Below are 56,397 nucleotides of genomic sequence, written 5' to 3' on the forward strand. Positions count from 1 at the left end.
CGCGCCCGCCACCGACCCGAACAACCGAAACGGCCCGCCGAAGAAACCGACGGACCGTCACGAAAGATCGAGGCTAGGGCGGCATCGCGGGAGGGGAAGGTGATGGTTTGGCCGCGATCAGGATCACGGCCTGCCGGGAACGCCGGCAAGTATGAGGTTAGGAGTCTGTCCGACCAGGCGCTCTGCTAGCTAGAGCGTCAATTCGTCGAACACATCGTCAGGCAGCGTCTTGATGTACACGATGCGCGCACGGATCTCCGCCTCGAGGTTGGCCAATGACAAGCTCACCGACGGCTCGACGAAGTGTTCGCTGTCCGCCTCGGCGGTGAGGAGAGCGACAGCGTCGTAGTTGCCCTCCTTGACCATGCGTTCGAAGAAGATCTTGTACCGGCCTATGTACGAAGCTCCCTCGAAGATCGGGTCCGCCGGGAACGGCATGTTCTTGGGCAGCGCGACCTTGCTCAACGATTTCGGCGCGCGTTCCACGAGCATGATGAAACCAAACCAGGGCTTCAAGCGGCCGAACAGGCCGCGCTCCGCGGCCATCTGGGAGTCGGCCGCGAGCCCCAGGGCTTCCTCCGTCCGGTTGTTGAAATTGTTGCTGAACGAGGGGCCTCGCTGGGACTTGAACTCTATCGCCGCGATCAGGGAGCCGCGGTAGAGCACCAGGAGATCCCAGTTCTTCGCTGGTCGAAAGTACGCCGGGAGATTGTTGTGACCGGTCGTGCGCACCTCAAGGGTGATCTCCGGGTCGGCGCGCCATAGTTTCGCCACGACCTCCTGCATCGCGTCCATCTGCTTGCCACCCGTGACGGCTGTACGGTTGCCGGTGTCCTTGACCCCGGTCGCCTGCCCCTGCCTCGCGGCCTGCAGGTCCAGGCCCTTCCAATAGCCGAGAACAGCGGCGCGCCAGGTCTCGACAGGTGTCAGGTCGCTCATTGATCCTCTTCTTTTATTCGGATATTCAGATGCTGCCGGCAGGTAGCCCGTACGCTTCTTCGGCCGCACGCGTCGCAGCCACCCTGTCACCGGCGCGGAATGCGTCACGGAGCCTGGAGGCGATGTCGTCAGGGATCGTTTCGGGGCGCGGAACCGCGATCTTCCGCAGGTACTGCGCCTGGAATCGCAGCGTGCCGCCACGCATCTTCACGCCATAGGCGCTCACGAAAGCCTCTGCGATCCGAGACAGGAGCAGCCCGCCGAGCACTTCCATGTCCCATGACGACGAGACGATGTAGTACAGGTTGTGGTGCGGGTAGTAGCCGCCAGGCTCCAGTACCGGCGTGATCTGGGCTTTCATGTCCTGAAGAAGCAGCTTCGGCCGTTCGGCGAGGCCCGGGTAGACCTTGTCGATGGTGCGGTGCCAGGTGCTCGGGTTCTTCCTCGCGACGAAGCGCTTCTTGACGTTCGGGTGCGACGCGAGCGCGGCCGCGAACTTCGGGTAGTCCGCGAGATCCACGAGCCTGCCCTCGTCGTCCCACGGGTTCAGCAGCATCTTCGAAGGCGTCGTGAGACGACCTGCGCGGATGTCGTCGGCCATGACGATGGGCGTCAGCCGATCTTGCTCGACGTCGATGCCGGCGTCTGGGCTGATGATGTAGGCCCTGTCGGATCCGGTCGCGACCCCAATGCTGATCTTCGTCGTGCCGTCGGCTTCCAGCGTCGGGAAATTCTCCTGCAGATGCTCCAGCAGCTTGATGGTGTGAGGGGATCCCGCGGGCCAGAAGTCGTCGGTCTCGAACCATTTGGGCAGGCGAGCGCCCTCCCATCCCTGGCCCGAAGCCTCCTCCACCGTGCCCTGCGCGAACGTCAGGGCCTCGCTCGCGGAGGCCGCTCCGAACCCGGCAGCGGTGTCGATGAACGTGGCGCTGCCCTGCTCGGAGTTGGCCAGCACCGTGATCGCCGGATAGGCCGAGACCTCTGCTTCAAACGCGTCCACGTCGTGCATCTGCCACACGGACTCGACCGCGTAGCGTGAGGTCACGAGACCCCGCAGGTGCTTCCCGTAGGCGTTCCGCATCCAACGGTCCGCGCAGATGAACCCGACCTTCCCGCCGCTTGCGAGCATGGACAGCGAACGCTCGTAGAAGCCGACGTAGATGTCCGCCCGTCCACGCATCGTCCGCCATGTCTTGCGGTAGGCAGCCTCGGTCTCATCATCGAGATCCTCGGTGCGGATGTACGGCGGGTTGCCGATGACGAAGTCGACGTCCGCCGGTACCACGTCGAGAAGGAAGTCGCCGTGACGCAGCCAGCCTGCAGACAGTGCTCGGGCCTCTGTGGGACTTGCCCCAGCGGCTTGGAGCATGTCCGCCGACTTCTTCCGGCAGGTCGCGACATGCTCTTGCTGGAGATCGAGGCCGTACAGACAGTCAGCCAGCGCCGACAGCTCCGTGCCGTGGACCTTTGCAGACTCGAGCAGTCGCTCCAGTACGGGGACGAAAAACGCTCCGGACCCGATTGACGGCTCAACGAGCTTCATCTGGGTGAGGTCCTTGTTTGCCGTATAGCCGACCAGGTCAAGAATCGTCTCGACAACCCATCGACGGGTGAAGACCTCGCCGTACTCGACCTCGTCGGGGGCAGCTGCAGCCATGGGTTCCTCTCGTCATGGCTCACTGCACGAGCCCTCACCTCAAGGCTATCGGTGGGCACGACCGCCAGAGGACTTCTCGCAACTACTCGGATTCGTGGCTCCACGGCGGCTCTCGAAGCTCTCCTCCATGATCAGCGGAGTCCAGCCTCCCGTGTGCCTCCGGCAACAGGGCACGTGACGCAGCAGAGCAGCCGCCGGCTGATCACCTCGGCCTCGCCCGCACCACAGGCGCGGTCGCGCAGGTTCATGACCGTCCGGTCGTGCCAACTGAGACCAAAACTGAGACCACGCAACGACGAAGGGTCCGGCCGCTGAGCGGTCGGACCCTTCGTTTGCCCTGGTGGGCGGGTGCGGAGGATACGAGATTCGAACTCGTGAGGGGTTGCCCCCAACACGCTTTCCAACTGTGCGAGTGATCGTCTGGGGGCGTTCACAGCCGTTCGCGTGGCAGGTCAGCGGGGGTGCACGTACGACAGTGGACCATGACGTCCGTCTGCGAACTGGACAACGATCAGGACAACAGCGTCAGCCCTCGGGCGTCTCCGTTGGCTGGTCGAGTTGCTGCTGTCGCTTGCGCTGGTCGTTCTTGAGGGTCTCAACCCGCTCGGTGAACTCCAGAAGGGCGGCTTCGTCGTCTGTGCTGGACTTGTAGCGGCCAACCTTCAGGTTCACGGCGTCGTACTCCTCCTCGATGGTGTCGGCCGTCTGCTGGAGGTAGAAGCTGCGCTCGCGGAACTTGAAGTAGCCGGTGAAGCCTGCTGCAAGACCAACCGAGAAGCTGGTGCCAACGGTGATCCACTTGTAGGGCGGTGGGGTTTCCGCGAGGCTCGCTGCTGTCGACGTTGCCAGGGAACCGATGATGATGACGCTTTGGAAGAGGTTGTGAACCCGCCTGTAGCGAAGTCCGTCGGAGCGGTACTGCTCGATGGCTCCTGGCACGGACTCTCGGTAGATGTGACGGCGGGTCTCTGTTGGCAGTTCGGTAGATGCTGCGGAGAGTCGCCTTCGCTCGATCGCAAGCTCAAGGTCGATTTTCCTCCCCGCCGCGTACCCCGACTCCCATTCATTCAAGAGGACCTTGTTGTAGCCGACAAGCTTAGTGCTTTGGACGCGGACGACCGCGCACAGGATCAAAAGGGCGATGAGGAGTGGGATGCAGGCTAGATTGACTCGGGCCAGGTCGACGCGACCCCATGTAGCTATGTTCCCGACAAATAGGAGCAATAGCAGCGCGGGGGTCGAGGAGTAGGTCGAGACCAGTAGGAGCCGCTTGAGGCGGGCTTCGCGTATCTCTTGCCGAAGGCCGAGGATCTTCCTGTCGTGGCCGAGGAGTTCCTCAATCGCCCTTTCGGCTGCGGCTTCTGGCTGCGTCATGGCCCCCCACTGCGAATGCTTTTGGTCGCGCGCTATCCGATCATAGAGGCGCGTGAATTACCGGCGAGTTCTTTCGAGGCGACTGCCTGAGATGTTTTCTCAGGCAGATTCGAGCAGGTGGCGGCCGTCGTGAGAGCGGACGTGCGGGGCAGCCGAAGCATCCAGAGCGTCGGCAACGCGGACCGCGTACACCTCGCCCATCGACCGCTCGGCTTCCTCGGGGGTCAGCCACTCCACCGCGATCGACTCGCTCGACAGCCGCTCCACACCGGCAACCGGCCGGCAGAAGAAGACGAGAGCCACGATGCCCCGGCTCATGTTCTTGTAGACCCCGGTCAGCCGCTCGACGGAGACCTTGATCCCGGTCTCTTCGAGCACCTCCCGAACGGCCCCGTCCTCGGGGCGCTCATCCAGTTCGAGCACGCCGCCTGGTGGTTCCCACGTGCCGTTGTCCGCGCGACGGATCGCCAGGACGCGGCCGTCCTCGCGCACGACTACGCCCGCGACTGAAACCGAGTGAAGCGACACAGCGCGCCCTCCGGGTAGCGTTGCTTATGTACAGGAGCCTAGGAGGCACAGTAGGACATGCCCACGTCTTCCAGAGACTCGGGAAAGCCGAAGTACCTGCTGATCGCAGACGACCTGATCAAGCAGATCAAGGAACAGATCCTCCCGCCCGGCGCGCAGGTTCCCAGCGAGGCCGACCTTGTGGCGCGGTACAAGACGTCAGGCGGGACGGTCCGCAAGGCGATCGCTGAGGTGCGAACCACCGGGCTCATCGAGACGCGGCACGGCAAGGGCTCGTACGTAAAGCGGCGTCCCGCTGTGCGTCGTAAGTCCTCGGACCGTTTCCGCAGGTCTCACCGCACGGCAGGCAAGGCGGCGTACCTTGCAGAAGCTGAGCAGGCAGGCAGCACGCCAAGCGTCAGCGTGCTGTACGTGGGACCGACCGAGGCGCCGGACGAGATCGCTGAGCGGCTGTCAGTCCCGGCCGGCATGAAGGTTTTGGCGCGCCGCCGTCTCTACTTCAGCGACGGCATCCCCACCGAGGAGGCCACCTCCTACCTGCCTTGGGACGTCGCCAAGGACATCCCGGAGCTGTTCGAGGAGAACCCCGGCGGAGGCGGCATCTATGCCCGGCTTGAGGAGCACGGGCACACCCTGAAAGAGCTGTCGGAGACGGTGCGCGTCCGGCTGGCGACCAAGCAGGAGATCGCCACGCTCAGTCTGAGTCCGGGCTCGCCCATCATCCACCTGACGCGGAACGCGGAATCTGAAGCTGGCCGAATCGTAGAGGTCTGCGACACCTTCATGGCCGCTGACCAGTTCGTTCTGGAGTACCGCATCCCTGCAGGTGACTGAAAACCCCTCTTCCTGAGCCCTCGACCCGCCGTGGAGTCCGCACGGCGGGTTGACTCATGTACAGGAGTTGGGCACTCTCATGCATGTCACTCCTGCACATGAGTGCATGAGTGGCGAGGTGGTCGGGTTCCTGGCCGCTTCAGATCGGTTTGACCTGCATGTATGCGCCGTCGGGTCCTGTTCCCCGAGGAACGGGAGCCCTCTTCGGAGGGTTACCGCGCCCGCCGGGAGCGCTCGCTCCTTGAGAACTCAATAGGTGGGCCCCGTCTCCCCGAGTCGAAAAGGCGGACTGCGCGGCTTGCGGCCGCGCCCAGCCCTTGCGCGGTCTCGATGTCCGCGCCGGTTGCCTCCTCCGCCCGTCCGGCCTGATGCCGTACGGGCGGGGTCGAGGGGAGCCGGGATGGGCCCGAACTCCACTTCAGCCAGGGGGGAACACCATGCAGATCGCCATTGGTGACGTCGTTCGCATCCGCTCCGACAAGGAGCTCGGCACGGTGGCCGGCGTTGCCGCGCACCGCGCCGCCGGGAGCGTCGTCGACGTCCAGATGAACGGCCAGACGCTGCGCACGGTTCGGCCGTCCGAGATTGAGATCGTCGCCCGCACCTTCCGCCCGATGACCGGGGGCCGCTCGCTGCTGACCCTGCTGTTCTTCGCGCTCGGCTTCGGTGCCGCGGTCGTGAATGGCCTCTACGTGCACAACCTCGGGGCCAACGCCTCCGTGACGGTGTTCGTCGCCTTCACCTCGGTGACCACGGTCGCCGGAGGGCTGATCAACCTCTTCAACCGGCCTCGCCGGTTCCGTGTCTGACCCTCTCCTCTCCCGACCACCGGGGCGGTCGCCTCTCGCCAAAAGCCGCGACCGCCCCGGGCCTCTCCGTCCCTTCACGTCAGGAGCAGTCCCATGCATGCATCCATCGGCGGCCATCAGGCCGTGAGCGACACCGATTTCCTTGAACTGGCCCTGGGCACCCCGCTTGAGCTGTGGCTCGGAGTGAAGGGCGAGAACGAGCAGGAGCGCGCGGCCCGCCTCGCCGCGGCCCGCGACATCCTCGCCGAGAACCTCGACATGCCCACTGAGGCGCTGCGCGTCGCGGCCGAGGCCATCGAGTCCCGGACCGAGCAGCTCGTGAACGTGGTCGCCCTGGCGCGGCCAGCCACCACCCGTACCCGTACGCGGGCGCACCGGGCGGGGGTGGCGGCGTGATCGGCGCAGCGAAGAGCCCGCACGACGGCGGTGGGTTCGCAGACCGCATCACCTCCGCGCTGGCCGGGGTTCCGCAGCTCGCGGGCGCGCGGTGTGACGGGATCGACCCGGAGCTGTTCTTCCCGGAGCACGGCAATCAGCACGGGGCGGGTGAGGCGCGTGCGATCTGTGCGGAGTGTCCGGTGCGTGAGGCGTGTCTGGCGTATGCGGTGGAGACGGGTGAGCGGTTCGGGATCTTCGGCGGGCTCAGCTACCGTCAGCGTCTGCCGCTGATCCGTGAGCGCCGCGCGGCCGAAGAGACCGCTGAGCCGGTGCCGGTGCCGGTGGTGAAGGCGCCGGTCAAGCGGCAGCGGGCGTTGGGCCCGGTCGAGTGCGGTACGCGGCGCGGTTACTCGCGTCACCGCCGTAATGGTGAGCGGGCGTGTGATGCCTGCCGGTACGCGAACGCGGCGGCGGACCGCCGTCTGAGGGCCACGGGTTCGACGCGGGAGGCGGCATGAGTGCCACGCGGCGTAACCGGCTGACGAAGGTGCAGGTCACGGTTCTGGGCCTGGCGTTTGTGCCGATGTTCGCGACCGGTGTGTTCGGTGGGATCGGTACCTATTCCAACATCAGTGGCGCCTACGGCAACGGGACCGCGCTCGGTGCGGTCGCCGCGGGCGAGGGTGCCACGGCGGTGCTGGCGCTGGTGCAGCTCGGGCTGACGATGCTCGGGCAGTCCTCGCCGCGCATCATCCGCCTGGGTCTGTGGGCGCTGCCGGCGGCTGCGTCCGCGATGGCCGTGATGGCGGCCGAGGATGTGGGTACGGCGGTCATCTACGGCATCACGCCGATGGGCATGTGCGTATCGGCCGAGGGGATGGCGTTCCTCGCGCGGCGGATCACGGTGCACACCGAGGGTCGGGACGCGGAGGGTGAGCGGCGCGCGATCGAGGTCGTGCAGCGGCTCGCGTATCACCGGGCCCGCGCCACCAACCACCCCGACAAGAAGGTCCGGCAGCGGTCGGACCGGACGTCGTGGCGGCTGGCACGCAAGGTCGGATCGGGGGATGTGGCGCTCGGATCGAGGCTGCTCGATGTGCAGCGCCAGCGGGTCACACACGGCGCGGACGCCGCGCTCGCGGCCATGTTCCACCTCGATGCCGACCCGACCCCAGCCCCGCCGCAGAATGCGGAGGAATCCACCGACACCATCATGTATCGGTCTATGGTTGACCTGCCGGAATCGACCCCCGAGCCGATCACCGCGAACGTGGGCGTTTTGCCGCGTCCGGTGGCGGTCGGGTTCCTGAAGTCGGCTCTGCCGCTCAAGCCCCCGCCCGCGATCGAGTCGACCGCCACCGCCCCGATCGCTCCGGTGAGGAAGACGGTAGCGGCGGAATCGACTCGGCCGCGTCGGGCGACAGGCCGGGTCCCGGATGTGGCCCGGTCGCCGCGACCGAAGCGGACCGCGGCGCAGTTGCTCGATGAAGCGCGTACGGCAACGGCCACGTGGCCGACCGGGAAGCTGACCGCCGAGGGCATCCGCCGGGCGGTGCACACGTCGCCGAAGAACGCCCGGATGCTGCGCGAGGCGCTGCGCGCTGAGCGGGCCAAGGCCGCGTCATGAGCGCCGCCTACGGCAAGTGCTTCGACCCGACCGGGCGCCGCTACGGGATACCGACGTTTCCGTGGCGGTTCGCGCCGGACGGCTATGCCACCCGCCGGCAGCTCCGCGCCATGGGGCTGCGGCCGGGCGGTCAGCCGGTAGCAGCCCAGCTCATGCGTCGCTCCAAGCGTCGGAAGGCGGGGTGTGCGGTCGCGTATCTGTACCGGATCGATCTGGCGAAGCCGGTGCGGCCGATGACCTCGCGGAAGTGGGGTGCGCTCGCGCTGGCGATGCTCGCCCGCCGCACGTGTCCGGTCTGCGAGATCACTTATGGCTACTGCCTGCCGACGTCGCTCGGCATGTGCCTGCTGTGCGCGAACGATGCCGATGCGTCGGCCTACGAACTCCCGAGGAGGGCTTGAACCATGTCCAGGGCGAACACCCGCCGGATCGAGAAGCAGATCGACAAGGCCCGCGAGCAGCTCGAAGGGGTGCGCAGGCAGGACCTGGGTGCGCTCACCTCACGCGAGCAGCGGCGGATCCTCGCCGCCTGTGCGCGCGGCGGGAGCCAGGTCGTACGCGGCCGGTCCACGCGGCGGGCGGACCGGCGGATCGACCGGCTGTGGGAGCACGCGGCCGACCGGATCGAGCAAGAGATCGGCGAACTTGAAGCCGAGCGGCGCCGGATGCGCAGCGAGGCCCGCACCAAGCCGCGCAAGTCCTGGTGGTGACACCGCCCGACCCCCTCATACATCGCTCGCCCTGGTGGCCGCATCCCCGTATCGGGGGTGCGGCCACCGGGCGTTTCGACCCCGCCCTGTGGGCGGTTCAGGAGAGCTGCGACATGAGCGAAACCGTCGTTCACCTGCACAAAAACAACCCCACCACCACCGACCCCGAAGCCCCGACCACCCCGCTCAGCGTCGTCACGGACGCACCCGCCAGGCCCGTGCCGCTGTGGGTGCGGTCGGGGCGCGCCATACGGCGTATCGCTGCTGATGAGCGCACCCGGACCGCGGGGCGGCTTGCGGTGCGGCATGGCATGTATGTGTTCAACGGCGGCAGGATCGTGGGCCGCCGGGCGTGGGACGGCCGTACCGCCGCCCGCTACGAACGCATGCTCCGCGCCGCCGAGGCGGCCGGGAACCACGACGTGGCGGCCGAGTGGGAGGAGCGCGGCCAGGCGTTCCGCGCGGCCCGGCACAAGCGGCGCATGGACCTGCTCGAAGCCCCCGTCGACATGGCCCGCTCCGCCGTGGCGGGCGTGGGCATCGGAATCGGAGGGCTGATCGGCCTCGGGGTCGTCCTCGCGGCCGCGAACCACGACGGCTCCATGATCCTGACCCCGCTGATGGCGGTGGTCGAGTTCCTCGCGCTGCTCATCACCATCGTCTCCGTCGTCTGGGGCCCGCTGGTCAGCATCTCCCCGCTGCTCGGGCTGTTCGCGTTGTGGGAGGTCGGGCGGCGGGCGCAGGCGGCGCCGTACTGGGCTTTGCCGGAGTCGGCGCAGACCGGCGAGGGCGAGCCCATCACCCCCTCGATCGTGGTGAAGGCGCTGCGGGACCTGGGTGTTCCTGCTCTGCGCAACGCCATCAAGGACATGGGCGACGCCGGGGCCGGGATGCTGGGTCCGATCCGGATCGCCGGATGCGGCGTCGAAGTCGATGTCACGTTGCCGTCGGGGGTGTCGACGGTTGAGGTGCAGCAGCGCCGGCGCAAGCTCGCGGAGAACCTGACCCGGCACGAACACGAGGTGTTCATCACCATCCCGACCGCTGCCCGCACCGTGCGGTTGTGGGTCGCCGACTCCGGCGCGTTGGATGAGCCGATCGGCCCGTCTCCGCTGGTCACCGACGATTCGATGACCGCCGACTACGCGAAGGGGAAGGCCCCGTGGGGTCAGGACCTGCGCGGGGACGCGGCGGCGTTGTCGCTGTATCAGCGCCACCTCCTCGTCACGGGTCTGTCGAATCAGGGCAAGACGGTGGCGCTGCGCTCGCTCGCCCTGTGGCTGGCGCTGGACAAGTCGGTCGAGTTCCTGATGGGCGACCTGAAGGGCGTCGGCGACTGGGCCATGTTCGACGGCCTCGCCTCGACCCTCATCCAGGGCCCGACCGACGAACACGTCATCCAGGTCACGGAGATGGTCGAGGGTGCGGTCACCGAGATGAACCGCCGTATCCAGGCCCCGCCCGGCACTACGTTCCCCCCGCTGATCGTGCTCGTGGATGAGGCGCAGGTGGCGTTCATGTGCCCGGCCAGGGACGAGGACAAGCGGCCCTATGGCGGCTCGAAGGCCAACTCCCGGTACTTCATGGCCGTCCGCAAGATCCACAACCAGGGCCGTGCGGTGAACGTGCTGATGTGGCAGGGCACGCAGGACCCGACCAACGAGAACCTGCCCAAGCTCGTCCGCGAGGGCGCCCACACCCGCGCCTCCCTCGCCCTGGGCACCGAGTCGCAGGCCCGCATGGCGCTGGGGGACAAGGCCGTTGACGGCGGCGCCGCCCCCAACCTGCTCCGGCCCGGTCTGGACCGGGGCACGCTGGTGGTCGCCTCGGACGGCATCGCCATCCCGGCTGGGCAGTCATCGATCACGGTGCGCACGCACTACATCGACGACGACGCGGCCGAGGCCCTCACCGACCGGGCCAAGGCGATGCGCGACGGCGTCACCACCCTGACCGTCATCGACCGCGGCGAGCAGCGTGACCCGCTCGCCGACATCGCCGGCGTGCTCGGGGAGCGCCCGAGGGCGCGGACGCAGGATGTGCTCAAGCGGCTCGCGATGCTCGACAACGACGCGTACGGCAAGTGGTCGTTCATCGACCTCAAGCGCGTCCTGGAGGGGACCGGCGCCGAGCCGTACAAGTCCGACGGCGTGATGGTCATCGCACGCGACCGGCTCACCCGCGCCCTCGCCAACCGCCCCGAGGACGGTTCCGCTTCCGGTTCGGAGTAGAGGGAGCCGCACCCCGTGTGGGTCAGGGAGGCAGGGAGAACTCCCTGAACGCCTCCCTGACCCGCCTCCCTGGCCCTGACCAGTATCAATGATCACTCAGGGAGTCAGGGAGGCCCGCAGGTCAGCACCCCCGAAACCCCTCCAGGCGCCTCACAAGAGGGGGTACCTCTGCCTCCCTGAACCCTCCACCTCCCTCATTCCGCTTCTGCCCTCCTGGAGCTGCCCCATGGCTGTCACCGTGTCCCTCGCTCTGCTCTTCGGCCTGATCCTCTTCGGCCTCATACGTAACCGCGACGTCGGCCCGATCGCCGCGTCCGTGGCCGTGCTGTTCGGGTTCTTCCTCGCCTCCACCGGCGCCGCCGACCCCATCAACAACTTCGCCCGCGCCGTCGTCGGCGCCGTCCAGCAACTCGACTTCTAGGAGCCCGCCATGACCGAGCCCCTGCCGTACCGCACACTGCGGCCGGCCGAAGTCCACCACCCCACCCCCATACCGGTTCCGGCGCCGCTCGTACCGGTACAGCCCGGCCAGGTTCCGGCCGTGGCAAGCGTGATCCTCCCCGACGGGCGCGTGGTCACCGGCTACGCCATCGAGCCCGCCAAGCCCGACCCGAACGCGGCCAAGCCGTACCTCTCGCGCACGGCGGTGAACGTCGCCCTCGGGGGCTTCGGCTTCGCGGCGGTGTGCGGCGGGCTGCTCATGCTCTCCGCGTTCATCACCGCCCTCACCGCCCTGATCACCCAGCTCATCGTCCTGGCCGCCGTGCTCTTCGGCGGCTACATCGCCCTGCAGCTCCTGACCGCCACCCGCGGCCGGACCACGGTCAACATCCGCAAGGCCGTCATCAAGCACAACCACTTCCACACCTGACAGGAGCCCCGCATGAGCACCCTGCCCCCGCGCCTCGATCTGCTCCTCGGCCCCGAACAGGCCGCCGCGTTCATCACCGACCAGGCGGCCGAACTGGCCCGCCTCGACCACCTGCCCGCACCCACCGCACTCCGCCTCGCCTGCGAACGGGCCAGCAGCGGCGACCCGCTGCTCCTCGCCGCCGCCGGACAGACCTGGACCCTGCGCCCCGACACCGACATCGACGACGCCCCCGCCCACCGGCTCCACATCCACGCCCGCCTCACCTGCCCGCCCCGCGTCCTGGTCTCCGACCCCGACGACCTCAGCGGGCAGATCGACGAACTCCTCATCGAGGTCCTCGACCTCTACCACCTCCACACCTGGCCGACCGCCGACCACACCGTCGACACCTCACAGGAGCACTGATCATGACCCGCAAGAATCCGGAGAAGTACCCGGCCGCTGCTGCCGAGGAGATCCGCAAGTTCAACCACGCCACGCTGAGCCCCAAGCCGGGCACTGGCCTCAGTTACCCGGGCCAGACCTATCACGCTGTCGCCTCGCTGAAGATGCTCGTACGCGCTCTGCCCCAGAGCTTCGACCAGATCAGGCACGCGCTCACCGCACTGGAGAACAGTGGCCACCTGACCGCCGACTTCGGCGATGTCGAAGACCACGCCGCGCAGGCCCGCTCCGCACTCGCGTCCGCCGCGATCGTCGCACGCACCCTCACCGACTTCCTCGACCACACGCACAACGCCGTCAGCCCGCTCGGCTACAGCGGCCTCGTCGACGAGAGCGAGGAGAACGCCTGATGGCACGCCTGCCCCGGCTCCGCATCCAGCGGGCCACCTGGCCCCGCCCGGCCCTGATCCTCACCGACACACCCCGCCCCGACTGCGCAGCCTGCGAGGGCGTGGGCGGATTCGAGCAGGACTACGGCGACTACGAGACCGGCGAATACGCGGGCACCGACTGGTGGCCCTGCTCATGCTGGAACGAAAACCGCCGCTGGCTCCTACTCCCCCTGCCGCGCCGCCCCCGCAGGCTCCACCGCACCCACCCGGCCCCCGACCCCTGGGCCACCAACGAACCGCCGTTCTGACCCCGGCCGCCCTCGGCCGGGGTGCGGAAGTACGACTTCCGCACCAGCTTGCTCCGCTCGCGGAAGCTCCCCTTCGGTCCCAACTTGCTGCGCTTTGGGTCCCCTGTCCGGGCCGCAGGCGGGGCGCAACATAGCCGACGATCGCCGGTTACCCAAACCGGTGATTCTCCGGACCCTTGTCCTCACCACACCACGTCACCGCGACGTACGGCGGGCGCTGCCTTGCCCTGCCCGAAACCGCGACCGCATCCGAAAGCGAGTAGTCCTCATGTCGTTTGGCGAGACCCCGATCACCGTGATCGGCAACTTGACCGCCGACCCGGAACTGAAGTTCACCGACAACGGGTCCGCGCTGGCGAAGTTCACGATCGCCGCGACCCCGCGCACCTTCGACCGCGAGACGAATCAGTGGAAGGACGGCACGTCGACGTTCTTCCGCTGCGCCGCCTGGCGCCACCTCGCGGAGCACATCGCGGAGTCCCTCACCAAGGGCTCGCGGGTGGTGGCGTTCGGCCGGATCCGGCAGCACAACTGGCAGACCCCCGAGGGCGAGAACCGCTCGATGCTCGCGATGGAAGTCGACGAGATCGGCGCCTCGCTGCGGTTCACCAACGTCGCGATCGAGGCCAAGCGACCGGCCGCGCCGGCATCCGGCGCGGACCCCTGGTCCGTCACGCCCACCGGCTCTTCCGGCACGACTGAGGCGCCGTTCTAGGTGCGCCTGGGGCGGCCGTCTCTCGCCAAAGACCACGGCCGCCCCAGCTCTCCGTCCCTTCACGAAACAGGAGAACTCCCAGCATGACACCACCCCAGAAGAGCGCGCTGCGTGATGCCGCGCTCGCCGCCGCCGCGCGCGGCTGGCACGTCCACCCGCTGCGCCCTGGCGGGAAAGCCTCCGCCCTGCACGGCCAGGCCCTGTGCCCCTGCACTGGGCCCTGCGCGGGCGGGCACGTCAAGTTCGAGCAGCGGGCCACCACCGACCCCGAGCGGATCCGCCGCACCTGGGACACGGGCCCGTACAACGTCGGCATCGCCCCCGGCCCCTCGAACCTCGTGGTCATCGACCTCGATGTCCCCAAGCCGCGGGCAGGAGAAGGATGTTCGGACGCGCCTGGCGGCGCGGAGAACTTCGCTGCGCTCTGCGAGCGCGCCGCAGTGCCCTGGCCCGCCACCTACACGGTGCGGACCCCCAGCGGCGGCCACCACCTGTACTTCAGCCTCCCGCCCACCTGGCGCCTGCCCTCCACCGCGGGCACGCTCGCGCCGTTCATCGACACCCGGGCGTGGGGCGGGAACATCGTCGCCGCGGGCAGCACCACCCCGCACGGCATCTACGAGGCCACCTGTGACGGCCCGGCGGCCGAACTGCCCATCTGGCTGTGGCACCTGCTCATGCAGCCCGACAGGACGGCCGTACGGGCTGCGTCGCCCGCCCCGCTGCTGATTCCGGGCGGCACCTCGCGCCGCGCGGCGGTCGCCCTGGAATGCGAGACCGCCCGCGTCCGCAACGCCCCCGAAGGCCAGCGGCACGCCCTGCTGCTGCGGCGCACGATCGTGATCGGCAGGTTCATCGTCTGGGGCGAGATCACCCAAGCCGTGGTCGAGGAGGCATTTGCGGCGGCCGGGGAAGCGGCCGGCCTCCCCGCGACGGAAGTCCGCGCCACCATCCGCGACGCGCTCGACTACTCCGCCCGCACCTGCCGCGCCCGGGAGACGGCATGAACCACCGCCCCTCCCGCGCCGCCCGCAAATGCCCGCCCGGCCCGGCTGACCGGAACCCCGCCGAACTGACCGGAATCCCGGCTCGGTCACGCGGCCCGGAAAGGGCCGCCCGTCAGGGCGTCCTTTCAGCCCTTCCCGCCGACGGCGCTGCCGCTCGGGTCACCGGCATCCGGCCCGGCCTGCACATCCGTACCCGCCCACCGGTCGCGGACTGGCTGTGCGCCTGCGGACACCACGAACGCGCTCGGGGCAAACACGCCGTCGCCGAACTCAGCGCCCGAGCAGGCGGCGCCTGCCCCCACCGCACCGCCCCCGCACCAGAGAGGAGGAACGCCGCATGACCGCGACCCCGCCCGCCGCGCCGATCGATGGCGCCGCGCTGCTCGACGAGGTCGAAGCGTTCCACCGCCGCTTCAACGTCTTCCCCCGCGAAGCCGCCTACATCGCCGTCGCCCTGTGGGACGCACACGCCCACCTGCTCGACTGCTTCGACTCCACACCCCGCCTCGCCTTCCTCAGCCCCGAACCCGGCTCCGGCAAGTCCCGCGCACTGGAGATCGTGGAAACCCTCGTGCCGCGCCCGCTTGCGGCCGTGGACGCCTCCGCCGCCGCCCTGTTCCGCTCCGTGTCCGGGCTCGACGGCGGCCGGCCGACGATCCTGTACGACGAGATCGACACCGTCTTCGGCCCCAAGGCCGGAGAGAACGAGCAGTTGCGCGCGTTCCTCAACGCGGGCCACACCCCCAGGCGCAGTATGTACCGGTGCGTCGGCGACGGCGCCAACCAGCAGGTACAGGAATTCCCGTCCTTCTGCGCCGTGGCCATGGCCGGACTCGGCAACCTCCCCGACACGATCATGACGCGCTCCGTCATCATCCGCATGCGCCGCAGGGCGCCCAACGAGGTAGCGGAACCCTTCCGCTCCCGCGTCCACATCGCCGAAGGCCACGCCCTGCGTGACCGGCTCGCTGCCTGGGCCGAGACGGTTCAGGAGCAGCTCACCGGGGCTTTCCCCGCCATGCCGCCGGAGGTCACCGACCGCCCCGCCGACGTGTGGGAACCGCTCATCGCCATCGCCGATGCGCTCGGCGGGCATTGGCCCGCGCGCGCCCGCGCGGCCTGCATCGAGCTGGTCAGCGCGGCCAAGCACGATGACAAGGGCTCGCTCGGCATCCGGCTCCTGACCGACCTGCGCGACCGCGTCATGTGCGGGATCGACCGCCTCCCGACGGTGGCCATCCTGGACCGGCTCAACGCCATGGACGACGCCCCGTGGGCCGACTACAACGGCAAGCCGCTCACCTCGCGCGGCCTGGCCAGGATGCTGGGCGAGTACATGACCGAGGACAACACCCCGATCGCCTCCCGCAACATCAAATCCCCGGCCACCGGCGAGGTCCTCAAGGGCTACTACGCGGCCGACCTCGCGGACGCGTGGGCGCGCTACTGCCCGCCCCCTCCCTCAGGGTCCGCTACCTCCGCTACTGCCGCTACCTCGCAGGTCAGCGCGCTGTTTCCGGTAGCGGCAAAGGTAGCGGTAGCGGATAGAACACTCCCGCCCACGCCCCCCGCTGCGGTTCGCCGCACCCGCTGAAACCCCCGTCCTATCCGCTACCGCTACCCAATCCGCTACCACCAAAAGGGGCCCTGACCTGCCCGGTAGCGGAAGTAGCGGAGGTAGCGGCTCTCAGGGGAGGGGGCCAGACGAGCCCCCTCCCCATGGCCTGAGGAGAGATCCCCAGATGAGTACCGCAATCCAGGTCGGGGACGACCCGACGTTGGTCCTGCTCACCGTCGAAGAGGCAGCGAGGCGCCTCAGTATCGGCCGTACGTACTGCTTCCAGCTGCTTGCTGCAGGGGAGTTGGACTCCGTGACGCTCGGCCGCGCGCGGCGCGTGCCTGCTGACGCTGTGGTCGACTTCGCTCGCAAACTGCGGGCGCGGCAGTGTGCCGGCGTCGTGGGTTCAGCCCGGAGGAGCGTCGCCGCATGAGTGAAGAGAAGAAGAAGCGCACCCGCCGGGCTAACGGCGAATCGGCCATCTACCTGGGCAAGGACGGCCGTTGGCACGCGCGGGTGCCCATGGGCTACAAGGACAACGGCGAGCCCTACCGCAGACACATCACCCGCCCTACCCGGAAGGACCTTGTTGACGAGGTGCGGCGGCTGGAGAAGCAGCGGGATGAGGGAGCGACTCGCCAGCCCGGCAAGCCGTGGTCGGTCGAGAAGTGGCTCCTGCACTGGGTCGAGAACATCGCCAAGCCGGTCATCAGCGAGAACACGTACGCCGGGTACGAGGTGGCGGTGCGCGTCCATCTCGTACCCGGGATCGGGAAGCACCGCATCGACCGCCTGGAGCCCGAGCACCTGGAAGCCCTGTACCGCCGCATGCAGAAGAACGGGAGCAAGGCGGCCACTGCCCACCAGGCCCACCGGACGATCCGCACCGCGCTAGGCGAGGCGGTGCGGCGCGGCCATACGGCCAAGAACGCGGCTGCGCTGGCCAAGCCGCCGCGGGTCGAGGAGGACGAGACGGAGGTCGAGCCTTACTCGGTGGAGGAGGTCCAGCGGCTGCTCCTTGAAGTCAACAAGCGCCGGAACAGCGCCCGCTGGATGCTCGCGCTCGCGCTCGGGCTGCGGCAGGGCGAGACGCTCGGGCTCAGGTGGTCGGACGTCGACCTGGACAACGAGTATCTGAAGCTGCGCCGGAACCGGCTGCGCCCGAAGTACGAGCACGGGTGCGGGGATGCGGCACCCTGTGGCCGGAAAGCGGGGTACTGCCCGCAGAAGGTGCAGGTTCGGCGCGAGACCAAGAACACCAAGTCGAGAGCCGGGCGCCGGGCGGTGCCCCTGCCGGGCCCTCTGGTCCTGATGCTCCGCGCGCACGCAGAGGCACAAGCGCGCGAGCGGCAAGCTGCCGGCAACCTCTGGATCGAGTCAGAGTACGTCTTCACCAAGCTGCTCGGTGGGCCGCTCAGCCCGAACACCGACTACCACGACTGGAAGCAGCTGCTCGAAGACGCTCAGGTCCGGGACGGTCGGCTGCACGACGCGCGGCACACGGCCGGGACAGTCCTGATGTTGCTGGGAGTCCCAGACCGGGTGATCGACCAGATCATGGGGTGGGAGCCGGGTGGCGCTGCGCGGATGCGGGCGAGGTACCTGCACGTGCCCGATGCGCTCCTGAAGGAGGTCGCCCAGAAGATCGGGCGGGCGATCTGGGGAGCCCCGGAAACAGGCCCTATGGACAAAGACCAGGACAACGAGGGCTGAGACAACGACGAAGGCCCCGGCCGGTTTCCCGGTCGGGGCCTTCGTTCTGGCTGGTCAGCCAGCTGCGGAGGATACGAGATTCGAACTCGTGAGGGGTTGCCCCCAACACGCTTTCCAAGCGTGCGCCCTAGGCCTCTAGGCGAATCCTCCGCCGCAAACAATACAAGACGTTGAGGAGTGCTCGCGAACTCGTTCCCACCCCGGTGGATCAGCTAAGGTGGGCGCAGCCCCTCACGTGGCGCTATCTGACTGAACTCCCCCAGGGCCGGAAGGCAGCAAGGGTAGGTTGGCTCTGGCGGGTGCGTGGGGGGCGCTTGCGTTCCCTGGGCTGGGGACCGTTCCCTGGGCTGGGGACGGTTGTCAGTGGGCACCGATAACCTCGTATGCGTGTCGTCCCTTGCGCTGTATCGCCGTTATCGCCCGGAGTCCTTCGCCGAGGTCATCGGGCAGGAGCATGTCACCGACCCGCTGCAGCAGGCCCTGCGCAACAACCGGGTCAATCACGCGTACCTGTTCAGCGGGCCGCGCGGCTGTGGCAAGACGACCAGCGCGCGCATCCTCGCCCGCTGCCTGAACTGTGAGCAAGGTCCCACTCCGGCCCCCTGCGGGGAGTGCCAGTCCTGCCGCGACCTCGCGCGGAACGGGCCGGGGTCGATCGACGTCATCGAGATCGACGCCGCTTCGCACGGCGGTGTGGACGACGCGCGTGACCTGCGCGAGAAGGCTTTCTTCGGGCCCGCGTCCAGCCGGTACAAGATCTACATCATCGACGAGGCGCACATGGTCACGTCGGCGGGGTTCAACGCCCTGCTGAAGGTGGTCGAGGAGCCGCCCGAGCACCTCAAGTTCATCTTCGCGACCACCGAGCCCGAGAAGGTCATCGGGACGATCCGGTCGCGTACGCACCACTATCCGTTCCGGCTGGTGCCTCCGGGGACCCTTCGGGACTACCTCGGCGAGGTCTGCGGACGGGAGAGCATGGCTGTCGAGGACGGCGTGCTGCCGCTGGTCGTACGGGCCGGGGCGGGCTCCGTGCGGGACTCGATGTCCGTGATGGACCAGCTGCTGGCGAGCGCGGGCGCCGATGGTGTGACGTACGCCATGGCCACCGCGCTGCTGGGGTACACCGACGGGTCGCTGCTGGACTCGGTGGTGGAGGCGTTCGCTTCGGGGGACGGCGGCGCCGCGTTCGAGATCGTGGACCGGGTCGTCGAGGGCGGTCACGACCCTCGGCGGTTCGTGACCGATCTGCTGGAGCGGCTGCGGGACCTGGTGATTCTGGCCGCCGTGCCGGACGCGGCGGAGAAGGGGCTGATCGACGCCCCGGCCGATGTCGTGGAGCGGATGCAGGCGCAGGCGGGCGTCTTCGGCGCCGCGGAGCTGAGCCGGGCGGCCGACCTGGTCAACGAGGGGCTTACGGAGATGCGCGGCGCGACCTCGCCGCGACTTCAGCTGGAGCTGATCTGCGCGCGGGTGCTGCTGCCCGCGGCGTATGACGACGAGCGGTCCGTGATGGCTCGGCTGGATCGGCTTGAGCGCGGGCCCGGTGCTGGTGCTGGCGCTGGCGCTGGTGTGAGTTTCGTCGCGGGGGGCGGGCCGGGGCCCGCTATGGGGTACGTGCCTGGGCCTGACGCCCATGCTCCGGGGCCGGGATCGGGGCCGGTACCGGACGCTGGCGGCGCGGTCGCGCCGGGGGGCGGGGCCGCCGCCGCTCGGGCGGCGGTTCGGGGAACGGGGGGCGCTCCCGGTGCCGACGCCGGGGCCGGGGCCGGGGCCGGGGCTGCGACTGGGGCTGGAGTCGCTGGGCCCGCCGGACCCGCTGGGGCCGCCGGACCCGCTGGGCCCGCTGGGGCCGCTGGGTCCGCCGGACCTGTATACGAGGAAGCGCAGCCTGCCCAGTCGGCCCCGCCTGCCGCGCCCGCGGCGGGCGGCGGTGCGCCCGCGTCCCAGCCCGCGTCCCGGCCCGGCGGCGGGGCGGGGCAGCGAGGTGCCGCCGAGCAGCCGGAGGGCGGGGCGCGTCGGCCCGGTGGCTGGCCCACTTCGGCGACGCCCGGCGCGGGCCCCGCGCCGATCGACCCCTCCGGGCTCGCCGGACCCGGTCAGGCCGCGCCCGCGCCCGCCCAGGACGCCGCGCGTCCCGGTGGCTGGCCCACCGCGACACCCGCGGGCGGTGGCAGGCCCGCCCCGCGGGCGGCGCAAGCCCCCGCCGCCGGGCCTCAGGCCGCTCCCGCGCCGCCCGCCCCCGCGGCGTCGGCGGCTCCGCCGCAGGCGGGCCCGCCCGCGGGCGGGCTCGACCCGCGCACCCTCTGGCCGAACATCCTCGAGGCGGTCAAGAACCGCCGACGGTTCACCTGGATTCTGCTCAGCCAGAACGCCCAGGTCGCGGGCTTCGACGGGCAGACCCTGCAACTCGGCTTCATCAACGCCGGCGCCCGCGACAACTTCGCGAGCAGCGGCAGCGAGGACGTCCTGCGCCAGGCGCTGGCCGAGCAGTTCCACGTGCAGTGGCGGGTCGAGGCCATCATCGACCCCTCGGGCGGATCCGCGCCGCCGCCCGCCGCGGCCAACTTCGGCGGCGCTCCGGCCGCACCGCGTCCGGCCCCGGCCGCATCGGCCCCCGCCCCCGCCCCGGCTCCGCGACCGCAGGCCCCCGCGCCCGCGCCCGCACCCGCTCCGGACCCGGCTCCCGTGTCCTCGTCCGCCCCGGCTTCGGCGCCCGAGCCGCAGTACCGGGTGCCCGAGCCACCGCCCGTCGCACCCGAGGACGACAACCCCGAGGACGACGACCCGGACCTGGACGAGTCCGTGCTGTCCGGGCATGACCTCATCGTCCGGGAACTGGGCGCGACGGTGGTTGAGGAGTACACCAACGAGTGAGCGCCGCGCGAGAGCGGGTGCGTGCCGTGAGCACCCCGTGCCGCGAGCAGCCCCGTTCCGTGAGCAGCCCCGTGCCGTGAGCGGTCGCGTACGGGTGGCCGCGTGCGGGCACGCGCGAGCGGGCTTGGGGCGAAGCGACAAGCGGCTCCGCCCCGGCCCGTATGAACGCACAGTCCAGCGCCAGCTAGGCTGCACCGCGTGAAGGTCCTCGTCATCGGCGGCGGCGCCCGCGAACACGCCCTGTGCCGCTCTCTGTCCCTCGACCCCGACGTCACCGCCCTGCACTGCGCGCCCGGCAACGCCGGAATCGCCGAAGTGGCGGAGCTGCACGCGGTCGACGCCCTCGACGGCGCGGCGGTCGCCGCGCTCGCGACGCGGCTCGGCGTCGGCCTGGTCGTCGTGGGCCCGGAGGCGCCCCTGGTCGCCGGGGTCGCCGACGCCGTGCGCGACGCGGGCATCCCGTGCTTCGGCCCGTCCGGCGAAGCCGCGCGGCTGGAGGGGTCCAAGGCCTTCGCCAAGGACGTGATGGCCGCCGCGGGCGTCCCCACCGCCCGCTCGTACGTCTGCACCACGGCAGAGGAGGCGGCCGACGCCCTGGACGCCTTCGGTCCCCCGTACGTGGTCAAGGACGACGGTCTCGCCGCGGGCAAGGGCGTGGTGGTGACCGACGACCTCGGGGCCGCGAAGGCGCACGCCCTGGCCTGCGAGCGCGTCGTCATCGAGGAGTTCCTGGACGGCCCCGAGGTCTCCCTCTTCGCGATCACCGACGGCGAGACCGTACTGCCGCTCACCCCCGCGCAGGACTTCAAGCGCGCCCTGGACGGCGACGAGGGCCCCAACACGGGCGGCATGGGCGCCTACTCGCCGCTCCCCTGGGCGGACCCCAAGCTGGTCGACGAGGTGCTGGAGACCGTCCTGCAGCCCACGGTCGACGAGCTGCGCCGCCGCGGTACGCCCTTCTCCGGGCTGCTGTACGCCGGTCTGGCGATCACCGGCCGCGGTGTACGGGTCATCGAGTTCAACGCGCGCTTCGGCGACCCCGAGACCCAGGTCGTACTGGCCCGGCTGCGCACCCCGCTCGCCAGCGTCCTGCTGAACGCGGCCCAGGGCACGCTCGACAGCGAGCCCCCGCTGCGCTGGCGTGACGAGGCGGCCGTGACCGTGGTGATCGCCTCGCACAACTACCCCGGAACCCCCCGTACCGGTGACCCGATCGAGGGCCTCGACGAGGTCGCCGCGCAGGACGCGCCGGACGCGTATGTGCTGCACGCCGGGACCAGGCGAGACGGCGACGCGGTGGTCAGCGCGGGCGGCCGGGTGCTGTCCGTGACGGCCACCGGACCGGACCTGGCCCAGGCCCGCGAGCGGGCGTACGCGGCCGTGGCGCGGGTCCGCCTTGACGGCTCGCAGCACCGGACCGACATCGCCGCCGCGGCGGCTGCGGAGGTCACTGCCCGCTAGGCCCTGTCGTCAAACTCCCGCGCTCTGTGCGCGGCGGCCCGGTACGACGCGTGGGGCCCGGATCTGACGCCTGATCCGGGCCCCACGCGTCTACACCTTTGCCCAACGCCATTCCATCGAGTGAGCGCTTCCCGATACGACTGACGTGCCCTGAGGCCCCAACTAGGGTGCGGCGCAAGCATTCCGGCACTTGGCCCACCGGCGTTGCGATGTCAGTGGTGGGTGTCACAGTGGGGGAGTGAGCAGAGCCGTCGTAGGGCAGAGGGGGTGACGTCGGGTCGTGTCCGGAATCCGTTTGGGCAGCGAGGCGGGAGCGCGGGCAGCGCGCTCTCGGGCGCTCGCCGTGCTGCGCGTCCGCGGCAGGGCGCTGGCGCTCGCGCTGCTGCCAGCGGCGGTCGCGGTCGTGCTGGCCGTAGCCGTCGGCACCGGGAGGATCGACGGCGGGGGCGGCCTGGAACTCGCGCTCTGGCTGCTGACCGGCGGGGCGCTGCTGGTGCTGCTCGCCGCGGCGGGGGTGGCGCTGGTGATCGCTCGGGCGCGTCCCGCGCTCAGCCCCACGGTCCCGATCGCCGAGGAGTCGGCCCCCGATCTCTACCGCCTGGTGCGGGACCTCGCGGACCGTCTCGAGGTGCCCGCCCCGTCGGCGATAGCGCTCACCCCGGACTGCGACAGCTGGCTGGAGGACCGCGCCCATCCAGCCCAGGGGCGCACCCGTCGGGGCGAGTCGGCGCCGCATGCGGCACGCGACGCGGGCGACCCGTCGAGCCCGGCGGCGCCCGTGCTGGTCATCGGCTCGCCCTTCATGTGGTGGATGCGCGTCGCCGAACTGCGGGCTGTGCTCGCCCCGGTCGTCGCCGGTACGGGTCCGTCGGCGCACCCCGACATAGCCGCGGCCCGGCGCTTCATACGCGGTCTCGACGCCGCCGTGGCCGTCGCGTCGCGCCCAGGGCGTGCTCCGCTGACCCGTGCTGCCCTGTCCGGTGTCGGCTGGATCTCCCGGCTGCTGCTGCGGGCCTGCCGCGGTCACGCGGCCGAGATGGAGCGCGGGGTCGCGGCGGCCGCCGCCGAGCGCGCCAAGGCCGTGGACTACGGTCCGCGGATCGTCGCCCAGGAGCAGGTCGGCCTCGCCTACGCGGGCTGGGACCGGCTGTTGACGCGGGTCGCGCTGCCCGCCTGGCGGATGGGCCGCTGGCCGTCGCGCCTGGACGCGGGGGTGGTCTCCGCCCTCACCGAGCTCTCCCGGCGCGACCGGCTCGCCGACGGCTTCGCCTCTCGGCTGGGTGAGCGCCCCGCCTGCGACCTCCTGGAGGAGCCGGGCAGCGTGGACGAGGCCGCTTCGCTGCTGGCCGCCCGGCTGTTCCACGGCGGACCGGCGGAACAGACCCCGGACTGGTCCCCGGTGGGCTGGCAGGAGTACCCGGAAGAGGTCGTCGACCGCAAGTGGCGTATGGACGCCGCCCGGTTGCACCGCGTCCTGGACGCGCTGGACGTGCGGAGCGCGAGCGCCGACCCGTCTCCCGACCTGTCTCCGGACCCGTCTTCCGACCTGTCTCCAGACCCGTCTCCGGACTCCTCCGCTCCCTTCGCTCCCTTCGTCCCCTTCGCCTCCTCCGACGGCACGAGCCGCCCCGACGCCGAAGCGATCGCCGCTCCGAGCGCCGGAGCAACGGGCGAACCAGTGGCCGAACGTATGGCCGAACTCATAGCCGACCCTGAGGTCCCGACCCTGAACCGGGTGATGGACCACCTGACCGCCGTCCCCGCGCTGACCAGCGAACCCACTCCCGGACCCCCGCCCGGACCGATACCCGGCACCCCGTCCGAGAGCGGCTCACCCGTCACACCAGACGTCACGTCAGAGCCCGCCGCACAGCACACGGCAGACGCCGCAGACGCCACAGCGGCCACGCCGACTCGCACCGTGACGGACACGGAGAGTGACGCCAGTGAGGTGCTCGCGGCGCGGCTCACCGCGGAGGTGGCCCGCGAGGAGGCCGCCGCGCCGTCGCCGCCGCCCGGTCTGGGGCCCGACGACGGGCCCTGGGGTGACGGCCTCCACGACGGCGGACAGCTGCCGCTCTTCCCGCTCCAGCCGCCCCGCACGGGCCGCGAGCTGCTCGCGGACCATGTCACCGCGATGGTCTGCTGTGCCGCGATCGACACGGCGGGCGCGGCCCCCGGCCTGGACTGGCTGGACGGCCCGGCCCTGCTGGTGGCAGGCGAGCGGGCCACGGACCTGGCCCCCCGGATCATGAGCCTGGTCGAGAACGGCGACCCCGACCCGCTGCGGGACTGGCTCGCCCAACGGGGCGTACGACCCGAGAAGCCGGTACGCCTGGTCTGACGAAGCGGGACGGGACTCTCAAGCGGGACGGGGCTATAGAGCGGGACGGGACTGTGCGGCGGGACGGGACTCTAATTGGAGCACCGTGTTCCCGGAGCGCCATGTTCCGTTTTCGCCAATTCACGACGAACGGTGACGGAGTGAGTGCGTAATGTGATGTGCTGGGACCGTCGCTGATTCAGCCAGCCGACGCACGGGCCTCGGGGGAGCGAGGGAGGGGAGCGACATGGGCGCGGACCAGATCCGCCGATGGGAGTCAGGGGCGCTGGCGCACGCCGTGTCAGATCCCTTCGGGCAGGGCCCGCTGCCCTGGCTGCGCGGCAGTGAGCACTACTTCGACGACACCGGGAAGGTCGTCCCCTGGTACGTCGACCACGCCCTGACCCCCGGCGCGGACCTCCCCGGACCCCGCACCAGCGGCCTGCGCAGCGCGGACGACGTACACCGGCAGATCAAGGGTTTCACCACCACCGGCGCGGCCGCGCCCGGCGAGGCGATCGACTTCCACGTCACCGTGGACCCGCCCCAGCAGTTCGGCGTCGACATCTACCGCATCGGGCACTACGGCGGCGACGGCGCGTCGAAGATCACCACCAGCCCCCGTATCTCCGGCATCGTCCAGCCGCCGCCGCTCACCGCCGACCGCACGGTCTCCTGCCACCACTGGTGGCTGTCCTGGCGGTTGCAGATCCCGAGCTACTGGAGCAACGGCGCGTATGTCGCCGTCCTCACCACCGCCGACGGCTACCGCTCGCACATCCCCTTCACGGTCCGGGACAGCCATCCGGCCGATCTGCTGCTCCTCCTGCCGGACATCACCTGGCAGGCGTACAACCTCTACCCCGAGGACGGCCATACCGGCGCCAGCCTCTACCACGCCTGGGACGAGCGGGGCCGTCTGCTCGGCGAGCGCGACGCCGCCGTCACGGTGTCCTTCGACCGCCCGTACGCGGGCGCGGGCCTGCCGCTGCACGTCGGGCACGCCTACGACTTCATCCGCTGGGCCGAGCGATACGGCTACGACCTCGCCTACGCCGACGCCCGCGACCTGCACGCCGGACGCGTCGACCCGACGCGCTACCGAGGCCTGGTCTTCCCCGGCCACGACGAGTACTGGTCGACGCCCATGCGCCGCACCGTCGAACTGGCCAGAGACCACGGCACCTCGCTGGTCTTCCTCTCCGCCAACACCATGTACTGGCAGGTCGAACTGGGCCCCTCGCCCTCCGGCGTCGCCGACCGGCTGCTCACCTGCCGCAAGCGCCACGGCCCCGGCAAGCCCGCGCTCTGGCGCGAGGTGGACGGCCCCGAGCAGCAGCTGCTCGGCATCCAGTACGCGGGCCGGGTCCCCGAGCCGAGCCCCCTGGTCGTACGGAACGCCGAGCACTGGCTCTGGGAGGCGACCGGCGCGTACGAGGGCGACGAGCTGGCCGGTCTGGTCGCGGGCGAGGCCGACCGGTACTTCCCGCGTACCGCGCTCCCCGAGCACCAGGGCCGCATCCTGCTCGCCCACTCCCCGTACCGGGACAGCGAAGGCGCCCGCCGCCACCAGGAGACCTCGCTCTACCGTGCCCCGTCCGGCGCCCTGGTCTTCGCGTCCGGCACCTTCGCCTGGTCCCCGGCGCTCGACCGCCCCGGTCATGTGGACGCCCGGATCCAGCGGGCCACCGCCAACCTCCTGGACCGCATCTGCAAACGAGACTGAGCGCACCCCTCCCGCGCACCCCCGGTGTCCCTCTCGCGCACCCCCGGCGTCCCTCCCGCACGCCCCGGCAGCCACCCCTGGCCAAAGATCTCCGCTTCATACGCGAGAATCAGGTCATTGGCACAAACCACGGGGAGGAACCGTGTCCGGATTCGTTGAAAAGCCCGAGCCGATCGAGGTTCCGGGTCTGGTGCACCTGCACACCGGCAAGGTGCGCGACCTGTACCAGAACGAGGCGGGCGACCTCGTCATGGTCGCCAGCGATCGCATCTCCGCCTATGACTGGGTGCTGCCCACCGAGATCCCCGACAAGGGCCGGGTGCTCACCCAGCTCTCGCTGTGGTGGTTCGAGCGCCTGGCCGACCTGGCCCCGAACCACGTCATCTCCACCGACCTGCCGCCCGGAGCCCCCGCCGACTGGGCGGGCCGCACTCTGATCTGCAAGTCCCTGCGGATGGTCCCCGTCGAGTGCGTCGCGCGCGGCTATCTCACGGGCTCGGGCCTGGTCGAGTACGAGCAGTCCCGCACCGTGTGCGGACTCGCCCTGCCCGAGGGCCTGTCCGACGGCTCCGAGCTGCCCGCGCCGATCTTCACGCCCGCCACCAAGGCCGAGGTCGGCGAGCACGACGAGAACGTGTCGTACGAGGAGGTCGCCCGCCAGGTCGGCGCCGACACGGCGGCACAGCTGCGGCAGGCCACGCTCGCCGTGTACGGCAGGGCCCGCGATACGGCGCGGGAGCGCGGGATCATCCTCGCGGACACCAAGTTCGAGTTCGGTTTCGCCGACGGCGGTGAGCACGGCGCCGAGCTCACCCTCGCGGACGAGGTGCTCACCCCGGACTCCTCGCGCTTCTGGCCCGCGAGCGGCTGGCAGCCGGGCCGCGCCCAGCCGTCCTACGACAAGCAGTTCGTACGGGACTGGCTGACCTCCCCGGCGTCCGGCTGGGACCGCCACGGCGAGCAGCCGCCGCCCGCGCTGCCGCAGGAGGTCGTGGACCGTACGCGCGCCAAGTATCTGGAGGCGTACGAGCTGCTGACCGGCACGGCCTGGTCGTAAGGGCCGATCGCCGAGGGCGGCCGAGGCGCCGAGGCCATGAAGAAGCCCCCCGATGTCGATGACATCGGGGGGCTTCTCGTGTGGAGCGAACGACGAGGTTCGAACTCGCGACCTCAACCTTGGCAAGGTTGCGCTCTACCAACTGAGCTACGTTCGCACGCGCACCGCTTGGTGCCCCTCTACTATAACCAACCTCAGGGAGTGCTCGGAACACACTTCCACGCGGATTTCCCGCTCGGCGCGGGGAGGCACGAAGAAGCCCCGATACCTGAGGTACCGGGGCTTCTCTCCCGAGCGGACGACCAGGTTCGAACTGGCGACCTCAACCTTGGCAAGGTTGCGCTCTACCAACTGAGCTACGTCCGCATCGCATCCGAATCGGCTCTCACCGTCCGGTGCAAGCACCAGCCTACCTGATCGACTTGCGTCGATCGACAAGCGATGCAGAGCGGGTGACAGGAATTGCACACTGCGCCTCCCCCCTGGAAGGGGGGTGTTCTGCTACTGAACTACACCCGCATGTACTCCGCGTGGCCCGGCCTTTCGGCCCGTGCCCTGCGGCGTGCTCCAGACTTTAGCTGATCAACGGGGGTGCAACGCAAGTCGGCTCCGGCCGCCGCCCGCAACGACACCTCGCGACCCACCCCAGCAGGGGTGCGGCCCGGTACGGGCCCGCCCCGGCGCAGGCGCGGCCTCGATGTGCGCGGCCGCATGCCACGGTCCTTGCGCCAGTCGCGGCGGGGCGCCCGGCGCGTCAGCGGCCGCCGGCCCCAGCGCGCTCGCCGTCGCGACGAAACCCCTCCACGGCGAGTGGCCCCCACCCCAGCGGCGGCTGCGCCGCCACCTCAGTGGTGGCGGCCCCCACCCCAGCGGCGCGGAACCGCTTCCGCGTCGGGAGGCCGGTCCCCGCCGGGCGGAACCCGCTTCCGTGACGGCGGCCGGTCTCACCGCGGCGGCGGAACTCGCCTCCGCGGTGGGCGGCCGGGTCGGTGGGGGCGGCGGAGCTGCTTCCGCTGCCGGCGGCCCGCCGCTCACGGCGGCGGAACCGCCTGAGCGAGGGTGGCCTGAACCAGCAGAGCGGCCCCGGATGGGACGCCACGGCGGCCCCGCCGCCACACGGCGGCGGCCCGCCACCGCGACGAGGGTCGCGGAAGCGGGCCGGTCAGGGCTTCCGGCAGTGGGTGTTCAGTTCGCCGCCTCGAACGCCTCGTAGACCTTCTTCGGGATTCGGCCACGCGCCGGTACGTCCATCTTGTGTGAGCGAGCCCACGCGCGGACGGCCGCCGGGTCGGCGGTCACCGCCGTGTGCGTGAAGGCCTTGGCCGCCTTACCCGCTTTACCCGGCTTCCGGGTCTGCTTGCGGCCCGCGTGCAGGTACGGAGCCAGTGCCTTGCGTAGTTTCTTGGCATTGGCTGGATTCAGGTCGATCTCGTACGACTTGCCGTCCAGGCCGAAGACGATCGTTTCCGACGCTTCTCCGCCGTCGATGTCGTCAGAGAGAGTGACCACGACACGTTGCGCCACGAATATCGGTCCCTTCCTATGGCATCACCCATCTTGACCTGTGGTGATGCCCGGCTGGCAGGCTATTTCGAGGAAGCGTCAGTGACTTTGTGCTTTTCCTCGTGTTTCCTTTGTACAGTGCCCGGCGTTGAATTGTGAAGCCCGGTTAAATCTCCGAGCGTGTCCGGGGGCGCAATGTCGATCCCGAGGGGTGCGGAGGCGGGCATCGGGTTTTCCCGGAGTTTCCCCCGAGATGCCTGGTCTGATACTCGAACGTGATGGCCATCACGTATGTACCTACGAATCTACTCGCGTAGAAATTTTGTCCGGGTAGTCTGAACTGACCTGCTCACGCACCACACACCGGGAGTGCCAGTGGCACGCGTCGTAGTCGACGTCATGCTCAAGCCGGAGATCCTCGACCCCCAGGGACAGGCGGTGCAGCGTGCACTGCCGCGTCTCGGTTTCGAGGGAATCGCGGACGTCCGCCAAGGGAAGCGCTTTGAACTCGAGGTGGAGGGACCGGTCGACGACGCCGCCCTCGCCCGCATCCACGAGATGGCCGAAACCTTCCTCGCCAACACCGTCATCGAGGACTTCGCCGTGAAGGTCGAGACGTCCGAGGGGGCGGAGTGACCGCCCGTATCGGGGTCGTCACCTTCCCCGGAACGCTCGACGACCGCGACACCCAGCGCGCCGTCCGTATCGCCGGCGCCGAGGCCGTGCCGCTGTGGCACCGCGACAAGGACCTCAAGCAGGTCGACGCCGTGGTGCTGCCCGGCGGCTTCTCCTACGGCGACTATCTGCGCGCCGGGGCCATCTCCCGGTTCTCGCCGCTGATGGAGACCGTCATCGACCAGGCGAAGGCCGGAATGCCGGTACTCGGCATCTGCAACGGCTTCCAGGTGCTCACCGAGAGCCATCTGCTGCCCGGCGCGATGCTGCGCAACGACGGCCTGCACTTCGTCTGCCGCGACCAGAAGCTGCGGGTCGAGTCGACCGCCACCGCCTGGACCGCCGACTACACGGCGGGCCAGGAGATCTCGATTCCGCTCAAGAACATCGACGGCCGGTACGTCGCCGACGAGCGCACCCTGGACCTCCTCGAAGCCGAGGGCCGGGTCGCCTTCCGCTATGCCACCGACGGGGACGTCGCCGACGGCTACGGAAACCCGAACGGCTCGCTGCGCGACATCGCCGGGATCACCAACGAGGCGGGCAACGTCGTCGGCCTCATGCCGCACCCCGAGCACGCCGTGGAGCCCCTGATCGGCACCGGCCGCACCGACGGCCTCGGGTTCTTCACCTCGATCCTGAAGAAGTTGGTCACCGCATGACGCTGGACACGGTCAAGCACGCGACCGAGACCCCGGACACCAGGCTGCCCTGGGCCGAACTCGGCCTCAAGGAAGACGAGTACGCGCGCGTACGCGAGATCCTCGGCCGCCGCCCGACCGGCGCGGAGCTCGCCATGTACTCCGTGATGTGGTCCGAGCACTGCTCCTACAAGAGCAGCAAGGTCCACCTGCGGCAGTTCGGTGAGAAGGCCCCGCAATCCGACGCCATGCTCGTCGGCATCGGCGAGAACGCGGGCGTCGTCGACGTCGGCAACGGCTACGCCGTCACCTTCAAGGTCGAGTCGCACAACCACCCCTCGTACGTCGAGCCCTACCAGGGCGCGGCCACCGGCGTCGGCGGCATCGTCCGCGACATCATCGCGATGGGCGCGCGCCCGGTCGCGGTCGTGGACCCGCTGCGGATGGGCGCGGCCGACCACCCCGACACCAAGCGCGTCCTGCCCGGCGTCGTCGCGGGCATCGGCGGCTACGGCAACTGCCTCGGCCTGCCGAACATCGGCGGCGAGCTGGTCTTCGACGCCTGCTACCAGGGCAACCCGCTGGTCAACGCGGGCGCCATCGGCGTCATGCGGCACGAGGACATCCACCTCGCCAAGGCCTCCGGGCCCGGCAACAAGGTCATCCTGTACGGGGCCCGCACCGGCGGCGACGGCATCGGCGGCGCGTCGATCCTCGCCTCCGAGACGTTCACGGATACATCAGCGTCTGGCGACGCGGGCGCCAAGCCCTCGAAGCGGCCCGCCGTCCAGGTCGGCGACCCCTTCCAGGAGAAGCTGCTCATCGAGTGCACCCTGGAGGCCTTCGCCGAGAAGCTGGTCGTCGGCATCCAGGATCTCGGCGCGGCGGGCCTGTCCTGCGCGACCTCGGAGCTGGCGTCGAACGGCTCCGGCGGCATGCGGGTCGACCTGGACGACGTACCGCTGCGCGACTCCACGCTCACGCCCGAGGAAATCCTCATGAGCGAGTCGCAGGAGCGCATGTGCGCGGTCGTCGAGCCGGACAAGGTCGAGCGGTTCCTCGCCATCTGCGAGAAGTGGGACGTCATCGCCACCGTCGTCGGTGAGGTCACCGACGGGGACCGGCTGGAGATCTTCTGGCACGGCGAGAAGATCGTCGACCTGGACCCGCGCACCGTCGCCCACGACGGCCCGGTCTACCAGCGTCCGTACGCCCGCCCGTCCTGGCAGGACGCCCTCCAGGCGGACGACGCGAACAAGCTGCCCCGCCCGGCCTCTTCGGCCGAACTGCGCGAGCAGGTCATCAAGCTGGTCGCCTCGCCCAACCAGGCGTCCAAGTCCTGGGTCACCGACCAGTACGACCGCTTCGTGCAGGGCAACACGGTGCTCGCGCAGCCCGAGGACTCCGGCATGGTCCGGATCGACGAGGAGACCGGCCTCGGTGTGGCGCTCGCCAACGACGGCAACGGCCGGTACGCCAAGCTCGACCCGTACGCGGGCGCGCAGCTGGCGCTGGCCGAGGCGTACCGCAATGTCGCCGCCACCGGCGCGCGGCCGCTCGCGGTGTCCGACTGCCTGAACTTCGGCTCGCCCGAGGACCCGGACGTGATGTGGCAGTTCGCCGAGACCACCCGTGGTCTGGCCGACGCCTGCCAGATCATGGGCACCCCGGTCACCGGCGGCAACGTCTCGCTCTACAACCAGACCGGCGAGGCGGCGATCCACCCGACGCCGGTGGTCTCCGTCCTCGGTGTGATCGACGACGTCGCTCGCCGTACGCCGATGGCCTTCGCCGAAGAGGGCCAGCTGCTGTACCTCATCGGCGAGACGCACGAGGAGTTCGGCGGCTCGGCCTGGTCGCAGGTGGTCCACGACCACCTCGGCGGCCTGCCGCCGAAGCTGGACCTGGAGCGGGAGCGGCTGCTCGCCGAGATCCTGATCTCCGCATCCCGCGACGGCATGATCGACGCGGCGCACGACCTGTCGGACGGCGGTCTGGTCCAGGCGGTCGCCGAGTCCTGCCTGCGCGGCGGCAAGGGCGCGCGCCTGGTCGTCCCGGACGACTTGGACGCGTTCACCTTCCTGTTCTCGGAGTCGGCGTCCCGCGCGGTCGTCGCCGTCCCGCGCAGCGAGGAACTCCGCTTCACGGACATGTGCGGCGCGCGCGGGCTGCCGGTGACGCGGATCGGCGTCGTGGACGGCGAAGCGCTGGAGGTCCAGGGCGAGTTCAGCATCCCCCTGGACGGCCTGCGTACGGCCCACACGGCCACCCTGCCGGAGCTGTTCGGCTGAGCGACCGCCTGAGCGACCGCCTGTGTGATCGCACGAGTGATCGCCTGAGCGCCGCCTGACCGTACGGCGCGTCTCGCACGCCACAGCGGCCCCGCCCGGCCACACCCAGGGCGGGGCCGCCAGGCGCAGGGCGCGTTCCGGAACACGCCCTCGTGCCGGCCGGCCGGGTGGCTACCCTCGACTCCATGCCACCCGCCAAACGCCGCGCCCGTGCCTACGACCCCGCCAAGATCCGTGCCGCCGTCGCCGGACAGTTCGCGCAGGTGCGCGCGGCCGTAGGCGCGCTGACGGACGAACAGCTCGCGCGTCCCGCGGACCTGGGGGACTGGACGGTGCGCGAGCTGGTGGTGCACATCGCCGTCGCGGTCGACTCCGTCAGCCATTTCCTCGCCCTGGACGAGCCCGCCGGGCCGGAGATCGATCCGCACCGCCTGCTGTTCGCGTCGGCCGGGGCCGCCGAGCGGATCGCCGACGGCATGCGGCAGGCCGCCGAGCGGGAGCCCGACCTGGACGCCCTGTACGCGCGCACGGCGGACCGGCTCGACGCCTGCCTCGGGGCCGCTCCCGGCGGGCGGCTGCTGGCCACCCCGGCCGGGGCCGTCACGCTCGCCGACTACCTGGTCACCCGTACCGTCGAGCTCGTCGTCCACACCGACGACCTGAACCGCGCGGCCGGGCTCGACATCCCGTACGAGCGCCAGGCGCTGGCCGCCTGCACCCGGCTGCTCGCCGACGCGCTGGCCGCGAAGGCGCCGGGCGCGGCCACCGAGGTACGGGTGCCGCCGTACGCCGTGGTGCAGTGCGTCGAGGGGCCGCGGCACACCCGCGGTACGCCGCCGAACGTGGTGGAGACCGACCCGCTGACCTGGGTACGGCTCGCCACCGGGCGTACGGGCTGGCAGGCCGCGCTGGACGAGGCGAAGGTCGCCGCGAGCGGGGAGCGGGCCGACCTGTCCACGCTGCTGCCCGTGATGTCCTGATGCCCTGATGCCCTGACGCGCGCCGCCGACGGGAGCGGGAAGACGGGAGCGGGAACCGGAATCGCGCTCGCCGCGTCGGAGCGGCATGGACACCCAGCGATTCCCTCGCGCCGCCCGGACCCGCGGTGCCCTCGTCGCCGTAGCGGCCCTGGGGCTGCTCACGGCTGCCTGCGGCACCGAGTCGGCCGACGGCGGCGGCCCTGGCTCGGGCGGCGGCGACCGTACCGCCGGGCAAGTCGCGCAGGACACACAGGACACACAGGACACACAGGACACACAGGACGGGCAGGACGGGCAGGACGACGGCCCGGACGCGGAGCTGACCGGCGTGCGCTGGGGCGTCGAGAGCCTCACGGTCCGCGGCGAGCGGCGGGACGCGCCGCAGGGCGCCTGGGTCAGGTTCGACGCCGACGGCCGGGCCGGGGGCAACTACGGCTGCAACCACTTCGGCGCCGACTACACGGCCGACGGCGAGACCCTGACCGTGCGGCCGGGCGTGCAGACCGAGATGTCCTGCGGCGAGGACGCCGACGCGTTCGAGACCGCGCTCGCGACCGCCCTCACCGGCACCCTCACCGCCGAGGTCAGCGGCGACCGCCTCACGCTCACCACGGAGCGGGGCGACACCGTCGTCAAGCTGACCGAGGAGAAGCCCGCGCCGCTCAAGGGCACCCGGTGGACCGTCACCGGATACGCGGAGGACGGCGGCGAGACCCACGTCGCGCTCCCGGCGGCCGCCCAGGACAAGCCGCACTTCACGATCGCCCTGGACGGCACGGTCCACGGCAACCTCGGCTGTAACGACATCACCGGCGAGGCCAGGGTCACCGACGCCGAGATCACCTTCGAGCCGCCCGTCACCACCACCCGCAAGCGCTGCGAGAAGGGACAGATGAAGGCCGAGGACCGGCTGCGGCAGGTCCTCGACGGGACCGTCGACTACACGCTGAACCACGACTCCCTGGTCCTCACCAAGGACGGCGAGGGCCTGCACGCACAAGCGCGCTGATCACACTGCTGATCACCCTGCGTACAGGGGTCGTATCACCAATTCGGACCAGTGGTCGATCTCGCCTACACTCGGTGTCGTGCCTCGTGGTGATGGACGACTCAACCACGACCTGCTCCCCGGCGAGAAGGGCCCCCAGGACGCTTGCGGCGTCTTCGGTGTCTGGGCTCCCGGCGAAGAGGTCGCCAAGCTCACCTATTTCGGACTGTATGCCCTGCAGCACCGTGGACAGGAGTCCGCGGGCATCGCAGTGAGCAACGGGTCCCAGATCCTGGTCTTCAAGGACATGGGTCTGGTCTCGCAGGTCTTCGACGAAACCTCCCTCGGCTCGCTCCAGGGCCATATCGCGGTGGGCCATGCTCGCTACTCCACCACCGGGTCATCGGTGTGGGAGAACGCCCAGCCGACGTTCCGCGCCACCGCGCACGGCTCGATCGCGCTCGGCCACAACGGCAACCTGGTGAACACCGCCCAGCTCGCCGAGATGGTCGCGGACCTCCCCAAGGAGAACGGCCGCGCCACCCAGCTGGCCGCCACCAACGACACCGACCTGGTCACCGCCCTGCTCGCGGGCCAGACGGACGCCGACGGCAAGCCGCTGACCGTCGAGGACGCCGCTCCCCAGGTCCTGCCGCACGTCATGGGCGCCTTCTCGCTGGTCTTCATGGACGAGCAGACGCTGTACGCGGCCCGCGACCCGCAGGGCATCCGCCCGCTGGTGCTCGGCCGCCTGGAGCGCGGCTGGGTCGTCGCGTCCGAGTCGGCGGCGCTGGACATCTGCGGCGCCTCCTTCGTCCGCGAGGTCGAGCCCGGCGAGCTGATCGCCATCGACGAGAACGGCCTGCGAAGCTCCCGATTCGCGGAAGCGAAGCCCAAGGGCTGTGTCTTCGAGTACGTCTACCTGGCTCGCCCCGACACCGACATCGCGGGCCGGAACGTCTACCTCTCCCGCGTGGAGATGGGCCGGAAACTCGCGAAGGAAGCCCCGGCCGACGCCGACCTGGTGATAGCGACCCCGGAGTCCGGCACCCCCGCCGCGATCGGCTACGCGGAGGCCAGCGGCATCCCGTTCGGCGCGGGCCTGGTGAAGAACGCCTACGTCGGGCGTACGTTCATCCAGCCCTCGCAGACCATCCGCCAGCTCGGCATCCGCCTGAAACTGAACCCGCTCAAGGAAGTCATCCAGGGCAAGCGCCTGGTCGTCGTGGACGACTCGATCGTGCGCGGCAACACCCAGCGGGCCCTGGTCAAGATGCTCCGCGAGGCCGGGGCCGCCGAGGTGCACGTCCGTATCTCGTCGCCGCCCGTGAAGTGGCCGTGCTTCTTCGGCATCGACTTCGCCACCCGCGCCGAGCTGATCGCCAACGGCATGTCGATCGAGGAGATCGGCAGGTCGCTGGGCGCGGACTCGCTCTCGTACATCTCCATCGACGGCATGATCGAGGCGACCACGATCGCCAAGCCGAACCTCTGCCGCGCCTGCTTCGACGGCGAGTACCCGATGGATCTCCCGGACCCGGAGCTGCTCGGCAAGCAGCTCCTGGAGACCGAGCTGGCGGGCGGCCCGGCGGCCGCCGACGCGCTCCGTCGCCCGTAAGACCCCGTCGCAACAGACCCCGTCGCAACAGACTCCGCCGGACCGGACTCCGCCGGACCAGACTCCGTCGCAACGACCCGAAAGTTCTCACGTCATGTCTGATGAGACCACTGGTGCCAGCTACGCAAGCGCGGGCGTCGACATCGAGGCGGGCGACCGCGCCGTCGAGCTGATGAAGGAGTGGGTGCGGAAGACCCAGCGCCCCGAGGTCGCGGGCCTCGGCGGCCTCGGCGGCTTCGCCGGACTCTTCGACGCCTCCGCGCTCAAGCGCTACGAGCGCCCGCTGCTGGCCTCCGCGACCGACGGCGTCGGCACCAAGGTCGACCTCGCCCGCAAGATGGGCGTGTACGACACCATCGGCCACGACCTGGTCGGCATGGTCGTCGACGACCTGGTGGTCTGCGGCGCCGAGCCGCTGGTCATGACCGACTACATCTGTGTCGGCAAGGTCCACCCGGAGCGGGTCGCGGCCATCGTGAAGGGCATCGCCGAGGGCTGTGTGCTGGCGGGCTGCGCGCTGGTCGGCGGCGAGACCGCCGAGCATCCGGGGCTGCTCGGCCCGGACGACTTCGACGTCGCGGGCGCGGGTACGGGCGTGGTCGAAGCCGACCAGCTGCTCGGGCCGGATCGCATCCGTAAGGGGGACGCGGTCATCGCGATGGCGTCCTCCGGTCTTCACTCGAACGGGTACTCGCTCGTCCGTCACGTCGTCTTCGACCGCGCGGGCTGGACCCTGGAGAAGGAGATCCCGGAGCTCGGCCGGACCCTCGGCGAGGAGCTGCTTGAGCCGACCAAGATCTACTCGCTGGACTGCCTGGCGCTCACCCGGACCACCGAGGTGCACGCCTTCAGCCACGTCACCGGCGGCGGCCTCGCCGCCAACCTGGCGCGGGTCGTCCCGGACGGGCTGCACGCCGCGGTCGACCGCTCGACCTGGACGCCGGGCGTGATCTTCGACCTGGTCGGGGGCGCGGGCCGGGTCGAGCGCCTGGAGCTGGAGAAGACGCTGAACATGGGCGTCGGCATGATCGCGGTCGTGCCGCAGGAGTCGGTGGACGTCGCGCTGACGACGCTGGCCGACCGGGGCGTGGACGCGTGGGTCGCGGGAGAGATCACCGAGCGCGGGGACCACGCCACGGGCGCCGAGCTGACCGGCGACTACGCGAGCTGACGACGCGAGACCGTACGGCGGAGCTGCCCCGGCCCGGACCAGCGACAGCTGGGCGAGGGCAAGGGGCAGCCACCGTACGAGCGGCGACTGGAACGAGCGGCGACCGACCGAGCCGAGCGGCAGCGGGCAGCACGACGGGCAGCACGACACCCGGTCCGGCGCTGTGGCCCCGGACCGGGTGTGGTGACTCTATGTGACTACTGGTGAAACGAGGTCAAGCGCCGCGGCGCCGCGACGACGGGCTGGACTCGTCCGCGGAGTCCTCGTCCTCGTCGTCGTTGTACCGATCCGCGTACTGGGCGTACGGGTCGTCGTCCTCGTCGTCCTCGAACGGCTCGCCATTCGGCGGCTGGCTCGAAGTCGATGCGCCCAGCTCATCGGCCAGACGCGACAGGTCAGTCCCGCCGGTGCTGTACTTCAGCTGGCGGGCGACCTTCGTCTGCTTGGCCTTTGCCCGGCCGCGCCCCATGGCTCGACCCCCTTGGATATGAGGCTCGACGGCCCCAGAGTCTTGACACGCGTTCATGGTTCAGAACGGACTCTCCTCGGAGAGACCGGTCCGTAGGGGTTCAACGGTACCTTCTTCGGCGGCCATACGGTACGCCGCCCACCGGACACGCCTCGCCCCGAGACCCTCAGAAACGCTTGTCCCCGCTGGTCAACACCGATTTTAACCTCTTATTCGCGGGCGACCCGCCGACGAGCGTGAGTCTCGTCTCTCCGACGGGCCCCGCACGCGTCGACGAGCCGCCCCGTCACTCACCCGCGGCGGGCCTCCGCCATCCGCTGCTCGGCCAGCCGGTCGGCCGCCGCGGCCGGCGGAATGCCGTCACGCTTCGCACGTGCGAATATGGCGAGCGTGGTGTCGTAGATCTTCGCCGCCTTGGCCTTGCAGCGGTCGAAGTCGAAGCCGTGCAGCTCGTCGGCGACCTGGATCACGCCGCCCGCGTTCACCACGTAGTCCGGCGCGTAGAGGATCCCCCGGTCGGCGAGGTCCTTCTCCACTCCCGGATGCGCCAGCTGGTTGTTGGCCGCGCCGCACACGACCTTGGCCGTGAGCGCCGGCACCGAGTCGTCGTTCAGCGCGCCGCCGAGCGCGCACGGCGCGTACACGTCCAGGCCCTCGACCCGGATCAGCGCCTCGGTGTCGGCGACCGCGGTGACCTCGCCGCCGGGGTGCCGGTCCAGGATCCGGCGTACGGACTCCTCGCGGACGTCGGTGATCACGACCTGGGCGCCGTCCTCGACCAGGTGCTCCACCAGGTGGTGACCGACCTTGCCGACCCCGGCCACGCCGACCGTGCGGCCGCGCAGCGAGGGGCCGCCCCACAGATGCTGGGCCGAGGCGCGCATGCCCTGGAAGACGCCGAAGGCGGTGAGCACGGACGAGTCGCCCGCGCCGCCCTGCTCCGGGGAGCGGCCGGTGGTCCAGCGGCACTCGCGGGCGACGACGTCCATGTCCGCGACATAGGTGCCGACATCGCAGGCGGTGACGTAGCGCCCGCCGAGCGAGGCCACGAACCGGCCGTAGGCGAGCAGCAGCTCCTCGCTCTTGATCTGGTCCGGGTCGCCGATGATCACGGCTTTGCCGCCGCCGTGTTCGAGCCCGGCGAGCGCGTTCTTGTACGACATCCCGCGGGAGAGGTTGAGCGCGTCGGCGACGGCCGCCTCCTCGCTCGCGTACGGGTAGAAGCGGGTGCCGCCGAGGGCCGGGCCCAGGGCGGTGGAGTGGATGGCGATCACGGCCTTGAGGCCGCTGGCCCGGTCCTGACAGAGCACGACCTGCTCATGTCCCCCCTGGTCCGAGTGGAACAAGGTGTGCAGTACGTCGGCAGGGGCGCCGGTCACTTCGGTCACGGTGGTGACTCCCATGTGTGTTGCGGCGGATGAGGCGGCTCTCGTACGGGTGGCGAGTGCCGTGGGCAAGAGAGTAAGACCTCCGGGCCCTCGCGATCCGTCCGGTGTGCGGGATCACCCTCTCGCGGGTGACGGGGTGGGACGATGCGCGGGGTTCCCGCGGCGCGCGCGGACTCGTCCGGGCGGTTTGCCGCACGGGCTACCGGGGAGGGAGCAGTCGTGCCGAAGGTGTCGTCTCCCGCAGTCCCGTACGCGTCCTACCTGCGGGTGTATGAGCCGCTGGCGGCGTTCCCCGAGGCGGAGCGCGGCCACTGGGAGCGCTATGCGCGGCGGCCCGAGCGACCCTCGTACCAGGACGAACTGCGGCGGTCTCTGCGGGACTTGCTGCCCACGCCGCCGGTGCCGGTGCCGGTGCACGAGAGCGCCGACGCGTTCGTGGCCGAGGTCGACGGGGTGCTGTGCGTGTGCCCCTGGCGTACCCGGCTGCGCGGCTGGCTGGCGCTGGACGAGCTCGCCGGACGGTTTCCGGCGCCGGTGCTGGACGCGGTGCTGCCGCCGGTGGTGCGAGGGCAGGCGGCCGCGGACTACGAGCGCTGGCGGGAGCGCAATCCGGACGCGCGCCCCTGGATCCGCACCTCGGTCTGGCAGATCCCGCTGAGCTGGTTCGTCCTGGTCTCGGACGGGGAGCGACAGTACGACGAGGGGGCCGCGGCCGTGCACGGCGGCCGGGCCGCGCCGGTGCTGCGCTATCGCACGCCGATGGTGCAGGCCAGGCGCAGGGTCGCGCGCGGTCTCAAGACGCTGCGGGACGCTCTTGAGGAGGGGCCGCTGATCGACGGCCTGGTAGATGTGGGGCGGTGGCTGGAGGAGTTCCACCCGCGGTCGCTGGTCGAGCTGGACTACGGCGGCCTGGTGCACGCTCTTCCGGCCGGGCAGCTGGACGCGGACCACTCGGCGGCGGATGTCGCCGAGGGCATCGAGGCGCTCAGGGCCGGGGACGGCGCCGGGGCGGCCGAGGCGTACGCGCGGCTGGTGGAGCGATGGCGCGCGGTGCGCGAGCGCCAGTCCGCCAGCTGACGGGTCCGCACCGGCCGACGGGTCCGCACCGGCCGACGGGTCCGCACCGGCCGACGGGTCCGCTGGCTGACGGGTCCGTTCGTGGCTGGGGACGTAGGTCCTGATCCGGTCTTTTGCCTCAAGCGTGATGGACCGCACTTACGGTGCCCTTGTCTTGATCCCCCACCCTCATGCCAAAATAGGACAAGGAGTCCGGGGAGGGCTCTGTTCGTCCAAGTCTGGGCGGCTTCCTCGGCATTGCACTCTATGGGGGGTCTGATGACTTCTGATCACCCTGTGACTGATCGTCACAGTGGCGTGACTGTCCGCTATGGCACGGTCCATCGGGTTCCGTCGTTGATGGACACCTGAGAGGGCAATTCCATCGGTTTGGCCGACGCGGCTGGACGGATGGTGTAGTTGTAGTGCCGAGGACAAGCCGTTCGTCCTATAACCGACTCGACCCGCGTCCGCCATTTCGGGCAACGCGGGCCAAGGTGCAGAATTTAGAGGAAAGAACCGAGAAGGTTCGGTTCTCCCGAGGAGGCCGCTCATGACCGCTCGCACCCCTGATGCCGAGCCGCTGCTGACCCCGGCTGAGGTCGCCACGATGTTCCGCGTCGACCCCAAGACGGTCACGCGCTGGGCCAAGGCCGGCAAACTGACGTCCATTCGCACGCTGGGTGGGCATCGCCGTTATCGCGAGGCTGAGGTCCGCGCGCTGCTCGCGGGTATTCCGCAGCAGCGCAGCGAGGCCTGATCCGCACAGCCTCGACAACTTCATAGCAGTACACAGCAGTACACAACCGGGCAAGTCCGTGTCCCCCAACTCGGACCGCGTCCGGCTGCCGCTCTACCCGACCGGGTCCTGCCCCAACAGGGCCCACCCCGCCTAGTGGGGGGCATGTCGTCGATCGCGCTGGACTCCGCCGGGTCCAGCGCGATTTTTTTGCGCGTACGGCGGTCCCGGTCGGCGGTCCCGGTCGGCGGCCTCGGTCGGTGGTTCCGGTCGGCGACTCACGCCGGACTCCGGTGCGGGCTGTCCGCTCAGAGGGGCGGGCTGGCCCGGCGCTCCGGAGGGTCGTCTTGCGGACCTCGGCATGATCGTGCAATTGCACATATTAAATTGAGCCGTTGTAGGGGTGGTGTAAGCGCGGGGGTTCCAAAAACTGGTTCTGTGATGCCGGTCACAGGCCGGGCGAGTGGGTGCGCGGGCCGCGCGGGGCCGTACGCAGGGGCCCGTGCACGGGTCCGCGTGCAGGGGCCTCACGCGGAGGCGCACGCGGGGGCTCACGCGTCGGCGGGAGTCTCCTCGTCGACCGTCGCCGCCCGGCCCTTCGTGGGGCGCGGTGTGCGACGCGGCGCGGACTCCAGGGTGAGGCGCAGGAGCTGATGGCAGATCGGGCAGTGTCGCGTCAGGTGCCGATAGCCGGACGCGGCCGACAGGTGGGCGCGTAGCAACGCGCGAGTCTCGTGCCGTCCGGGTTCGTTCATCTGCCCGCCCCTTCCGCGTCACCCATCCCCTGGTGTGTGAGTACCGGCGGCAGTTGACCCCGTCAAGACGCACGGAAGCCCGGATCTTTCGATCCGGGCTTCCGTATCTGACGCTGTATCTTGCGGTCCTGACGGGATTTGAACCCGCGGCCTCCACCTTGACAGGGTGGCGAGCACTCCAAACTGCTCCACAGGACCAGGTTTCGCAGCCACCGATTGGTGCGCTGTGCTGCGAAAAGAGACTCTACAGCAGCGAATGCCCGCCGGTCGAACTCGCCCTGCGTGACCTTCCGATTACGGGGCCGCCGCGTCGATCGCCTTCACGATCCGCTTGTCCGAGACCGGATACGCCGTGCCCAGCGCGTGCGCGAAGTAGCTGACCCGCAGCTCCTCCAGCATCCAGCGGATGTCCCGTACCTCCTGCGGCACCGGCCGCCCCTGCGGCAGCTGCTCAAGCAGCCAGGCGTATTCGTCCGCCATCTCGTGGACCTTCGCCATCCGCGTGGTGTCCCGCTGGACGTTGGTCGGCATCTGCTGGAGCCGCCGGTCCGCCGCGATCAGATACCGCATCAGATCCGGCAGCCGCCGCAGCCCGGTCTCGGTGACGAAGCCTGGCTTGACGAGCGCGTCCAGCTGGCCGCGTACATCGGTCAGACTGGGCAGCAGCGCGGGGCTGTGCGAGGCCTTCAGCCGCCGCTCACAGGCCGACCAGGCGGCGAGCACCTGCTGGACCTGGCCCACCGCCTTGACCGTCACGTCGACGATGTCCGCGCGCACCCGGTCGAACAGCTTGCGGTACGACTCCTCGTCCCACGCGGGCCCGCCGTGATCGGCGATCAGCTTGTCCGCCGCCGCCGTCGCGCAGTCCTCGAACAGCGCCTGCACCGAGCCGTGCGGATTCGCGGACAGGCTGATCTTCTGCTGGTTGGTGAGCTTCTCGGACGCGAACTTCGCCGGGTTCACCGGGATGTTCAGCAGGATCAGCCTCCGGGTGCCCCGCCACATCGCCTGCGCCTGCTCGGCCTCGGTGTCGAAGAGCCGTACGGAGACCGAGGCCCCGTCGTCCACGAGCGCCGGATACGCCTTCACCGGCTGGCCCGCGCTTCCCCAAGCTCTCGACTTCGCTCGACCAGGGGAGACCCCATCGGTCTCGAAGACCCGGCTGAGCGTCCCGATCGTCCAGTCCGTGAGCCCCGTACGCTCGATCGAGGCGCCGCCCGCGCGCTCGGCGGTGGCCGCGGCCGCCTGCGAGAGCGCCTTGCGCGCCTTGGGCCGCAACCGGAGCCGCAGCGCCTCCAGGTCCTTGTCCTCGGCGACCTTGCGGCGTCGCTCGTCCACCACCCGGAAGGTGATCTTCAGGTGGTCCGGCACCCGGCTCAGGTCGAAGTCGTCGGCGGTCACCGGGACTCCGACCATCCCCTTCAGCTCGCGGGCCAGAGTCACCGGCAGCGGCTCCCGCAGCGGCACGGCACGTTCCAGGAAGGCCTTCGCGTAGTTCGGCGCCGGGACGTAGTGACGGCGGATCGGCTTGGGCAGCGAGCGGATCAACTCGGTGACCACATCCTCGCGCAGGCCCGGAATCTGCCAGTCGAAGCCCTCGTCGGTGACCTGGTTGAGCACCTGGAGCGGAATGTGGACGGTGACGCCGTCCGCGTCCGTGCCCGGCTCGAACTGGTAGGTGACCTTGAACTTCAGCGCGCCCTGCCGCCAGGAGTCCGGATAGTCCGCCTTGGTGACCGCCTCCGCGGACTCCCGGATGAGCATCGACCGCTCGAAGTCCAGAAGTTCGGGCTCCTCCTTGCGCTTGTGCTTCCACCAGGAGTCGAAGTGCGCGCCGGAGACGACATGGTCCGGCACCCGCTCGTCGTAGAAGTCGAACAGCGTGTCGTCGTCGACCAGGATGTCCCGGCGGCGGGCGCGGTGCTCCAGCTCCTCGACCTCGGTCAGCAGCCTGCGGTTGTCCGCGAAGAACTTGTGGTGGGTGCGCCAGTCGCCCTCCACCAGGGCGTTGCGGATGAACAGCTCGCGGGAGGCCTCGGCGTCGATCCGGCCGTAGTTCACCTTCCGGTGGGCGACGATCGGGACGCCGTACAGCGTCACCTTCTCGTACGCCATCACGGCCGCCATGTCCTTTTCCCAGTGGGGTTCGGAGTACGTCCGTTTGATCAGGTGCTGGGCGAGCGGCTCGATCCACTCCGGCTCGATCTTCGCGTTGACGCGGGCCCACAGCCGGGACGTCTCGACCAGCTCGGCGGACATCACGAACCGCGGCGGCTTCTTGAACAGCGCGGAGCCGGGGAAGACGGCGAACTTCGCTCCGCGGGCGCCCAGATAGTCGTTCCGCCCGCCGCCGTCCTTGCGCGCCCCGTCCTTCTTCCCGCCGTCCTTCTTCGCGCTCTCCTTCACGTCCTTCATGCCGATGTGGGAGAGCAGCCCGGACAGCAGCGAGATATGGATCTGCTGCTCGGTGCCGTCGTCCTCGTTCGGGTGAATGCCCATCTGCTTGGCGACCGTACGCAGTTGGGTGTAAATGTCCTGCCACTCGCGGATCCGCAGGAAGTTCAGATACTCGGACTTGCACATCCGGCGGAACGAGGACGAGCCGCGCTCCCGCTGCTGCTCGCGGACGTACCGCCACAGGTTCAGATAGGCCAGGAAGTCGGACGTCTCGTCCTTGAAGCGTGCGTGCTGCTGGTCGGCCTGCGCCTGCTTCTCGCTGGGCCGCTCGCGCGGGTCCTGGATGGAGAGCGCGGCGGCGATCACCATCACCTCGCGTACGCAGCCGTTCTTGTCGGCCTCGATGACCATCCGGGCGAGCCGGGGATCGACGGGCAGCTGGGCGAGCTTGCGGCCGAGCTGGGTGAGCCGCTTGCGGACGTCCTTCTGAGTGGGGTCGATGGCCCCGAGCTCCTGGAGGAGCTGGACGCCGTCGCGGATGTTGCGGTGGTCCGGCGGGTCGATGAACGGGAACTTCTCGATGTCGCCGAGCCCGGCCGCGGTCATCTGGAGGATGACGGAGGCGAGGTTGGTGCGGAGGATCTCCGCATCCGTGAACTCCGGGCGGGCCTCGAAGTCGTCCTCCGAGTACAGCCGGATGCAGATGCCGTCCGATGTGCGGCCGCAACGGCCCTTGCGCTGGTTGGCGCTGGCCTGGCTGACCGGTTCGATCGGCAGCCGCTGGACCTTGGTGCGGTGGCTGTAGCGGGAGATCCGGGCGGTGCCCGGATCGATCACGTACTTGATGCCCGGCACGGTCAGCGAGGTCTCGGCGACGTTCGTCGCCAGAACGATCCTGCGGCCGCTGTGCCGCTGGAAGACGCGATGCTGCTCGGCGTGTGAGAGCCGGGCGTAGAGCGGGAGGATCTCGGTGTTCCTGAGTTTGCGCTTGGTGAGCGCGTCCGCGGTGTCGCGGATCTCGCGCTCGCCGGAGAGGAAGACCAGGACGTCGCCGGGGCCCTCGCCCTGGAGCTCGTCGACCGCGTCGCAGATCGCGGTGATCTGGTCCCGGTCGCCCTCGTCGCCGTCCTCTTCGAGGAGCGGGCGGTAGCGGACCTCCACCGGGTACGTACGGCCGCTGACCTCGACGATCGGGGCGTCGCCGAAGTGCCGTGAGAAGCGCTCCGGGTCGATGGTCGCCGAGGTGATGACGACCTTCAGGTCCGGGCGCTTGGGCAGCAGCTGGGCGAGATAGCCGAGCAGGAAGTCGATGTTCAGGGACCGCTCGTGCGCCTCGTCGATGATGATCGTGTCGTAGGCGCGCAGCTCGCGGTCGGTCTGGATCTCGGCGAGCAGGATGCCGTCGGTCATCAGCTTGATGAACGTGGACTCCGCCTTCACCTGGTCGGTGAACCGGACCTTCCAGCCGACCGCCTCGCCGAGCGGGGTCTCCAGTTCCTCCGCGACCCGCTCCGCGACTGTGCGGGCAGCGATGCGGCGCGGCTGTGTGTGGCCGATCATGCCGCGTACGCCGCGGCCGAGCTCCAGGCAGATCTTCGGGATCTGCGTCGTCTTGCCCGACCCCGTCTCACCGGCGACGATCACGACCTGGTGATCGCGGATCGCGGCCAGGATCTCGTCCCGCTTCTGGCTGACGGGGAGCTCTTCGGGGTAGGTGATCTCGGGCACGGCCTGCCGCCGCTCCCGTATCCGGGCAGCGGACTTCCCCGCCTCGCCCGCGATCTCGTCGAGCACGGCCTGACGGGCCTCGGGCTTGCGGATGCGGCGCGCACCCTCAAGGCGGCGCCCCAGCCGGTGCGCGTCACGGAGCGAGACCTCGGCGAGCAGCTGCTGGAGGTCGGCGAAGGAAGTAGACATACGAACCCCAGGATCGCACCTGGCCCGGACCACTGGCGAACGCATTACCGCGCCGCGCGGCTGCGGGAGGCCGCGCGGCGGCGCTCCGGGGCTTCTGTGGCCTCGGCGCTCCGGGGGGCCGGGACACTCGGTGCCGGGTGGCCGGGTGGCCGGGTGGCCGGGTGGCCGGGTGGCCGGGTGGCCGGGTGGCCGGGTGGCCGGGTGGCCGGGTGGCCCGGTGGCCGGGTGGCGGGGGAGGTCGGTGCTTCGATGGGGGCGGTGGCTCGGTGCTCGGTGCTCGGTGCTTCGAGGGTCCGGAGCCCAGGGGCCGGGGGCCGGGGGGCGGGGGGCGGTGGTCACGTGGGGGAGGCGAGGCTCGGTGTCATCGGTCGGCTGGTGCACTATGGGTGCATGCCTCGCCCGTACCCGCGCCGCCGCGCCGCCGTGCACGCGCTGATCAGCGTGCTGCTGGTGGTGCTGACCGCGGGAGCGTTCTGCGGGACCGCGAGCGCGGCCTCCGGCGCGAGCGCCGCCGCCACGGCCCACGGGCGCGCGGCGGGCGGTGCGAACGCCGACCCCGCGTGGGCCGTCGACTCCGCGCCCGCTGACGGCGTGTGGGTCGCTGACGGCGAGCAGGTCGTCGGTGGGGGCCGTGGGCTGGGTTGTGGGGAGCCGGATCAGCACGAGGGGGACGTTCACCCGGCCGCTCCGCCGCGCGGCAGCGCCGCGTACGAGCTGCTCTCGACGCTCGCCTACGCGCACGGCGCGGCCTCGTCCGACGCCTCGCCCGCCGACAGCGCGCACCGCGCCGCACTCTCCGGCCGGGCCCCGCCACCGCCCGAACCGCCCACCCCCGTCACACTCTCCGTCCTGCGCGTGTAGGCCGCCCGCGACGCGGGCCCCCACCACCACGCTTCAGGACCGGAGACACCTCACATGACCACTGGCATCCCGCGCCGCACCCGCCGCGCGGGCACCCTGCTGCGGCTCGCCCTGCGCGCCCCCGCCGCCTGGCCGATCGCCCGCTGGGCCGTCGCGCTCGGCGCCGCCGTGGGCTCCGCGCTGCTGATCGGGCTGCCGACCGCGATGATCCCGAACCCCGTCTTCGGGCGGGAGATCCCGCCCGAGCCGTGGAGCTACCCCGTACTGGCGGCATCGTCACTGCTCGCGGGTCTGCTCCTGGCGACGTACGTCCGTACGGGGCGCGGCGCGCCCGAGCGGCCAGCACGGCCCGAACGGCAGTCCGAAGGGCAGTCCGAAGGACAGTCCGGGCGGCGGGCGTCGCGGCTCGGTTCCGTCGGCGGGGTGCTGTCTTTCCTGGCCGTGGGCTGCCCGGTCTGCAACAAGCTGGTGCTGCTGGCGCTCGGCACATCGGGCGCGCTGACCGTCTGGGCGCCCCTGCAGCCCGCGCTCGCGGCGGTCTCGCTGCTGCTGCTCGCGGTGGCCGCGGTATGGCGGCTCGCGGGTGAGGTGGCCTGCCCGGCCGCTCCGGCGGCCACCAGCGCCGCCGACCCGGCCGCCGACGCGCGCTGAGAGCCGCCCCCTTCCCCCCTCTTTCTCTCTTGTCTTCCTCCTTAGGAGTACCGAACCACCGTGTCCGTCACCCCTGCAAAGAACTCTTCCCGGCGTCGCGGCATCGCGATCGGCGCGAGCGTGCTCGCCGCCGCCGCGCTGCTCGGCTTCCTCTCGTACACCGCGACCAAGCCGGACGGCGCGTCGGCCACGGTCGTCACCTCCTCGGCCGCTCCTTCCTCTCCCTCCTCTCCCTCCTCCGCCTCGGCCGCCGACGGGTCGTCCGACCCGCAGAGCGGCGTCTACGCCGAGCTGGAGAAGCTGGCCAGGCGCGACGCGAAGGACCCGCTCGCGCAGGGCCGCGCCGACGCCCCCGTGGTGCTCATCGAGTACGCCGACTTCCAGTGCGGCTACTGCGGCAAGTTCGCCCGTGACACCGAACCCGCGCTGGTGAAGAAGTACGTCGACGACGGCACCCTGCGCATCGAGTGGCGCAACTTCCCGATCTTCGGGGAGAAGTCCGAGGCCGTGGCGCGTGCCGCCTGGGCGGCAGGGCAGCAGGGGAAGTTCTGGGAGTTCCACGAGGCGGCGTACGCGACGGACGCCAAGGCGAAGGGCTTCGGCGCGGCCCGGCTCGACGAGCTGGCCCGTACCGCCGGGGTCGCGGACCTCGACCGGTTCCGTGAGGACCGGGACTCCGACGCGGCGCGCGCGGCCGTCGACAAGGACCGCGAGGAGGCGTATGGCCTCGGCGCCACCTCGACCCCGTCCTTCCTGGTCAACGGGCGGCCGCTGGCGGGCGCCCAGCCCGAGGCGACGTTCGTCCAGGCGATCGAGGCCGCGAAGGAGACGGCTGAGGCCAAGGCCAAGGCGGAGGAGGCCGCGGCGAAGTGAGCGACATCGGGTACTTCGCCGCGTTCCTGGGCGGGCTGCTGGCGCTGCTCAGCCCGTGCAGCGCGCTGCTGCTCCCGGCGTTCTTCGCGTACTCGATCGACAGCTCGTCGCGGCTGCTGGCCCGTACCGGCGTCTTCTACCTGGGGCTCGCCAGCACGTTGGTCCCGCTGGGCGCGGCGGGCTCGTACGCGAGCCGCTTCTTCTACGGCAACCGGGATCTGCTGGTGCTGGCCGGGGGCTGGCTGATCATCGCGCTCGGGGTGCTGCAGATCCTCGGCATGGGCTTCGCCTCACGCCGGATGGCCGAGCTGTCCGGGCGCATCCGGCCGACCACCGCGCTGTCCGTCTACGCGCTGGGCGCGGTGTACGGGCTGGCCGGGTTCTGCGCGGGCCCGATCCTCGGGAGCGTCCTGACGGTGGCCGCGATGGGCGGCAGTCCGGGGTACGGCGGGGCGCTGCTCGCGGTGTACGCGCTGGGGATGGCGGTGCCGCTGTTCGTGCTGGCGCTGCTGTGGGAGCGCTTCGAGCTGGGGCGGCGGCGGTGGCTGCGCGGCCGGACGCTGCGGCTTGGCGGACGGTTCGGCGAACGGTTCGGCGGGCGGTTCGAGTTGCATACGACGTCGTTGGCGTCGGGGCTGTTCTTCGTCCTGCTGGGCGCGCTTTTCCTGGCGTACGACGGGACGACGGCGCTGCCGGGGCTGCTGGGGACGGACGACGCGTTCGCGGTCGAGCGCTGGGCCCGCGACATCGGCGACCGGGTCCCGGACGCGGCGCTGCTGGCGGGCGTGGCGGCGGCGGTGGCGCTGGTCTGGTTCGTACGCGGCCGCCGCGCGGCGCGAGCCGAGCGCGAGCACGCCGAGCGCGGCTGAGAGGAGAGCAGGGCACGACGAAGGCCCCGGTCCGGAGATCGGGGCCTTCGAGTGGTGGCTGGGGCCGGGGTCGAACCGGCGACCTTCCGCTTTTCAGGCGGACGCTCGTACCAACTGAGCTACCCAGCCACGCGATCCACGAGGGGTCGCAGCGGTCCTGACGGGATTTGAACCCGCGGCCTCCACCTTGACAGGGTGGCGAGCACTCCAAACTGCTCCACAGGACCTGGCGTGTGTGCGGGACTAGTCTCGCACACGGTGTCGCGTGCTCCTAACGGGATTCCGGCCGCCTTCCCTGGGCGGGAAGGCGATCGGCTCTGCCAGGAGCCGTCACCAGGGGTGACGTCGCTGTGCCCCCAACGGGATTCGAACCCGTGCTACCGCCTTGAAAGGGCGGCGTCCTGGGCCACTAGACGATGAGGGCTAAAGGCCCGCCTGGGCGCTTTTCAGCGCGTCGGGGACGTGAGCAGCATATGTGATGCGCGGAGCGTTCGCCAAAACGGTTTACGGCGGCGGAGAGGGAGAGGGAGAAGGAGAGGGCGTCGGGTTCGGCGAGGGTGTCAGGCTCGGAGCCGGAGTCGGGCCCGGTGACGACGCCAGACTCGGCGACGGCGACGGCGACGGCGACGGGGTCGGGGTCGGGGTCGGCGACGGCGACGGCGACGGCGACGGCGACGGGGTCGGGCTCAGGGTCGGGCTCGGGGTCGGGCTCGGTGACGGCGTGGCGGCGCCGGGCTGGTTCTCCTTGGGCAGATGGCGGCTCACCTCGGCCGTGGTCAGTCCCAGACCGCCCAGCCTGATCTCGTCCCAGGCCTGTAGCCGTTTGGTGTCCCGGTCCAGGTAGAGCACCGACGCCGTGATCGGCGCGGGGCTGTCGCCCTCGATCGCCCGCAGTCCGCTGCCGCCCGTCGACCCCTCCATCCGCAGCCGGGTCCCGCCCTTCAGCACCTCCATCTTCTGGCGGTGCAGATGCCCGGTGAGCGCCAGCGGCACCGCGCCGTCCGTGCCGCGCGCCGCCACCGGGTTGTGCGCGACGGCGATGTCCACCGGTGTGCCCTTCTCGCGCTCGGCCCGGAGCGCCGCCGCGAGCCGTGCACCGGCTGACTCCTGGATCTCGTCGCCCTGGTCGGCGACCGTACGGTCCGGTGTGAACGCGGGGTCGCCGATCCCCGCGAACCGCAGCCCCGCGACGTTCACCGCCCGCCCGTCGTCGAGCACCCGCACGTTCTCGAACTTCTGGAGGTAGCGCTGGGTGGCCAGGGAGTCGTGGTTGCCGCGCACCCAGACGTACGGGGCGTCGAGCTGCCGGATCGGGTCCAGGAAGCTGTTCTCGGCCGCGGAGCCGTGGTCCATCGTGTCGCCGGTGTCGACGATGACGTCGATCTCGTACTGCTCGACCAGCGAGGAGATGATGTGCCAGCTGGCCGGGTTGAGGTGAATGTCGGAGACGTGCAGCACTCGGGCGGTGGACGGGTCGGGCTCGTACGCGGGCAGGGTCGACGCGGCGTCGTACAGCTTGGTCACGTTGGTGACCAGGCGGGCCAACTCCTTCTGGTAGACGTCGAACTCGCTGACGATGCTGCGGGCGTCGCCCACCAGCGACGGCGCGGAGGACAGCAGCCCGGAGAACCTCGGCTCCAGGACCGACTTGGGGTTCCAGGTGGCGTACGCGCTGACGCCGGACGCGGTGAGCAGCGCCAGCGCCAGGCCGCCCGCGGCGAGCGCGCGGCGCGGGCGGCGGTAGACCGCGAGCCCCAGCGCCGTGGCGCCGCTGACCACGGCGACGCAGGAGCGCACCGCCACGTCGAGGGCGCCGCTCCGTACATCGGCCGTGATCTTCTCCTGAAGACCCGTCAGCCGTTCGGGCCGGTCCACCAGATACTGGGAGCGCTCCGGGTCGAGCTGGTCCACGTCCACATCGAGGCGGACGGGCGCGGCATGGCTGTCCAGCTCCAGCGCGCCCAGCGGCGACACGTTGATCTTCGTGCCGCCGGAGAGCGAGGGCCTGAGCGTCATCGTCGTGTCCATCGGCCCGACCGGCGTACGCACGCTGCCCACGATCAGCAGCCCGAGCCAGGCGCCCATCAGCACGACCACGGCCAGACCGGCGGCGCGCGCCCAGGGGTGCGCGGGCTGCACCAGCGCGCTGACCGGGTGCGACCGGTGCGCACGATAGCGGCGCCGGAGTGCGGCCGCCGCGCCTCGGATATCGCGGATATCGCGGGCCATTGGTCCCCTATGCCCAGACCTGGGAGCGGGTATGCCGAGCAGGGCCGAGGGAGGACGCGCGGGGGCGAAGCCGCCCGCCCAACGGGTGAACGGGCGGACTCATCCCCGACAATGGCGGTGTGCTGGAGATGACACGCGAGGAGTTCGAGGAACTGGTCGCCGAGGCGCTGGACCGCATCCCGCCGGAGCTGACGCGGCTGATGGACAACGTCGCGGTGTTCGTGGAGGACGAACCGCCGTCGGACGACCCCGAGCTGCTCGGGCTGTACGAGGGGACTCCGCTGACCGATCGCGGTGAGTGGTACGCGGGCGTGCTGCCGGACCGGATCACCGTCTACCGGGGGCCGACGCTGCGGATGTGCGAGTCGCGGGACGACGTGGTGGCGGAGTCCGAGATCACCGTGGTGCACGAGATCGCGCACCACTTCGGCATCGACGATGAGCGGCTGCACGAGCTGGGGTACGGCTGAGGGGGCCGGGTTTCGTGTCTTTAGCCGGGTGGCGGAGTTGGGCAGGGGGACCCCGTCGCCGCACCCCGGAGGTGCCCGCCCGTGCGCCCGTTGCCCGTACCACCGCTGAGGCCGTACGCAGCCGTCCGGCTGGTCGCCGGGATGCTCGCGGTCGCCGCGACCGCTGGCTGTATGAGTGTGGGCGCGGAGGAGAGCGCGCCGTCGCCGACGCGCTCCGCCGGGTCCGCGGACGACGGCACGGCGATCCAGGACGGTGAGACGGTGGTGAGCGGCGACGGCGTACGGGGCGGAGGCGGTGCGCCTGGCGGCCACGGGCGGTCGGGGCGGCCGGAGCCGAGCGGCTCGTCGAAGGGCGGGGCGAAGGAGGATCAGGACGACGAGGCGGGTCCGGGGCCGAAGTCCGGTTCGGAGGCGGAGTCGGAGCCGGGGGCGGACGAACAGCCGGATTCCGGGGCCGAGTCTGGGTCGTCGGGGTCCGGTGCGGCGGACCCCGACGGCTCCGGCTCCGGGGCCGGCTCCGGCGCTGGCTCCGGGTCCGGGTCCGGCTCCGGGTCCGGGTCGGACGAGGAGCCCCGGCCGCCGCGCGACGACCCGAAGCCGGGTGAGCCGTCGCCGCGCCCGGACCCCACCCGTACGACGCCCACGCCCGCCCCGTCCTCGACGCCGACCGAGACGCCCACCGGGTCGGAGCCGACGCCGAGCGATCCCCCCGAGCCGACGCCCGCCGAACCGTCCGAGTCGGCGGCACACCGGATGCGGGCGCACTCGGCGCACGAGCAGACGTGGCCGGACGGCCCGGAGCCGTCTCCCCAGGCCGAGCCCTCGTAGCGGTGTCGACGCCGACGCCGGTGCCGGTGTGGGTAATGCGGTGCGGTAATGGCGCGAGAGTGCAGGTCAGAGCGGTGTGTGGGGTCTGGTTTGCCATTCGGGGTGGTGGGTGCGTACAGTGGTAGATCGTTTGATCCCATTTGCCCGGCGCCGTCAGTGAACCCTGAGGCGAGCGCCGTGAGGCGCGTACTCTCCCTTGCCGTGGTTGGACCGCATTGAGGCGGTCGTGTGCGAATTCACGGAGTTTGGGCGCGTGCCGAGACTCCGGAAGGTTTCGCATTTCGCATGCTCGAAAACAACACTGCCAATCTCAGCGCTGACCGCGCTGCCCTGCCCGAGAACGACGCCGCCCCCGAGGCGGTGGCGACCCTCGACACGGCGACGGAGACGGCCGCCGACGAGGCGCCCAAGGCCGCCGAGTCCCCCGAGGCCGCCGAGTCTCCCAAGGCTCCCGAAGTCACCTTCGCCGACCTGGGCCTGCCCGAAGGCGTCGTCCGCAAGCTCGCCCAGAACGGCGTCACCACCCCCTTCCCGATCCAGGCCGCGACCATCCCGGACGCCCTGGCGGGCAAGGACATCCTGGGCCGCGGTCGCACCGGCTCCGGCAAGACCCTCTCCTTCGGCCTGCCGCTGCTGGCCACGCTGGCCGGTGGCCGCACCGAGAAGAAGAAGCCCCGCGGCGTCATCCTCACCCCGACCCGTGAGCTCGCGATGCAGGTCGCGGACGCGCTCCAGCCGTACGGCGACGTGCTCGGCCTGAAGATGAAGGTCGTCTGCGGCGGTACCTCGATGGGTAATCAGATCTACGCCCTGGAGCGCGGCGTCGACGTGCTCGTCGCGACGCCGGGCCGTCTGCGGGACATCATCAACCGTGGCGCCTGCTCGCTGGAGAACACCGAGATCGCGGTACTCGACGAGGCCGACCAGATGTCCGACCTGGGCTTCCTGCCCGAGGTCACCGAACTGCTCGACCAGGTGCCGACCGGCGGCCAGCGGATGCTGTTCTCGGCCACGATGGAGAACGAGATCTCCACGCTGGTCAAGCGCTACCTGACCGACCCGGTCACCCACGAGGTCGACGCCGCCCAGGGCGCCGTCACCACGATGACCCACCACATCCTGATCGTGAAGCCGCGCGACAAGGCGCCGGTCACCGCCGCCATCGCCGCGCGCAAGGGCCGCACGATCATCTTCGTCCGCACCCAGCTGGGCGCCGACCGCATCGCCGAGCAGCTGCGCGAGTCCGGGGTGCGCGCCGACGCGCTGCACGGCGGCATGACGCAGGGCGCGCGTACCCGCACGCTGGCCGACTTCAAGGACGGTTACGTCAACGCGCTGGTCGCCACCGACGTCGCCGCCCGTGGCATCCACGTCGACGACATCGACCTGGTCCTGAACGTGGACCCGGCGGGCGACCACAAGGACTACCTGCACCGTTCCGGCCGTACCGCCCGCGCGGGCCGCAGCGGCACGGTCGTGTCCCTCTCCCTCCCGCACCAGCGCCGCCAGATCTTCCGCCTGATGGAGGACGCGGGCGTGGACGCCAGCCGCCACATGGTCGGCGGCGGCGGCGCCTTCGACCCCGAGGTCGCCGAGATCACCGGCGCCCGTTCGCTGACCGAGGTCCAGGCCGACTCCGCGGACAACGCCGCGAAGCAGGCCGAGCGCGACGTGGCGGAGCTGACCCGTGACCTGGAGCGCGCGCAGCGCCGTGCCACCGAGCTCCGCGAGGAGGCCGACCGGCTGACCGCCCGCGCGGCGCGCGAGCGCGGCGAGGACCCGGAGGCGGCCATCGCCGCCGCGGCTGCGGCCGCCGAGACGGAGACCCCCGCCGCCGAGGCCCCGGCCGCCTCCGCGCCGGCCTCGGAGCAGCCGCGCGAGTCCCGTGCGGCGCGCGAGGAGCGCCCGCCGTACGAGCGCCGCGAGCGTCGCGACGACCGAGGCAACTTCGACCGCCGCGACCGCGATGACCGTAACGACCGCGGCGGCGACCGTGGCGGCTTCAACCGTGACCGTAACGACCGCGACCGCAACGACCGCGGTGGCGACCGCGGCGGTGACCGCGGCGGGTTCCGCCGTGACGACCGTCCGGGCTTCCGCCGCGATGACCGTAACGACCGCGGTGGTTTCAACCGCGACCGTAACGACCGCGGCGGCGACCGTGGCGGCTTCAACCGCGACCGTAACGACCGCGGTGGCGACCGTGGCGGTGACCGCGGCGGGTTCCGCCGTGACGACCGTCCGGGCTTCCGCCGCGATGACCGTAACGACCGTGGCGGCTTCAACCGCGACCGCAACGACCGCGGCGGCTTCCGCGGCTCCCGCGACTCCGAGCGCGGCGGGTTCCGCCGTGACGACCGTCCGGGCTTCCGTCGCGATGACCGTGGCGACCGTGGCGGCTTCAACCGCGACCGCGGCGACCGCCCGTTCAACCGCGACCACCGCGGCGGCAGCGACCGCCCCTTCAACCGCGACCACCGGGGCGACCGCAACGACCGCCCCTTCAACCGCCGTGACGACCGTCGCGACGACCACCGCGGCAGCTCCTTCGGCCGCCGCGACGAGAAGCCGCGCTGGAAGCGCAACGGCTGACACCCAGGCAGCTGACTGACAGCAGCGGGCCCGTCCCACACGGACGGGCCCGCTGCCGTCTGCCGAAGATCAACCGGACATCCGCGCTGTCTGCCATATACCTTCGGAGCCTGACCCGGTCGGGGGCTATGCTTCAGACTGCGGGCCGTTAGCTCAATTGGCAGAGCAGTGGACTTTTAATCCATTGGTTGTGGGTTCGAGTCCCACACGGCCTACCGCGACAGGGAGAGGGAAACCCCCTCTGACCTGCTACGCAGCGTCCGGGTCCGCTTCGGCGGGCTCGGACGCTGCTGCGTTTTTGGGCCCGTGCGTGAGCGATGCGTGAGCGGACGAGCCGTCAGCAGGGCTCCCGTCAGCGGATTCCCCGGCCTTCCGAGCCCTGGGGATCAGGCTCGTGTACGTGTCCGAGGTGAGCGTGATGGTGGAGTGCCGCAGGGTCTCCTTCACCGCGTGGATGTCGCCGCCGCCTCCGTGAGTGAGGGTCGCCGCGACGTGGCGCAGGTCACGAAGCGTGATCGGCGGCAGGTCGGTAGTCGCGAGGATGCGGCGGAACGCCTCGGAGACGGCCTCGGGGTGCACCCAGGAGCCGTCCTCCTGGGTGAAGACCTTGCCCGTGTCCCGCCAGGCGGCGCCCCACTCCTCACGCTCCTTGTCCTGGCGGACCTTGTGGGACCGCAGGACGGCGATGTTCATGCTGTCGAGCGCATCCTGGGCGACCCCGCCTGGGATGCCCTCGCCGCCGTGCTCGCCGGGGCAGAGGCGGCAGGCCACAACGCGACCACCGTCCTCGACCAGGCACTCGGCCAGCGCCCCCTGGACGACGCCCGCAACCCCGCCCGCGCACTGACCTGGCGTATCCGCCGCCTCGGCGAACGCCACGTACCCAGCCCACGAGCCGAAGCAGCCAAGGCCCGCAGGGGCGCATCCCGCCCGGCCCCCGGTGTCAACTCGACC

49 protein-coding genes, 9 tRNA genes, 1 other RNA gene and 2 pseudogenes (1 of these 61 only partly in view) are annotated in these 56,397 nt (G+C 70.7%); 42 read left to right on the top strand and 19 right to left on the bottom strand.

All coding sequences use genetic code 11. From position 1 onward, the window contains the following. Positions 1-189: 189 nt before the first annotated feature. From ACX6XY_RS14955 to ACX6XY_RS14970, 4 genes are all read right to left on the bottom strand, one after another. Positions 190-939, bottom strand: coding sequence for a PaeR7I family type II restriction endonuclease (locus ACX6XY_RS14955; RefSeq protein WP_460330347.1), 750 nt, complete (start codon positions 937-939; stop codon positions 190-192). A gap of 25 nt (positions 940-964) precedes the next feature. Beyond that, on the bottom strand, positions 965-2,596 hold the full coding sequence (locus ACX6XY_RS14960; protein WP_460330350.1) for an Eco57I restriction-modification methylase domain-containing protein: 1,632 nt from the start codon (positions 2,594-2,596) through the stop codon (positions 965-967). 525 nt (positions 2,597-3,121) lie between these two features. Further along, the gene (locus tag ACX6XY_RS14965; RefSeq protein WP_460330353.1) at positions 3,122-3,970 is read right to left on the bottom strand and encodes an SLATT domain-containing protein; all 849 of its coding nucleotides are present in this window, start codon (positions 3,968-3,970) and stop codon (positions 3,122-3,124) included. A gap of 99 nt (positions 3,971-4,069) precedes the next feature. Then, complete coding sequence (locus tag ACX6XY_RS14970) at positions 4,070-4,462, bottom strand: NUDIX hydrolase (protein WP_460330356.1); 393 nt, start codon at positions 4,460-4,462, stop codon at positions 4,070-4,072. A gap of 93 nt (positions 4,463-4,555) precedes the next feature. Between ACX6XY_RS14970 and ACX6XY_RS14975 the strand changes: the two genes are divergently transcribed. From ACX6XY_RS14975 to ACX6XY_RS15060, 18 genes are all read left to right on the top strand, one after another. After that, on the top strand, positions 4,556-5,332 hold the full coding sequence (locus ACX6XY_RS14975) for a GntR family transcriptional regulator (protein ID WP_460330358.1): 777 nt from the start codon (positions 4,556-4,558) through the stop codon (positions 5,330-5,332). 437 nt (positions 5,333-5,769) lie between these two features. Beyond that, positions 5,770-6,141: a hypothetical protein gene (locus tag ACX6XY_RS14980; RefSeq protein ID WP_460330360.1), complete on the top strand. Its 372-nt coding sequence runs from the start codon at positions 5,770-5,772 to the stop codon at positions 6,139-6,141. 93 nt (positions 6,142-6,234) lie between these two features. Then, a complete protein-coding gene (locus ACX6XY_RS14985; RefSeq protein WP_460330363.1) occupies positions 6,235-6,537 on the top strand; it encodes a hypothetical protein in 303 nt (100 codons plus the stop codon). Beyond that, complete coding sequence (locus ACX6XY_RS14990; RefSeq protein WP_460330366.1) at positions 6,534-7,037, top strand: WhiB family transcriptional regulator; 504 nt, start codon at positions 6,534-6,536, stop codon at positions 7,035-7,037. Before ACX6XY_RS14985 ends, ACX6XY_RS14990 begins: the two co-directional genes overlap by 4 nt. After that, positions 7,034-8,146, top strand: a complete 1,113-nt coding sequence (locus ACX6XY_RS14995) for a conjugal transfer protein (protein WP_460330367.1) — start codon at positions 7,034-7,036, stop codon at positions 8,144-8,146. Before ACX6XY_RS14990 ends, ACX6XY_RS14995 begins: the two co-directional genes overlap by 4 nt. Then, entirely contained in the window at positions 8,143-8,547 is a 405-nt protein-coding gene (locus tag ACX6XY_RS15000) for an RRQRL motif-containing zinc-binding protein (RefSeq protein ID WP_460330368.1), read from the top strand. The genes ACX6XY_RS14995 and ACX6XY_RS15000 overlap by 4 nt, the downstream gene beginning before the upstream one ends. 3 nt (positions 8,548-8,550) lie before the next feature. Beyond that, positions 8,551-8,856, top strand: coding sequence for a hypothetical protein (locus tag ACX6XY_RS15005; protein ID WP_460330370.1), 306 nt, complete (start codon positions 8,551-8,553; stop codon positions 8,854-8,856). 113 nt (positions 8,857-8,969) lie between these two features. Continuing rightward, entirely contained in the window at positions 8,970-11,087 is a 2,118-nt protein-coding gene (locus ACX6XY_RS15010; protein ID WP_460330372.1) for an FtsK/SpoIIIE domain-containing protein, read from the top strand. A 226-nt stretch (positions 11,088-11,313) separates the two neighbouring features. After that, positions 11,314-11,508, top strand: a complete 195-nt coding sequence (locus ACX6XY_RS15015) for a hypothetical protein (protein WP_460330375.1) — start codon at positions 11,314-11,316, stop codon at positions 11,506-11,508. Between the two features lie 9 nt (positions 11,509-11,517). Next, positions 11,518-11,958 (top strand): hypothetical protein, encoded by a 441-nt coding sequence (locus tag ACX6XY_RS15020; protein WP_460330377.1) that lies wholly within the window; start codon positions 11,518-11,520, stop codon positions 11,956-11,958. A gap of 12 nt (positions 11,959-11,970) precedes the next feature. Then, positions 11,971-12,366, top strand: a complete 396-nt coding sequence (locus tag ACX6XY_RS15025) for a hypothetical protein (RefSeq protein WP_460330379.1) — start codon at positions 11,971-11,973, stop codon at positions 12,364-12,366. A 2-nt stretch (positions 12,367-12,368) separates the two neighbouring features. Then, complete coding sequence (locus tag ACX6XY_RS15030) at positions 12,369-12,755, top strand: hypothetical protein (protein ID WP_460330382.1); 387 nt, start codon at positions 12,369-12,371, stop codon at positions 12,753-12,755. Further along, complete coding sequence (locus ACX6XY_RS15035; protein WP_460330384.1) at positions 12,755-13,045, top strand: hypothetical protein; 291 nt, start codon at positions 12,755-12,757, stop codon at positions 13,043-13,045. The genes ACX6XY_RS15030 and ACX6XY_RS15035 overlap by 1 nt, the downstream gene beginning before the upstream one ends. Before the next feature lie 268 nt (positions 13,046-13,313). Then, positions 13,314-13,760: a single-stranded DNA-binding protein gene (gene ssb / locus ACX6XY_RS15040; protein ID WP_460330386.1), complete on the top strand. Its 447-nt coding sequence runs from the start codon at positions 13,314-13,316 to the stop codon at positions 13,758-13,760. A gap of 83 nt (positions 13,761-13,843) precedes the next feature. Then, a complete protein-coding gene (locus ACX6XY_RS15045; RefSeq protein WP_460330388.1) occupies positions 13,844-14,767 on the top strand; it encodes a bifunctional DNA primase/polymerase in 924 nt (307 codons plus the stop codon). Between the two features lie 337 nt (positions 14,768-15,104). After that, positions 15,105-16,361, top strand: coding sequence for a DUF3631 domain-containing protein (locus tag ACX6XY_RS15050; RefSeq protein ID WP_460330391.1), 1,257 nt, complete (start codon positions 15,105-15,107; stop codon positions 16,359-16,361). A gap of 148 nt (positions 16,362-16,509) precedes the next feature. Beyond that, positions 16,510-16,758, top strand: a complete 249-nt coding sequence (locus ACX6XY_RS15055) for an excisionase family DNA-binding protein (RefSeq protein WP_460330394.1) — start codon at positions 16,510-16,512, stop codon at positions 16,756-16,758. After that, positions 16,755-18,038 (top strand): tyrosine-type recombinase/integrase, encoded by a 1,284-nt coding sequence (locus tag ACX6XY_RS15060; RefSeq protein WP_460330396.1) that lies wholly within the window; start codon positions 16,755-16,757, stop codon positions 18,036-18,038. The genes ACX6XY_RS15055 and ACX6XY_RS15060 overlap by 4 nt, the downstream gene beginning before the upstream one ends. Positions 18,039-18,103: 65 nt before the next feature. On the opposite strand, the gene ACX6XY_RS15065 is transcribed toward ACX6XY_RS15060, so the two are convergent. Then, positions 18,104-18,188 (bottom strand) — tRNA-Ser (locus tag ACX6XY_RS15065). 72 nt (positions 18,189-18,260) lie between these two features. Between ACX6XY_RS15065 and ffs the strand changes: the two genes are divergently transcribed. From ffs to ACX6XY_RS15095, 6 genes are all read left to right on the top strand, one after another. Next, positions 18,261-18,359, top strand: an RNA gene (gene ffs, locus ACX6XY_RS15070) — signal recognition particle sRNA small type. Between the two features lie 66 nt (positions 18,360-18,425). Beyond that, positions 18,426-20,915 (top strand): DNA polymerase III subunit gamma and tau, encoded by a 2,490-nt coding sequence (locus ACX6XY_RS15075; protein ID WP_460330399.1) that lies wholly within the window; start codon positions 18,426-18,428, stop codon positions 20,913-20,915. 198 nt (positions 20,916-21,113) lie between these two features. After that, positions 21,114-22,376 (top strand): phosphoribosylamine--glycine ligase, encoded by a 1,263-nt coding sequence (gene purD, locus ACX6XY_RS15080; protein WP_460330401.1) that lies wholly within the window; start codon positions 21,114-21,116, stop codon positions 22,374-22,376. Positions 22,377-22,656: 280 nt separating this feature from the next. Next, complete coding sequence (locus ACX6XY_RS15085) at positions 22,657-24,720, top strand: M48 family metalloprotease (protein ID WP_460330404.1); 2,064 nt, start codon at positions 22,657-22,659, stop codon at positions 24,718-24,720. A 226-nt stretch (positions 24,721-24,946) separates the two neighbouring features. Beyond that, complete coding sequence (locus ACX6XY_RS15090; protein ID WP_460330407.1) at positions 24,947-26,425, top strand: N,N-dimethylformamidase beta subunit family domain-containing protein; 1,479 nt, start codon at positions 24,947-24,949, stop codon at positions 26,423-26,425. Positions 26,426-26,567: 142 nt separating this feature from the next. Next, entirely contained in the window at positions 26,568-27,482 is a 915-nt protein-coding gene (locus ACX6XY_RS15095) for a phosphoribosylaminoimidazolesuccinocarboxamide synthase (protein WP_460330410.1), read from the top strand. 81 nt (positions 27,483-27,563) lie between these two features. Here the strand turns inward: ACX6XY_RS15095 and ACX6XY_RS15100 are convergent. From ACX6XY_RS15100 to ACX6XY_RS15115, 4 genes are all read right to left on the bottom strand, one after another. Next, positions 27,564-27,639: transfer RNA gene (locus tag ACX6XY_RS15100), tRNA-Gly, on the bottom strand. A 136-nt stretch (positions 27,640-27,775) separates the two neighbouring features. After that, positions 27,776-27,848: transfer RNA gene (locus ACX6XY_RS15105), tRNA-Gly, on the bottom strand. 81 nt (positions 27,849-27,929) lie between these two features. Beyond that, a tRNA-Gly gene (locus tag ACX6XY_RS15110) sits at positions 27,930-28,001 on the bottom strand. A gap of 666 nt (positions 28,002-28,667) precedes the next feature. Then, a complete protein-coding gene (locus tag ACX6XY_RS15115; RefSeq protein ID WP_460330411.1) occupies positions 28,668-29,006 on the bottom strand; it encodes a histone-like nucleoid-structuring protein Lsr2 in 339 nt (112 codons plus the stop codon). A gap of 354 nt (positions 29,007-29,360) precedes the next feature. On the opposite strand from ACX6XY_RS15115, the gene purS reads away from it, so the two are divergent. The 7 genes from purS to purM all read left to right on the top strand — a co-directional run bounded on the left by purS (position 29,361) and on the right by purM (position 37,349). Next, positions 29,361-29,621, top strand: a complete 261-nt coding sequence (gene purS, locus ACX6XY_RS15120) for a phosphoribosylformylglycinamidine synthase subunit PurS (protein WP_460330414.1) — start codon at positions 29,361-29,363, stop codon at positions 29,619-29,621. Then, positions 29,618-30,322, top strand: coding sequence for a phosphoribosylformylglycinamidine synthase subunit PurQ (gene purQ, locus ACX6XY_RS15125; protein ID WP_460330417.1), 705 nt, complete (start codon positions 29,618-29,620; stop codon positions 30,320-30,322). Before purS ends, purQ begins: the two co-directional genes overlap by 4 nt. Further along, a complete protein-coding gene (gene purL / locus ACX6XY_RS15130) occupies positions 30,319-32,592 on the top strand; it encodes a phosphoribosylformylglycinamidine synthase subunit PurL (RefSeq protein ID WP_460330420.1) in 2,274 nt (757 codons plus the stop codon). Before purQ ends, purL begins: the two co-directional genes overlap by 4 nt. A 185-nt stretch (positions 32,593-32,777) precedes the next feature. Continuing rightward, positions 32,778-33,572, top strand: coding sequence for a maleylpyruvate isomerase family mycothiol-dependent enzyme (locus ACX6XY_RS15135; protein ID WP_460330423.1), 795 nt, complete (start codon positions 32,778-32,780; stop codon positions 33,570-33,572). An 85-nt stretch (positions 33,573-33,657) separates the two neighbouring features. After that, on the top strand, positions 33,658-34,581 hold the full coding sequence (locus ACX6XY_RS15140) for an META domain-containing protein (protein WP_460330426.1): 924 nt from the start codon (positions 33,658-33,660) through the stop codon (positions 34,579-34,581). A gap of 79 nt (positions 34,582-34,660) precedes the next feature. Beyond that, positions 34,661-36,178, top strand: a complete 1,518-nt coding sequence (purF, locus tag ACX6XY_RS15145) for an amidophosphoribosyltransferase (protein WP_460330429.1) — start codon at positions 34,661-34,663, stop codon at positions 36,176-36,178. Between the two features lie 94 nt (positions 36,179-36,272). Further along, positions 36,273-37,349, top strand: a complete 1,077-nt coding sequence (gene purM / locus ACX6XY_RS15150) for a phosphoribosylformylglycinamidine cyclo-ligase (protein WP_460330431.1) — start codon at positions 36,273-36,275, stop codon at positions 37,347-37,349. Between the two features lie 214 nt (positions 37,350-37,563). Here the strand turns inward: purM and ACX6XY_RS15155 are convergent, their stop codons facing one another. Together ACX6XY_RS15155 and ACX6XY_RS15160 are read right to left on the bottom strand one after the other, a co-directional pair. Beyond that, positions 37,564-37,818 (bottom strand): DUF3073 domain-containing protein, encoded by a 255-nt coding sequence (locus ACX6XY_RS15155; RefSeq protein WP_460330433.1) that lies wholly within the window; start codon positions 37,816-37,818, stop codon positions 37,564-37,566. A gap of 290 nt (positions 37,819-38,108) precedes the next feature. Further along, positions 38,109-39,206 (bottom strand): Leu/Phe/Val dehydrogenase, encoded by a 1,098-nt coding sequence (locus ACX6XY_RS15160; RefSeq protein WP_460330435.1) that lies wholly within the window; start codon positions 39,204-39,206, stop codon positions 38,109-38,111. A gap of 219 nt (positions 39,207-39,425) precedes the next feature. Here ACX6XY_RS15160 and ACX6XY_RS15165 point away from each other — a divergent pair, with 219 nt between their 5' ends. Both ACX6XY_RS15165 and bldC read left to right on the top strand, forming a co-directional pair. Beyond that, positions 39,426-40,283 (top strand): hypothetical protein, encoded by an 858-nt coding sequence (locus ACX6XY_RS15165; protein ID WP_460330437.1) that lies wholly within the window; start codon positions 39,426-39,428, stop codon positions 40,281-40,283. A gap of 532 nt (positions 40,284-40,815) precedes the next feature. Next, positions 40,816-41,022, top strand: a complete 207-nt coding sequence (bldC, locus tag ACX6XY_RS15170) for a developmental transcriptional regulator BldC (protein WP_003949541.1) — start codon at positions 40,816-40,818, stop codon at positions 41,020-41,022. Positions 41,023-41,552: 530 nt separating this feature from the next. On the opposite strand, the gene ACX6XY_RS15175 is transcribed toward bldC, so the two are convergent. From ACX6XY_RS15175 to hrpA, 3 genes are all read right to left on the bottom strand, one after another. Beyond that, the gene (locus ACX6XY_RS15175) at positions 41,553-41,756 is read right to left on the bottom strand and encodes a DUF6274 family protein (protein ID WP_460330442.1); all 204 of its coding nucleotides are present in this window, start codon (positions 41,754-41,756) and stop codon (positions 41,553-41,555) included. A 123-nt stretch (positions 41,757-41,879) separates the two neighbouring features. Beyond that, positions 41,880-41,954, bottom strand: a tRNA-Asp gene (locus tag ACX6XY_RS15180). A 96-nt stretch (positions 41,955-42,050) separates the two neighbouring features. Next, positions 42,051-46,070 carry an ATP-dependent RNA helicase HrpA gene (gene hrpA / locus ACX6XY_RS15185; protein WP_460330444.1) on the bottom strand — a complete coding sequence of 1,340 codons (4,020 nt, stop codon included), beginning with the start codon at positions 46,068-46,070 and terminating at the stop codon, positions 42,051-42,053. A gap of 390 nt (positions 46,071-46,460) precedes the next feature. On the opposite strand from hrpA, the gene ACX6XY_RS15190 reads away from it, so the two are divergent. Genes ACX6XY_RS15190 through ACX6XY_RS15205 form a run of 4 tightly spaced genes read left to right on the top strand, consistent with a single transcriptional unit; the run spans position 46,461 to position 49,324 of the window. After that, positions 46,461-46,931: a hypothetical protein gene (locus ACX6XY_RS15190; RefSeq protein WP_460330446.1), complete on the top strand. Its 471-nt coding sequence runs from the start codon at positions 46,461-46,463 to the stop codon at positions 46,929-46,931. Between the two features lie 54 nt (positions 46,932-46,985). After that, positions 46,986-47,582, top strand: a complete 597-nt coding sequence (locus ACX6XY_RS15195) for a hypothetical protein (protein WP_460330448.1) — start codon at positions 46,986-46,988, stop codon at positions 47,580-47,582. Positions 47,583-47,642: 60 nt separating this feature from the next. Beyond that, a complete protein-coding gene (locus ACX6XY_RS15200) occupies positions 47,643-48,455 on the top strand; it encodes a DsbA family protein (protein ID WP_460330451.1) in 813 nt (270 codons plus the stop codon). Further along, positions 48,452-49,324, top strand: a complete 873-nt coding sequence (locus tag ACX6XY_RS15205) for a cytochrome c biogenesis CcdA family protein (RefSeq protein WP_460330454.1) — start codon at positions 48,452-48,454, stop codon at positions 49,322-49,324. Before ACX6XY_RS15200 ends, ACX6XY_RS15205 begins: the two co-directional genes overlap by 4 nt. A 52-nt stretch (positions 49,325-49,376) precedes the next feature. Here ACX6XY_RS15205 and ACX6XY_RS15210 read toward each other — a convergent pair. The 4 genes from ACX6XY_RS15210 to ACX6XY_RS15225 all read right to left on the bottom strand — a co-directional run bounded on the left by ACX6XY_RS15210 (position 49,377) and on the right by ACX6XY_RS15225 (position 51,553). Next, positions 49,377-49,453, bottom strand: a tRNA-Phe gene (locus tag ACX6XY_RS15210). A gap of 23 nt (positions 49,454-49,476) precedes the next feature. After that, a tRNA-Asp gene (locus ACX6XY_RS15215) sits at positions 49,477-49,551 on the bottom strand. A 124-nt stretch (positions 49,552-49,675) separates the two neighbouring features. Further along, positions 49,676-49,748, bottom strand: a tRNA-Glu gene (locus ACX6XY_RS15220). 80 nt (positions 49,749-49,828) lie between these two features. Further along, positions 49,829-51,553 (bottom strand): metallophosphoesterase family protein, encoded by a 1,725-nt coding sequence (locus ACX6XY_RS15225; protein ID WP_460330457.1) that lies wholly within the window; start codon positions 51,551-51,553, stop codon positions 49,829-49,831. Positions 51,554-51,672: 119 nt separating this feature from the next. On the opposite strand from ACX6XY_RS15225, the gene ACX6XY_RS15230 reads away from it, so the two are divergent. From ACX6XY_RS15230 to ACX6XY_RS15245, 4 genes are all read left to right on the top strand, one after another. Then, positions 51,673-52,023, top strand: coding sequence for a metallopeptidase family protein (locus ACX6XY_RS15230; protein ID WP_460330461.1), 351 nt, complete (start codon positions 51,673-51,675; stop codon positions 52,021-52,023). Between the two features lie 81 nt (positions 52,024-52,104). Next, positions 52,105-52,851 carry a hypothetical protein gene (locus ACX6XY_RS15235; RefSeq protein ID WP_460330464.1) on the top strand — a complete coding sequence of 249 codons (747 nt, stop codon included), beginning with the start codon at positions 52,105-52,107 and terminating at the stop codon, positions 52,849-52,851. A 285-nt stretch (positions 52,852-53,136) separates the two neighbouring features. Then, complete coding sequence (locus tag ACX6XY_RS15240) at positions 53,137-55,443, top strand: DEAD/DEAH box helicase (RefSeq protein ID WP_460330467.1); 2,307 nt, start codon at positions 53,137-53,139, stop codon at positions 55,441-55,443. A 142-nt stretch (positions 55,444-55,585) separates the two neighbouring features. Then, positions 55,586-55,658 (top strand) — tRNA-Lys (locus ACX6XY_RS15245). 34 nt (positions 55,659-55,692) lie between these two features. On the opposite strand, the pseudogene ACX6XY_RS15250 reads toward ACX6XY_RS15245, so the two are convergent. Next, positions 55,693-56,151: pseudogene (locus tag ACX6XY_RS15250) on the bottom strand (site-specific integrase); the annotation flags it as partial. Between ACX6XY_RS15250 and ACX6XY_RS15255 the strand changes: the two are divergent. Further along, positions 56,143-56,397 (top strand): annotated as a pseudogene (locus ACX6XY_RS15255) (mobilization protein); its annotated part runs 39 nt beyond the window's last position; the annotation flags it as partial. The pseudogenes ACX6XY_RS15250 and ACX6XY_RS15255 overlap by 9 nt on opposite strands.

It is taken from the genome of Streptomyces sp. O3, assembly GCF_054788135.1.

Coding starts and splice junctions, on each gene's coding strand:
- ACX6XY_RS14955 (WP_460330347.1), bottom strand. CDS start 939: ATGAGCGACCTGACACCTGTCGAGACCTGGCGCGCCGCTGTTCTCGGC.
- ACX6XY_RS14960 (WP_460330350.1), bottom strand. CDS start 2,596: ATGGCTGCAGCTGCCCCCGACGAGGTCGAGTACGGCGAGGTCTTCACC.
- ACX6XY_RS14965 (WP_460330353.1), bottom strand. CDS start 3,970: ATGACGCAGCCAGAAGCCGCAGCCGAAAGGGCGATTGAGGAACTCCTC.
- ACX6XY_RS14975 (WP_460330358.1), top strand. CDS start 4,556: ATGCCCACGTCTTCCAGAGACTCGGGAAAGCCGAAGTACCTGCTGATC.
- ACX6XY_RS14980 (WP_460330360.1), top strand. CDS start 5,770: ATGCAGATCGCCATTGGTGACGTCGTTCGCATCCGCTCCGACAAGGAG.
- ACX6XY_RS14985 (WP_460330363.1), top strand. CDS start 6,235: ATGCATGCATCCATCGGCGGCCATCAGGCCGTGAGCGACACCGATTTC.
- ACX6XY_RS14995 (WP_460330367.1), top strand. CDS start 7,034: ATGAGTGCCACGCGGCGTAACCGGCTGACGAAGGTGCAGGTCACGGTT.
- ACX6XY_RS15000 (WP_460330368.1), top strand. CDS start 8,143: ATGAGCGCCGCCTACGGCAAGTGCTTCGACCCGACCGGGCGCCGCTAC.
- ACX6XY_RS15005 (WP_460330370.1), top strand. CDS start 8,551: ATGTCCAGGGCGAACACCCGCCGGATCGAGAAGCAGATCGACAAGGCC.
- ACX6XY_RS15010 (WP_460330372.1), top strand. CDS start 8,970: ATGAGCGAAACCGTCGTTCACCTGCACAAAAACAACCCCACCACCACC.
- ACX6XY_RS15015 (WP_460330375.1), top strand. CDS start 11,314: ATGGCTGTCACCGTGTCCCTCGCTCTGCTCTTCGGCCTGATCCTCTTC.
- ACX6XY_RS15020 (WP_460330377.1), top strand. CDS start 11,518: ATGACCGAGCCCCTGCCGTACCGCACACTGCGGCCGGCCGAAGTCCAC.
- ACX6XY_RS15025 (WP_460330379.1), top strand. CDS start 11,971: ATGAGCACCCTGCCCCCGCGCCTCGATCTGCTCCTCGGCCCCGAACAG.
- ACX6XY_RS15030 (WP_460330382.1), top strand. CDS start 12,369: ATGACCCGCAAGAATCCGGAGAAGTACCCGGCCGCTGCTGCCGAGGAG.
- ACX6XY_RS15035 (WP_460330384.1), top strand. CDS start 12,755: ATGGCACGCCTGCCCCGGCTCCGCATCCAGCGGGCCACCTGGCCCCGC.
- ssb (WP_460330386.1), top strand. CDS start 13,314: ATGTCGTTTGGCGAGACCCCGATCACCGTGATCGGCAACTTGACCGCC.
- ACX6XY_RS15045 (WP_460330388.1), top strand. CDS start 13,844: ATGACACCACCCCAGAAGAGCGCGCTGCGTGATGCCGCGCTCGCCGCC.
- ACX6XY_RS15050 (WP_460330391.1), top strand. CDS start 15,105: ATGACCGCGACCCCGCCCGCCGCGCCGATCGATGGCGCCGCGCTGCTC.
- ACX6XY_RS15055 (WP_460330394.1), top strand. CDS start 16,510: ATGAGTACCGCAATCCAGGTCGGGGACGACCCGACGTTGGTCCTGCTC.
- ACX6XY_RS15060 (WP_460330396.1), top strand. CDS start 16,755: ATGAGTGAAGAGAAGAAGAAGCGCACCCGCCGGGCTAACGGCGAATCG.
- ACX6XY_RS15090 (WP_460330407.1), top strand. CDS start 24,947: ATGGGCGCGGACCAGATCCGCCGATGGGAGTCAGGGGCGCTGGCGCAC.
- purL (WP_460330420.1), top strand. CDS start 30,319: ATGACGCTGGACACGGTCAAGCACGCGACCGAGACCCCGGACACCAGG.
- ACX6XY_RS15135 (WP_460330423.1), top strand. CDS start 32,778: ATGCCACCCGCCAAACGCCGCGCCCGTGCCTACGACCCCGCCAAGATC.
- ACX6XY_RS15140 (WP_460330426.1), top strand. CDS start 33,658: ATGGACACCCAGCGATTCCCTCGCGCCGCCCGGACCCGCGGTGCCCTC.
- purM (WP_460330431.1), top strand. CDS start 36,273: ATGTCTGATGAGACCACTGGTGCCAGCTACGCAAGCGCGGGCGTCGAC.
- ACX6XY_RS15155 (WP_460330433.1), bottom strand. CDS start 37,818: ATGGGGCGCGGCCGGGCAAAGGCCAAGCAGACGAAGGTCGCCCGCCAG.
- bldC (WP_003949541.1), top strand. CDS start 40,816: ATGACCGCTCGCACCCCTGATGCCGAGCCGCTGCTGACCCCGGCTGAG.
- ACX6XY_RS15175 (WP_460330442.1), bottom strand. CDS start 41,756: ATGAACGAACCCGGACGGCACGAGACTCGCGCGTTGCTACGCGCCCAC.
- hrpA (WP_460330444.1), bottom strand. CDS start 46,070: ATGTCTACTTCCTTCGCCGACCTCCAGCAGCTGCTCGCCGAGGTCTCG.
- ACX6XY_RS15190 (WP_460330446.1), top strand. CDS start 46,461: ATGCCTCGCCCGTACCCGCGCCGCCGCGCCGCCGTGCACGCGCTGATC.
- ACX6XY_RS15195 (WP_460330448.1), top strand. CDS start 46,986: ATGACCACTGGCATCCCGCGCCGCACCCGCCGCGCGGGCACCCTGCTG.
- ACX6XY_RS15225 (WP_460330457.1), bottom strand. CDS start 51,553: ATGGCCCGCGATATCCGCGATATCCGAGGCGCGGCGGCCGCACTCCGG.
- ACX6XY_RS15240 (WP_460330467.1), top strand. CDS start 53,137: ATGCTCGAAAACAACACTGCCAATCTCAGCGCTGACCGCGCTGCCCTG.